This is a genomic window from Pseudomonas sp. PS02302, assembly GCF_029959585.1.
In the GTDB taxonomy this organism is placed as follows: Bacteria; Pseudomonadota; Gammaproteobacteria; order Pseudomonadales; family Pseudomonadaceae; genus Chryseomonas; species Chryseomonas aestiva.
In genome coordinates this window covers 1-42,581 of record NZ_JASCON010000045.1, presented here as the reverse complement: position 1 = coordinate 42,581, position 42,581 = coordinate 1, and the positions used below count along the sequence as shown (strand labels likewise).

Here is a 42,581-nt window from a genome sequence, read left to right as displayed (position 1 = left end):
CGCAGCAAATTAAATACCCATCCTAGCTGGGCGGGGCGGGGCCGGGGGGGCCGAGCCCACGTTTATGCGATTGGCAAGTGCCGCCGGCGTTGCCATCATGGCCTCCCAGGAGAGGACCGATGACCGACGAAGTGGCGATGTACCAGCAGTGGCACCTGTGGATCACCGAGGCGGCCGTGGACGCCCAGCGTCGTCGTGTGCAGCTGGAATTCGCCGAATACAGCCGCCTGCTGGCCAATCTGCAGCTACTCGAACAGGAGCGCTGGCAACAGGCATTGCCAGTCTGGCTACGAGGCGACGTGGAGATGGTGTCCACGCTCAAGCACTAGCGCCAGAACCTCGCAGCAGACCTGATGACCAGGCGCTGAACGACCGGCGGTACCTGGCGGTCAATGGGGTAGCCCAGGCGAATTTCGCGGGGTGAGCGAGGTTTATCCGGCCTACCTGGCCCTCCCAACGAGGATGTCCCCATGAAGCGTACCGCCCTGATCGCCCTGATGATGTTCGCCGCTGCTCCCGTGTTCGCCAAGGATCTGTGCGCGGTCCAGCTGCAGAAGCTGGACGATGCCAGCAAGATGAAGACCAACATGATCGGCCCGGGCAGTTCCCAGGCCCAGCAGATCGCCAGCTTCCGCAAGAGCGCCATGGAGGCGCAGAAGGCCGGCGACGAGAAGAAGTGCATCGCCCAGGCCAACCAGGCCCTGACCATGCTGCGTCAGCCGGGTGGCGAGGGCAACTAAGGCTCAAGCCCGCTATTGAAAGAGGCGCGCTCCCCCGGGATCGCGCCTCTTTACTGTCTATGCATCCAGTCGTGTTATGCTGGGATCCTTCCTTTTTCGACTGGAGAAATCCGCCATGGCCAAGGCCAAGCGCCTCTACGGCTGCACCGAATGCGGTGCCACCTTTCCCAAGTGGGCGGGCCAGTGTGGCGAGTGCGGTGCCTGGAACACCCTGGTGGAAACTGTCTTCGAGACCTCCGCCGTGCCTTCCGGTCGCGCCGGCTGGGCCGGGGCGCAGGCGACCATCAAGACCCTGGCCGAGGTCAGCGTCGAGGAAACCCCGCGCTTCACCACCGATTCCACCGAGCTTGACCGGGTGCTGGGTGGCGGCCTGGTGGATGGCTCCGTGGTGCTGATCGGCGGCGATCCCGGCATCGGCAAGTCCACCATCCTGCTGCAGACCCTCTGCCACCTGGCCGCGCGGATGCCGGCGCTCTATGTCACCGGCGAGGAATCCCAGCAGCAGGTGGCCATGCGCGCCCGCCGCCTGGGGCTGCCGGAAGACAAGCTCAAGGTCATGACCGAGACCTGCATCGAGACCATCGTTGCCACCGCCCGCCAGGAAAAGCCGCGGGTCATGGTGATCGACTCCATCCAGACCATCTTCACCGAACAGCTGCAGTCCGCCCCCGGCGGCGTGGCCCAGGTACGCGAGAGCGCGGCGCTGCTGGTGAGATTCGCCAAGCAGACCGGCACCGCCATCTTCCTGGTCGGCCATGTCACCAAGGAAGGCGCCCTGGCCGGACCGCGGGTATTGGAGCACATGGTCGACACCGTGCTCTATTTCGAGGGCGAGTCCGACGGCCGCCTGCGCATGCTGCGAGCGGTCAAGAACCGCTTTGGCGCGGTCAATGAACTGGGCGTGTTCGGCATGACCGACAAGGGCCTCAAGGAGGTTTCCAACCCTTCGGCGATCTTTCTCAACCGCGCCCAGGAGGCGGTGGCCGGCAGCGTGGTCATGGCGACCTGGGAGGGCTCGCGGCCGATGCTGGTGGAAGTGCAGGCGCTGGTGGATACCAGTCACCTGGCCAATCCGCGCCGGGTCACCGTCGGCCTCGACCAGAATCGCCTGGCCATGCTGCTGGCGGTGCTGCACCGCCATGGCAGCATTCCCACCTACGACCAGGACGTCTTCATCAACGTGGTCGGTGGGGTCAAGGTGCTGGAGACGGCGGTGGATCTGGCGCTGATGTCTGCGGTGATCTCCAGCCTGAGAGACCGCGCCCTACCGCACGACCTGCTGGTGTTCGGCGAAATCGGCCTGTCCGGCGAGATCCGCCCGGTGCCCAGTGGCCAGGAGCGCCTCAAGGAAGCCGCCAAGCATGGCTTCAAGCGTGCCATCGTGCCCAAGGGCAATGCTCCCAAGGATCCGCCGCCCGGTCTGCAGGTAGTTGCCGTGACCCGCCTCGAGCAGGCGCTGGATGCGCTCTTCGAATAGCGTCGGGCAGCATTTGTAATATTTTTTAAAACTCTCGGCGGGGCAGGGTGGTCTATCGGGCGCTTCCACGAACCCGGATACCCGCCATGCCTCGTCTGCTCCCGCTTTCCCTGTTCCTTGCCGGCCTTGCCACCAGTGCCCTGGTCCAGGCCGCCGATCCCAGCAGCTCCGCCCCGGCCAGCCTGGAGGTGGATCAGCTGGAGTGGCAGCATGCCGACGAAGGCAGCGTCTTCAATTGGGATCTGGAGGGCTGGGCCCTGGGCGGTGGTGCCAATCGCCTGGATTTCCGCAGCCAGGGCGAGCGTACCAACGGCCACACCGAGCAAGCCGAGGTGCAGGCGCTCTGGGGGCACACTCTGGCCAAGGGCTGGGGCAGCGTGGCCGGCATCCGCCAGGATTTCAAACCCGGCTCGCCACAGACCTGGGCGGCCCTGGGCATCCAGGAGCACGATCCCGAGGATCTCGACATCGAGATCACCGCCTTCTTCGGCGAGAACAGCCAGACCGCCCTGCGCCTGGAAGCCGAATACGACTGGGCGCTGACCCAGCGGCTGATCCTCCAGCCCCATACCGAGCTCAACTTCTACGGTCGCAACGACGAGTCCCGCGGCCAGGGCGCCGGCTTTGCCGAAAGCGAAGCGGGCTTGCGCCTGAGATACCAGGTGACCCCGGAGGTCGCGCCCTATGTCGGGGTGTCCTGGAACGCCACCCACGGCAATACCGCGGCCATGGCGCGGGAAGAGGGCGAAGACACCCACGACGCGCGCCTGGTGGTGGGTCTGCATCTGGAGTTCTAAACCCCGTTGGGCTTTGTTTCCGCTCAACCCAACCTACAAGGCTACCGTTGTAGGTTGGGTTGAGACGGTTTCATCGTCGAAGCCCAACAGCCAGGGCTGAGCCTCGCGCCTTGGTTTCGCTTTCGCTCAACCCTCCCAGGTCGCTCAGGGCGTACCCAGCGCCGCCAGCTCGCGCTCCAGCAGGGTCTCGTCGCCCAGGTTCAGCTCCACCAGGCGGCGCAGGTGGCTGATGGAATCCAGGTCGATCTGGCGACAGGCGAAGGCCAGCTGCTCGGGAGTTTCCCGCACCAGCTCCACGCCCATGGTCACCTGGGCCTCGTCGTTCAGCAGGATGCGCAGTTCATAGGTGGCGCTTGGCTGGGCCGACCAGTCGGCGGGCCGCGCCAGCAGCACGCCCTTGAGCGAGATATCGTCCACGGGCGCTGCCCACTGGTGCTCACCCTGGTGCAACTGCGCAGGGGCATCGAAGGTGAAGCGGGTAAAGCGGCGACGCTCGTTGGTGTCGTTCATGGAAAGGCTTCCTGAGGTTTCCTGATCACTGTAGACGACCGTGGCCGTCCCGTATCGACTGCGCCTGGAAGGGTAGCCGGCTGCGGCCAGCGGAGCTACAACGAGAGGGCTCATTGGTCACCAGGGTGCGAGCAGTGGCCTTGGTCAGGCGCTGGAAGTGCCCTCGGGGCGCCAGCCGTACTCGCGCGCATGGCGGACCAGGTCGGCCGGCTTCTGGATATCCAGCTTGCGGCGGATGCTCAGCCGATGGGTCTCCACCGTGCGCACGCTGAGCCCCAGCTGCTGGGCCATGGTCTTGTTGTTGAGGCCCTGGGCCATCAGCAGCAGCACCTGGCGTTCCCGCGGCGTGAGGTCGCCCTCGCTGGCTCCCCCTTCGCCCAGGCGGGCGGCGATGGCGCTGCTGTAGAAGCGCCCACCGACCGCCAGGGCTTCCACCGCGGCGATGATTTCCTCCGAGGGTGCATCCTTGAGCACATAGCCGGCCGCGCCGACCCGCAGCGAGGTGCTCACGTACTCGCGATTGTCGTACATGCTCAGGATCAGTACCCGAGCACGGGGTGCGCGCTCGGCGATCAGGGCGGTCAGCTCCAGGCCGTTGATGTCCTTGAGGCCGATGTCCACCAGCAGGATGTCCGGATCGAGGCGCGCCAGCAGGTCGAGGGCTTCCGCGCCGCTACCGGCCTCGCCGACCACGACGAAGCGCTCGATGGTGCCCAGCAGCGCCCGCACGCCGGCGCGGACCAGGGCATGGTCGTCGACCAGGAGGATGCGGATGGGCGTCATGTCGGGCTTTCCTCGTCGGCCGGGAGGTCCGAGCGTAGCAGAACCACGTCGAGGGTCGTGCCGCCGGGTCCGGACTGGATGGCGCAGCGACCCCCGAACAGCTCCACCCGCTCGCGGATGTTGCGCAGGCCGATGCCGCCGCTGAGGCGCTCCACCTGGCCGGTATCGAAACCGCGACCGTCGTCGTGCACGGTCAGGCAGATCCAGCGACCGCGGCGTTGCAGGTCGATGACCACGCGCCGGGCCGCGGCGTGGCGCTCGATGTTGGTCAGGGCCTCCTGGACGATGCGAAACAGGGCGACGTCCATGTCGCCACCGGCGGGACTGTCGTCCAGGGTCTGTCGATAGTCCACGTCCAGGCCGCTGCGCTGGCGGAATTCCTCCACCAGCTGGCCGAGTGCCGCAGGCAGGCCGAGGGTGTCCAGCAGGGAAGGGTGCAGGTCGTGGGAAATGCGGCGGATCTCGCCGATGGCGGCGGCCAGGCGCTGGGTGCCCTCGCGCAGGGTCTCGCCGGCGCTGGACTTGCCCGCGCCGAGTTCACGGCTGGCCAGTTCGAACTGGAACTTGATGGACACCAGCAGCTGGCTGATGCCGTCGTGCAACTCGCGGGACAGCCGCGACCTTTCCTCCTCCTGGGAAGTGATGAGGCGCTGGGTCAGCTGCTTGAGCTTGCGATCGGCCAGGCGGTGCTCGCTGACGTTGAGCGTCAGGCCGCCGGCGAACACCAGCAGCACCGCCACCAGGGCCACCCCGGCGCTGGCCAGCAGGGTGGTGCGGATGCCGGCGGCCACGTCGTGGCGGACCTGGGCGAGGGCGGCGTCCACGTCGTCCAGGTAGAGGCCGGTGCCCAGCACCCAGCCCCAGCGTTGCAGCTGGGTCACGTAGGCGAGCTTTTCCGCCATCTGGCCGCTGGACGGCTTCTGCCAGCCATAGCGCTGGAAGCCGTCGCCTTCCCGGGCGCTCCTGAGCAGCGCCTGGATCACCAGCAGGCCGGTACCGTCGGTCAGTTGCCAGAGATCCTGGCCGACCAGTTCGGGCTGGCGTGGATGCATGAGATTGCGGCCATGCTGGTCGTAGACGAAGAAATAGCCGTCGCTGCCGAAATTCAGGCTGGCCAGCAGCGCCAGTACCCTGGCCTTGGTGTCCTCGTCGTCGCGACCGCTGCCGTACAGCGGCTGGATGGCACTGACGCCCATCTCCACATAGTTGCGCAACTCGGTCTTCTTGCTGCCGAGAATGCTGTGTTCGAGCAGCCGGGCCTGCTGCTCGCCCAGGCGTTGACTCTGTTCCAGTACCACCAGGCAGACCGCGGCCACCGCCAGCAGCAGGGGCAGCAGTCCGAGGGCGACCATCTTGTATTTTAGCTGCATCGGCACCTGTCCGGACGGCCCGCTACGTAGAACTACGTAGTGGGCTTTGGGTAGTTCTGCGAATTTCGCTGTCGCGTCGAGCCGCCGATAGTAATATGGCTCCGCTGTGGGCTCTCACAATAACAAATATCGCCGCGGCCACTGGTGCGCGGCAGGAGAACAAGCATGACCCGAATGGCCAGCCATCTTGCCTGGTTCGCCGTTGCCGTACTGGGCGCCTTCGCGCTGGGTACCGTGGCGCTGAGTCGAGGCGAAGCGATCAACGCCCTCTGGATCGTGGTCGCCGCCGTGGCGATCTACCTCGTTGCCTACCGCTACTACAGCCTGTTCATCGCCACCAAGGTGATGGGGCTCGACGCCAAAAGAGCCACGCCCGCCGTCCTCAACAACGACGGCCTGGACTACGTCCCCACCAACAAGCACATCCTCTTCGGCCACCACTTCGCCGCCATCGCCGGCGCCGGTCCGCTGGTCGGTCCCGTGCTCGCCGCCCAGATGGGCTATCTGCCCGGCACCCTCTGGCTGATCGCCGGGGTGGTCTTCGCCGGCGCGGTCCAGGACTTCGTGGTGCTGTTCCTCTCCACCCGCCGCAACGGTCGCTCCCTGGGCGACATGGTGCGCGAGGAGATGGGGCGCATCCCTGGCACCATCGCCCTGTTCGGCTGCTTCCTGATCATGATCATCATCCTCGCGGTGCTGGCGCTGATCGTGGTCAAGGCCCTGGCCGAGAGCCCCTGGGGCATGTTCACGGTGATCGCCACCCTGCCGATCGCCATGTTCATGGGCGTCTACATGAGATACATCCGCCCCGGGCGCATCGGCGAGATCTCGCTGATGGGCGTGGTGCTGCTGCTGGCCTCCATCTGGGCCGGCGGCGTGGTCGCCGCCGATCCGGTCTGGGGTCCGGCCTTCACCTTCACCGGCGTGCAGATCACCTGGATGCTGATCGGCTATGGCTTCGTCGCCGCCGTGCTGCCGGTCTGGCTGGTACTGGCGCCGCGTGACTACCTGTCCACCTTCCTCAAGATCGGCACCATCATCGCCCTGGCCATCGGCATCCTGGTGACCATGCCGACGCTCAAGATGCCGGCCCTGACCCAGTTCGTCGACGGCACCGGTCCGGTGTGGAAGGGCACCCTGTTCCCCTTCCTGTTCATCACCATCGCCTGCGGCGCGGTGTCCGGCTTCCATGCCCTGATCAGCTCGGGCACCACGCCCAAGCTGATCGCCAAGGAAACCCACGCCCGCTACATCGGCTACGGCGCCATGCTGATGGAATCCTTCGTCGCCATCATGGCCATGGTCGCCGCCTCGGTGATCGAGCCGGGCGTCTACTTCGCCATGAACAGCCCGGCGGCCGTGGTCGGCGCCGACGTGGTCTCGGTGGCCGCCAAGATCAGTACCTGGGGCTTCGTGGTGACGCCCGAGATGCTGCAGGCCACCGCGGCCGAGATCGGCGAACACACCATCCTGGCCCGTGCCGGTGGCGCTCCGACCCTGGCGGTGGGCATCGCCCAGATCATGCACAACGTGCTGCCGGGCGAGAACACCATGGCCTTCTGGTACCACTTCGCCATCCTGTTCGAGGCACTGTTCATCCTCACCGCAGTAGACGCCGGCACCCGCGCCGGACGTTTCATGCTGCAGGATCTGCTGGGCAGCTTCGTGCCGTCCCTGAAGCGCACCGATTCCTGGACCGCCAACGTCATCGGCACCGCCGGCTGCGTGGCCCTCTGGGGCTGGCTGCTGTATCAGGGCGTGGTCGATCCGCTGGGCGGCATCAACACCCTCTGGCCGCTGTTCGGCATCTCCAACCAGATGCTCGCCGGTATTGCCCTGATGCTGGGCTCGGTGGTCCTGATCAAGATGAAGCGCCAGCGCTATGTCTGGGTCACCCTGGTGCCGGCGGTGTGGCTGCTGATCTGCACCACCACCGCCAGCCTGATCAAGCTGTTCGATTCGAATCCGGCGGTCGGCTTCCTGGCCCTGGCCAAGAAATACAGCACCGCCATGGCCCAGGGGCAGGTGATCGCCCCGGCCAAAAGCATGGAACAGATGCAGCACATCGTCTTCAACGCCTACACCAACGCCACCCTGTCGGTGCTGTTCCTGGTGGTGGTGATGAGCATCCTGTTCTTTTCCATCAAGGTCGGTCGCGCCGCCCTGGCCAAGCCCGAGCGCAGCGACCGCGAGACCCCGTTCCAGCCGGCAACGGGCGTTTAAAGGAGAATCCTCATGTTCAATGACCTGGGTCGCATGGGTAAGTACCTGGGGCAGGCCGCCAAGATGCTGGTGGGCATGCCCGACTACGACACCTATGTCGAGCACATGCGCGGCAAGCATCCGGACCAGCCGGTGATGAGCTACGAAGCCTTCTTCCGCGAGCGCCAGGAAGCGCGCTACGGTGGCGGCAAGTCCGGCGCCATACGCTGCTGCTGACCCAGGGTCACCTAGGCCGGGCTCCATGCCCGGCCTCTTTCTGTCTGGAGTTTTCCATGCGTGAAGCTATTCCCGTCACCGTCCTGACCGGCTTTCTCGGCGCCGGCAAGACCACCCTGCTAAAGCACATCCTGCAGGCCGAGCACGGTCTCAGGATCGCCGTGATCGAAAACGAATTCAGCGCCCTGGATGTCGACGGCGAACTGCTGGAAGACGCCGGCGCCGTGCAGCTGATGAAGGTGGCCAACGGCTGCGTCTGCTGCACCGGCAGCAAGGACCTGGCCTATGCCCTGACCGTGCTGCTGGAGCGACTGGACAGCGGTGAGCTGGACTTCGAGCGGCTGGTGGTGGAGTGCACGGGCCTGGCCGATCCCGGTCCGGTGGCCCAGACCTTCTTTACCGACGACCTCCTGCGCGAGCGCTATCTGCTCGACGGGGTGCTGACCCTGGTGGACGCCGTCCACGCCAGCGAGCAACTGAGCGATCCGCTGCTGCAGGCGCAGATCGGTTTCGCCGATCGCCTGCTGCTGACCAAGCTCGACCTGGTCGAACCGGCGGCCATCGAGGCGCTGGAGAACCGCCTGCAGCGCATCAACCGCCGCGCGCCGATCCGCCATGTCGACCATGGCCGCATCGACCTGGCCGAGTTGCTGGACATCCGCGGCTTCAACCTGCACGACGAGGACCTGGCGCCACCGACGCTGTTCCGGCCGCTGCGGCCGGTGTCGGAAGCCGTCAGTCTCACCGAACGCATCCAGTCCATCGCCATCCGCGAGTCGCGGCCCTACGATCAGGACAAGATCGGCAAGGTGATGGAGATGCTGCTCGATACCCTCGGCTGCGACCTGCTGCGCTACAAGGGCCTGCTCAACATCGCGGGCGAGGAGCGCCGTCTGCTGTTCCAGGGCGTACAGCAGATCTATGCCGCCGATTGGGAACGCGATTGGGCGCCGGACGAGGAGCGTGAAAGCCGCGTGGTGCTGATCGGCATGGATCTGCCGGAAGAGCGCATCCGCGCCGCCTTCGAGCGGGCGGTTGCCAAATAGGCGTCAGGTCTCTGGCTGGCCGGTACGGCTGGCCAGCCGCTCCAGCGCAGCCCTGAGCTTGGGATCGCGGATTCCCGCCGCGACTTCGCGCAGGCTGTCGGCGCCGACCTGACTGACCAGGCGCACCGGTCGGACGCGGGTGGCAACGCCAGGACTCGGTTGCATCTTGAACTGCAGGCGCAGCAAGCCGGCGAATTCCGGCGCCTGCTGCAGCAGTCTGAGCAGGCGCCGCTGCTGATAGCGCAACCGGGTCGCCCAGTGGGCGTCGTTGACCACCAGCAGCAGGGTCCCCTCGCGCCAGCTGGCCACCCGGCAATGGGGACGAGCGGCCGGTTGCAGCTGCTCTTCCAGCAACTGTTGCAGCCGACCCAGCCGCTCGGCCTCGCGAAACAGCGCCTTGAGCGGTTTGGCCTGGCGCAGCAGGGCGGCGGGAGCGACGGCGGAGAGGGGGCGAAAGGCCATGCGCAGGACTCGCGATGGGCGAAGAGGAGAGGCCGATGGTAACAGATCGCTCTGGCGTCCTGGCGGCCGGGGGGCCGTCGTTCTTTCCTCATCGGCATTTCCGAGTAGAATGCCCGATTACCATCGCGGGACACCGCGGGTTTCAACCCCCGCGCCCAGGCGTCTGGCCAGGCTCTGCAGAGGCCTTGCCGCCCGTTTCGCTCCCCTCATTCCAGCGGAAGAATTCCAGTCGATATGTTTGCGCCTTTGTTGAAGAAATTCTTTGGAAGCAAGAACGAACGAGATGTCAAACGCCTAGGCAAGGTCGTGGTAGCCACCAATGCGTTGGAATCCCAGATTGCCTCCCTGAGCGACGAGCAACTGCGCGCCAAGACCGAGGAATTCAAGCAGCGCGTCGCGCAGGGCGAGTCCCTCGACGCGCTGATGCCCGAAGCCTTCGCCGTGGTCCGCGAGGCCGGCAAGCGGGTCATGGGCATGCGCCACTTCGACGTCCAGCTGATCGGTGGCGCCGCGCTGCACGAGGGCAAGATCGCCGAGATGCGTACCGGTGAGGGCAAGACCCTGGTGGGCACCCTGCCGGTCTACCTCAACGCGCTGTCCGGCAAGGGCGTCCACGTGGTCACGGTCAACGACTACCTGGCCCGCCGCGACGCCAACTGGATGCGGCCGCTGTACGAATTCCTCGGCCTGTCGATCGGCATCATCCTGCCGTTCCAGCCGCCGGAAGAGAAACGCGCCGCCTATGCCTCGGACATCACCTACGGCACCAACAACGAATTCGGCTTCGACTACCTGCGCGACAACATGGCCTTCAGCATGGCCGAGAAGTACCAGCGCGAGCTGAACTTCGCGGTGGTCGACGAGGTGGACTCCATCCTCATCGACGAAGCCCGGACCCCGCTGATCATCTCCGGCCAGGCCGAAGACAGCTCCGAGCTCTACCAGAAGATCAACCTGCTGATCCCGCGTCTGCAGCAGCACATCGAGGAAGAAGAGGGCAATCCGACCCAGGTCGGCCACTACACCATCGATGAAAAGACCCGCCAGGTGGAGATCACCGAGCTGGGTCACCAGTTCATCGAGGAGATGCTCACCGAGACCGGTCTGCTGGCCGAGGGCGAGAGTCTCTACTCCGCGCACAACCTGGGCCTCTTGACCCACGTGTTCGCCGGCCTGCGCGCCCACACCCTGTTCCATCGCAACGTCGAGTACATCGTCCAGCAGGACCAGGTGCTGCTGATCGACGAGCACACCGGCCGGACCATGCCGGGTCGTCGCCTCTCCGAAGGCCTGCACCAGGCCATCGAGGCCAAGGAAGGACTGCCGATCCAGCCCGAGAGCCAGACCCTGGCCTCGACCACCTTCCAGAACTACTTCCGCCTCTACAACAAGCTCGGTGGCATGACCGGCACCGCCGACACCGAGGCCTTCGAATTCCGCCAGATCTACAACCTCGACGTGCTGGTCATCCCGACCCACCGCGAGATCGCCCGTAAGGACTTCAACGACCTGGTCTATCTGACCCAGGCCGAGAAGTACCAGGCCATCATCGAGGACGTGAAGCAGTGCCAGGCCGAAGGCCGTCCGGTGCTGGTGGGTACCGCCTCCATCGAGAGCTCCGAGTACGTCGACCAGTTGCTGACCCAGGCCGGCATCGAGCACAAGGTGCTCAACGCCAAGTACCACGAACGGGAAGCCGAGATCATCGCCCAGGCCGGTCGTCCGGGCGCCGTGACCATCGCCACCAACATGGCCGGTCGCGGTACCGACATCCTGCTCGGCGGTAACTGGGAAGTGGAAGTCGCGGCCCTGGAGAATCCCACCGAGGAGCAGATCGCCGCGATCAAGGCCGCCTGGCAGGCGCGTCACAAGCAGGTCATCGATGCCGGCGGCCTGCACGTGATCGCCTCCGAGCGCCACGAGTCCCGCCGGATCGACAACCAGCTGCGCGGCCGTGCCGGTCGCCAGGGCGACCCGGGTTCCAGCCGCTTCTACCTGTCGCTGGAAGACAGCCTGATGCGCATCTTCGCCTCCGACCGGGTGAAGAACTTCATGAAGGCCCTGGGCATGCAGGGCGGCGAGGCCATCGAGCACCGTATGGTCACCAACGCCATCGAGAAGGCGCAGCGCAAGGTTGAAGGCCGCAACTTCGATATCCGCAAGCAGCTGCTGGAATACGATGACGTGGCCAACGAGCAGCGCAAGGTGATCTATCACATGCGCGACACCCTGCTGGAAAACGAAGACGTCGGCGACACCATCAAGGGCTTCCGCGAGGAGACCCTGACCCAGGTGATCAACGAGCACATCCCGCCGCAGTCGCTGCCCGAGCAGTGGGACGTTCCCGGCCTGGAAGCCGAGATCTACAGCGTCTTCGGTCAGCAACTGCCCATCGCCCAATGGCTGGACGAGGACGACAAGCTGTACGAGGACACCCTGCGGGTGAAGATCCTCGAACAGCTCGAAGCGGCCTACCTGGAAAAGGAAGACATGGCCGGTCGCGAGGCCCTGCGCAACTTCGAGAAGCAGATGCTGCTGCGGGTGGTCGACGACCTCTGGAAGGATCACCTCACCACCATGGACCACCTGCGCCACGGCATCCATCTGCGCGGCTACGCCCAGAAGAATCCCAAGCAGGAATACAAGCGCGAGTCCTTCAACCTGTTCCAGGAATTGCTGGACAGCATCAAGCGCGACACCATCCGCGTGCTGTCCCACGTCCAGGTGCGCCGCGAGGATCCGGTCGAGGAAGAGGAGCGCATGCGCCGCGAGGCCGAGGCCCTGGCCGAGCGCATGCAGTTCCAGCATGCCGAGGCGCCTTCGCTGGTCGACCCCGAGGTGCTCGAGGACGAGCAGGGCGAAGACACCGTGGTGCCCTTGCAGCCCCAGCGCAATGACCAGAAGATCGGTCGCAACGAGCCGTGCCCCTGCGGTTCCGGCAAGAAGTACAAGCAGTGCCACGGCAAGCTCGACTGAGACCTGCCCAGGCAGCCGGGGCGACGGCAACCTGTCGGCATAGCTGCCGACAGGTTGTAAACTCCACCCGCTAGGCTGTCCGCGCCCCTTGCCTAGGCTGGGCAAGGTGGGCGCTGGAAGGCTGCTTTCCACGCCGCGACCGGTTTTCCGCTCGCGGCGTTTCCTTTTCTTTCACTGGAGTTTCCCCATGGCTGTCGGTCTCGGTCCGCTCTCCACGCTGCACCCGGTTCCCGGTTTCGAACTCGGTATCGCCTCCGCCGGCATCAAGCGTCCCGGGCGCAAGGATGTGGTGGTGATGCGCTGTGCCGAAGGCTCCAGCGTGGCCGGGGTCTTTACCCTGAACGCCTTCTGCGCCGCGCCGGTGATCGTCGCCCGCCAGCGCTTCGCCGGCCCCGTGCGCTACCTGCTGACCAACACCGGCAATGCCAACGCCGGTACCGGCCAGCCGGGCCTGGCCGCGGCCGAGCGCACCACCAAGACGCTGGCCACCCTGGCCAGCGTCGGCGAGGCGGCGGTGCTGCCGTTCTCCACCGGGGTGATCGGCGAACCGCTACCGGTGGAAAAGATCGAAGCCGCGCTGCCGGCCGCCCTGGCCGATCTGGCCGAAGACAACTGGGCCGCTGCCGCCACCGGCATCATGACCACCGACACCCTGCCCAAGGGCGCCAGCCGTCAGTTCCAGGTGGATGGCACCACCGTTACCGTGACCGGCATCAGCAAGGGTGCCGGCATGATCAAGCCGAACATGGCGACCATGCTCGGTTATGTGGCCACCGACGCCAAGGTCGCCCGGGGCCTGCTGCAGGATCTGCTGGCCGATGCCGCCAACCGCTCCTTCAACCGCATCACCATTGATGGCGACACCTCCACCAACGACTGCTGCATGCTGGTGGCCACCGGCCAGGCGGCCATGGCGGAAATCACCCAGGCCAGCGGCACGGCCTTCGAGCAGCTGCGCGAGACGGTGTTCGCGGTATTCGCCGAATTGGCCCAGGCCATCGTGCGTGACGGCGAAGGTGCCACCAAGTTCGTCACCGTGCAGGTCAATGGCGGTGGCAATGCCCAGGAGTGCCTGGACGTCGGCTACGCCGTGGCCCATTCGCCGCTGATCAAGACCGCGCTGTTCGCCTCCGATCCCAACTGGGGCCGCATCCTCGCCGCCGTCGGCCGGGCCGGCGTGCCCCAGCTGGACGTCAGCCTGATCGACGTCTTCCTTGGCGGCGTGCAGATCTGCCAGCAGGGCGGTCGCGCGGCCACCTATACGGAAGAGCAGGGGGCGCGGGTCATGGCCCAGGCGGAGATCGAGATCCGCATCGAGCTGGGTCGCGGCAGCCACAGCGAGACCATCTGGACCACCGACCTGTCCCACGACTACGTGAAGATCAACGCCGAGTACCGTACCTGACGGCTACCCGACGCCTTGGCGCCCGTTCCGACGGGCGCCTGCGGCGGTCCTCGCGGACCGCATCGTTTCGAGGAATCCCCGCATGTCCCAGCTGCAACTCGTGATCGGCAACAAGAATTTCTCCTCCTGGTCGTTGCGGGCCTGGCTGGCCATGGAGCTCAGCGGCGCCGCCTTCGAAGAGGTGTCGATCCCGCTCTATACCCCCAACAGCCGCGCCTTGCTCAAGGCCCAGTCGCCTACCGGCAAGGTGCCGGTGCTCAAACTGGCCGAGGGCACCATCTGGGATTCCCTGGCCATCGTCGAGTATCTCGCCGAGGCCTATCCCGACGCCGGGCTGTGGCCGACGGATACCCTGGCCCGCGCCCATGCCCGCGCGCTGTGCGCCGAGATGCACAGTGGCTTCCTGGCCCTGCGCCGCGAGCTGCCCATGGACCTGCGTCGCCGCCAGCGGCTGAAGTCGACCACCGCCGAGGCGGTGGAAGACATCCAGCGCATCCAGCGCCTGTGGCGCGAATGCCGTGAGCGCTATGGGCAGCAAGGCCCCTATCTGTTCGGTACGCCGACCATCGCCGATGCCTTCTATGCTCCGGTCGCCAGCCGCTTCCGCAGCTACGGGGTGGAACTGTCGGCCGAGGCGGCCGCCTATGTCGAAACCATCTACGCCTGGCCGGCCTTCCAGCGCTGGCTGGCGGAGGCTGAAACGGAGGAGCAGAGCGCATGAGCCGTCTGCATGTCGTCGCCGCGGTGATCCGCGACCCCCAGGGGCAGATCCTTATCGCCCAACGTCCCGCGCACAAGCACCAGGGCGGCCTCTGGGAATTTCCGGGAGGCAAGGTCGAGGCCGGTGAAGCGCCGGCCGTGGCCCTTGCGCGCGAACTGGCCGAGGAGCTGGGTATCCAGGTGACAGCGGCTCGCCCGCTGCTGCAGGTGCGCCACGACTATCCCGACCAGGCGGTGCTGCTGGATGTCTGGCAGGTGGACGCCTTCAGCGGCGACGCCCATGGCGCCGAAGGCCAGCCGCTGGCCTGGGTCGCCCCGCGTGACCTGGTCAACTACGACTTTCCGGCGGCCAACCGGCCCATCGTCCAGGCGGCGCGGTTGCCGGAGCGCTACCTCATCACCCCTGGTGAGCTGACCACCGCGGAATTGCTCAATGGCCTGCACCGGGCGCTGGACAACGGTATCCGCCTGGTCCAGCTGCGCACACCGGACAATTTCGATCCGCAGTACCGCGACCTGGCCGGCGATGTCCAGGGGCTCTGCACCGGGCGCGCCCAGCTGATGCTCAAAGGGCCGCTGGAGTGGTTGGGTGATTTCCCCGCGGCTGGCTGGCACCTGACCACCGAGCAGTTGCGCCGCTATGCGCCCAATGGCCGGCCCTTCCCGGAGCAGCGCCTGCTGGCGGCTTCCTGCCATGACGCCGGGGAGCTGGCTCTGGCCCAGCAGATGGGTGTGGATTTCGTCACCCTGTCGCCGGTGATGCCCACCGCGAGCCACCCCGGCGCCCCGACCCTGGGCTGGGTCAAGGCCCAGCAACTGCTGGCCGACTGCAATCTGCCGGCCTATCTGCTGGGGGGGCTGGGCGATGACGACCTCGCCGGCGCCTGGCAGGCCGGCGCCCAGGGCGTGGCGGCGATCCGCGCGTTCTGGCCTACACCGGCGTAGGTTGGCGCTGAGCGCAACGAAGCCCAACAGGGATGCACCGTGCTCGTGCCTGTTGGGCTTCGACGATGGAGCCGTCTCAACCCAACCTACGATTCTCGACGTAGGTTGGCGCTGAGCGCAGGGAAGCCCAACAGGGATGCACCGTGCTCGGCCTGTTGGGCTTCGACGATGGAGCCGTCTCAACCCAACCTACGATTCTCGACGTAGGTTGGGTTGAGCGCAGCGAAGCCCAAGAAAAAGCCCGCCAATTGGCGGGCTTTTTCTTATCGGCGGAGAAAGTTACAGCCGCGGATAATCGATGTAGCCCACCGGGCCCTTGCTGTAGAAGGTGTCCGGATGCGGCTCGTTCAGCGCGGCGTCCTGCTCCAGCCGTTGCGGCAGATCCGGGTTGGCGATGAAGGGCACGCCAAAAGCCACCGCATCGGCCTTGCCTTCTTCCAGCCAGGCATTGGCCTTGGCCTTGTCGAATTTCTCGTTGGCGATGTACACGCCACCAAAGGCCGCCTTGAGATCCGGGCCGAGGCTGTCGCTGCCGGCCGCTTCGCGGATGCAGATGAAGGCGACCTGGCGCTGGCCCAGCTCGCGGGCGACATGGCCAAAGGTGGCGGCGGGGTCGCTGTCGCCCATGGTGTGCATGTCGCCACGGGTGGACAGGTGCACGCCGACGCGATCGGCGCCCCAGACATCGATGCAGGCATCGGTCACTTCCAGCAGCAGCCGGGCGCGATTCTCGATGGAGCCGCCATAGTTGTCGGTACGCTGGTTGGTATCGCTCTGCAGGAACTGGTCGAGCAGATAGCCGTTCGCCCCATGGACCTCGACGCCGTCGAAGCCGGCACGCTTGGCGTTCTCCGCGCCATGCCGATAGGCGGCGACGATGCCGGGGATCTCGGCGGTTTCCAGCGCCCGCGGGGTGACATAGTCACGCTTGGGGCGCAGCAGGCTGACGTGACCCTGGGCGGCGATGGCGCTCGGCGCCACTGGCAGTTCGCCGTCGAGGTAACGGGGGTCGGAGATGCGCCCCACATGCCAGAGTTGCAGCACGATACGGCCACCGGCCTTGTGCACGGCAGTGGTCACCCGTTGCCAGCCGGCCACCTGCGCATCGGACCAGATGCCGGGGGTGTCGGGATAACCCACGCCCATGGGGTCCACCGAGGTGGCCTCGGTGATGATCAGGCCGGCGGACGCGCGTTGCACGTAGTACTCGACCATCAGGTCGCCCGGGACCCGGCCCGGTTCAGCGCGGCAGCGAGTGAGGGGCGCCATGATGACGCGGTTGGGCAGTTCCAGGGCGCCGATCTTGATCGGCTCGAACAGCTGAGTCATGGCTAGCTCTCTTGATTAGCTGGCGGTCGCCAGGCCGCTCTTGCGGGCCTGGCTGGCAGTCAGCAGGGTGGCGATGAGGGCCAGCAGGGCGAGCCCGCTGGCGGCAAGGGGTACCGCGGTAAGACCCAGGCCGTGGTCGATCACCAGGCCGCCGACCCAGGCGCCGAGGGCGTTGCCCACGTTGAAGGCGCCGATGTTGAGGGTCGAGACCAGATTCGGCGCGTCCTTGCCGAAGGTGACCACGTTGATCTGCAGGGCCGGCACGGCGGCGAAGGCGGCGGCGGCCCAGAGGAAGAGGGTGATCTCGGCGGGCAGGAAGGCATGACCGGTCCAGCGCAGCGCGGCGGAGGTCAACGCCAGGGCGACGAAGATGCCTACCAGGCTGGTGGCCAGGCGCCAGTCGGCCAGGCGGCCACCGATGAAGTTGCCCAGGGTCAGGCCCAGGCCGATCAGCAGCAGGGTGCCGGTCACGCCCCGCGGCGAGACACCGGTGACTTCCTGCAGCAGCGGCGCCACATAGGTGAAGAGGGCGAACATGGAGGCGGCGAAGAATACCGTCATCGACAGCGCCAGCCAGAAGCCCAGGCCGCGCAGGGCGAGCAACTCCCGGCGCAGGTCGGCGCGCGGCTGGTTGCGGTCGGCCGGCAGTACCCGCCAGAGCCCGATCAGGGCGACCACGCCGATCACCACCACCGCCCAGAAGGTCGAGCGCCAGCCAGCCGCCTGACCCAGGGCGGTACCCAGGGGCACGCCCAGCACATTGGCCAGAGTCAGACCGGTGAACATCAGGGCCACCGCCGAGGCGCGGCGATTCTCCGGGACCAGGCTCGCGGCGACGACCGCGCCGATACCGAAGAAGGCGCCATGGCAGAGGGCGGTGACCACCCGCGCCAGCATCAGCATGTTGTAGCCGCTGGCCACTGCGCAGAGCAGGTTACCGACGATGAAGATGCCCATCAGCGCGAGCAGGGCACGCTTGCGCGGCCAGTGGGCCGTGGCCAAGGCCATGAAGGGCGCGCCAACGGCCACGCCCAGGGCATAGCCGGTGACCAGCCAGCCGGCGCCGGGGATGGACACGCCGAGATCGGCGGCGACATTGGGCAGCAGGCCCATGATGACAAATTCGGTGGTGCCGATGGCGAAAGCGCTCAGCGCCAGCACGATGAGAGAAGCGGGCATCAGGATTCCTTGCAGACTAGAGTTCGCGGGCGAGGCGTTGCACAAAGGCCTGGATGGCGGCCTCGTCGCGTTGGTAGAACACCCATTGACCGATGCGCCGCGTGGTGACCAGGCCGGCTCGGGTCAGTACCGCCAGGTGCGCCGAGACCGTCGACTGCGACAGCCCCGCCCGGGCCTCGATCTGCCCGGCGCAGACGCCCGTGCCCAGGTCATGGTCCTGGTGCGGAAAGTACTGCCGGGGATCGCGCAGCCAACTCAGGATCTGGCGGCGCAGGGGATTGGCCAAGGCTTTGAGGATTTCGTCCATCACGGTCGCATCGTCATATTGGGTTGTGGCGAACCTTAAATCGTAAAAAATCGATATGCAAGCTATCCATATTCGATTCTGCCTATCGCGGGCTTAGAGGCTCACTATCGCGATAAGTGTCCGCGCGCGCCGCTTCGTTCAGTTGCGATTCAGATCGGGCGGCTAGAATTGCCAGGTGCGGCCCTGTCCGCCGCGATGGATCTTCAAGGAGTAAAGACATGGCGCTGCCCACCCGTATCCTTCTCGCCAGCCTGGCCCTGGCCACCCTGGCCGGATGCGCTTCCCCCAATCCCTACGAAAATCAGGGTCAGGCCAGCGGTGGCACCTCCAACACCGCCAAGTACGGTGGCCTGGGCGCTCTCGCCGGCGCCGTCGCCGGTGCCGCCATCGATCACAATCATCGGGGCAAGGGTGCGCTGATCGGCGCCGCGGCCGTGGGCGCAGCGGCAGCGGGCTACGGCTACTACGCCGACCGCCAGGAAGCCGAATTGCGCCGGCAGATGGAAAACACCGGCGTCGAGGTGCAGCGCCAGGGCGATGACATCAAGCTGATCATGCCCGGCAACATCACCTTCGCCACCGACTCGGCCGACATCGCCAACAGCTTCTACAAGCCGCTGAACGACCTGGCCAATTCCTTCAAGCAGTTCGATCAGAACAGCATCGAGATCGTCGGCTATACCGACAGCACCGGCAGCCGCGCCCACAACATCGAGTTGTCCCAGCGCCGGGCGCAGAACGTTGCCGGCTACCTGACCGCTCAGGGCGTACCCGCGGCGCGACTGAGCACCCGCGGCGCCGGTCCCGATGCGCCCATCGCCAGCAACGCCAGCGCCGATGGCCGGGCGCAGAATCGTCGCGTCGAGGTCAATCTGCGTCCCCTGCCCGGAGCGACCGGCACCCCCGCCCAGCAATGACCGCTCGTCGCCCGTGAACCGCAGTTTCCGCGCCCTCGTGAAGGGCGGCGGAAACTGCTTTTCCATTTTGCGCTCTGATAGACGTCGCAAAGGCCCCCTCCTGTCAAATGGCAGGCGGCAGGCGCCTGTCCGGCTGCTACGCTAGTAGGGTTGGAGCGACACATCGCATAACGGACACGAAGGGAAGGGGTAGCCAGCCGCATATGGCTGCTGCACGGCGGCAGAAGCCGCGGGGAGAAAAGGCTTGATGGAGTGCCCGTTACCGCAGTCAGAGCAAGGCCCGGTGTTGCTGGTGGTGGACGACCGCCAGGAGAACCTGTTCGCCATGCAGGCCGTGCTGGAGGTCGGAAATTGGCGAGTGATCACGGCCGCCTCGGGTGAGCGTGCCCTGCAATACCTGCTGGACGAGACCGTAGACCTGGTCCTGCTCGACGTCCAGATGCCGATCATGGACGGCTTCGAGGTGGCGCGCATCATGCGCAGCAACCTGCGTACCCGCTTCACCCCGATCATCTTCGTCTCCGCCGAAGCCCACTCCTACGAATCGGTGCTACGTGGCTATGCCACCGGCGCGGTCGACTATCTGCTCAAGCCTGTCGATCCCAATATCCTCCGCCACAAGGTGCGCTCGCTGCTCGATCACGAGCGCAATCGTCGCGAGTTGCTGCAGGCCACCCAGCAGCTGGAGCTGGCCAAGTCCTTCAGCGACTCGCTGCTCGACAATGCCGCCGAGGGCATCCTCACCGTCAACGAGCAGGGTCGGGTGACCTTCGCCAACGCCGCCATCGCCCGCATGTTGCGCTGCAGCGTCAGTGACCTGGTGCATGCCAACTTCCTCGACTTCCTTGAAGGGGGCAGCGGTCTCGACGACTGGCAGACCTCGCCCTTCATGGAACACTACGACCGTCGCGAGACCTACCGCCTGCACGATGCCCGCCTGCGCACCAATCGCGGCGACAGCCTGCCGGTGGCGCTGTCCTGCGCACCGCTGCCGCGCATGCAGCGGGCCATGGTCATCATCGCCCTGGACATGTCGCGCATGCGCGAGTTGCAGGACCAGCTCGAATCCCAGGCCGTCACCGATGCCCTGACCGGGCTGCTCAATCGCCGCGGCTTCAACCAGACCCTGGAAGCGGCGCTGGCGCGCAGCGGCCGCAACGGCAAGCGCATGGCCGTGCTCTACATCGATCTCGACGGTTTCAAGCGCATCAATGACTCCCTCGGCCACGAGGCCGGGGATCGCGTGCTGTGCATCGTCGCCGAGCAGCTCAAGAGCTGCATGCGGCCCTACGACATCCTGGCCCGCATGGGCGGCGACGAATTCACCGCGCTGCTCGATTCCCTCGAACATCCCGAGGATGCCGCCCGCGTCGCCGAGAAGCTCCTGGAGCTGCTGGCCACGGTGCATCGCATCGACGGCATGGAGGTCAGCCTGGGCGCCAGCATCGGCATCGCCAGCTATCCCGATTGCGGCCATACCGTGGACGGCCTGCTGCGCTCGGCCGACATCGCCATGTACGAGGCCAAGCGTGGCGGGCGCCAGCAGTACCGCTTCTTCTCGCCGGAAATGAATGGCCGTGCCCGTTCCCGGCTGATGCTCGAAGAAAGCGTGCGCAATGCCATCGACAACAAGGATTTCGTGCTTGCCTACCAGCCGCAGGTCTATCTGCGCGATGGCCGGCTGCGCGGCTTCGAGGCGCTGCTGCGCTGGGAGCACACGGTGGCCGGCAAGGTCTCGCCCAGTGTCTTCATCCCGCTGCTGGAAGAAACCCGGCTGATCAACCGTATCGGCGACTGGATCTTCCGCGAAGGCGCGACCAAGCTGCAGTCCCTGCAGGAGATCTACGGCGCCGAACTGTTGCTGAGCATCAACCTCAGTCCCGTGCAGTTCGGCATGCCGCAATTGGCGGAAAGCCTGCGCCAGATCATCGAGACTCATGGGCTGCAACCCAGGCAGCTGGAAATCGAGGTGACCGAGTCGGCGCTGATGCACGACATCGACTACACACGGGCGCAGCTGTCGCAACTGCGTGCCCTTGGTGTGCGCATCGCGGTGGACGACTTCGGCACCGGCTATTCCTCGCTGGCGTACCTGCGCCACTTCGAGCTGGATACCCTCAAGATCGATCAGCTGTTCATCGCCAACATGCTCGATTCCTCGCGTGACGCCGCCATCGTCAGCACCATCCTCGAGCTGGGCCGCAACCTGGATCTGGAAGTCATCGCCGAGGGCGTGGAGACCCTGGAACAGCGTGACTGGCTGATCGAGCACGGCTGCGAAATCATGCAGGGCTTCCTGGTTTCCCGCCCGCTGAGCGCTGAGGTGACCGGACGCTTCCCCCAGCAGGTGGACTGGGCCGCCAAGCGGCCCGAGCCAACGCTCTAGGCGCCCTGAGGGCCTGCGCCAGCAGCGATCAGCCGCCGTCCATCGGCGCAGGCGGCGTGCCAGAGCTGGCAGGACTTCCCGGGCCGGCACCTGGCCAGCCAAACCACGCACGCCACTGAACGAACACCCGTCCGAGCCTTCTTATGCAAGGGCCACAGGCACGGAGTAGGAAGCATGCGGGGCGCCGTCTTTCCATGGCGGGAAAACAACAGGTTCGAATTGCTGGTGGACGGCGGTCGGTTCTTTCCGGCCATGCTCGAATCCATCGCTGGCGCCAGTCGCCAGATCGATGTCGAACTCTATCTGGTGGAAGCCGGCAGCTGCTCCGAGCAACTGCTCGTGGCTCTGACCGAGGCGGCCCGACGCGGCGTCGCGGTACGCTGCCTGTTCGATGGCTTCGGTACCCTGCGGATGGACGCCGGCTTGCGCCGTCAGCTGGAGGAAGCCGGCGCCGAGCTGCGCGTCTTCAATCCCGTGCGCTTCGGCCACGGCCTGCACAACCTGCACCGCGATCATCGCAAGATCTTCATCATCGACGGCGCAGAAGCCTTCGTCGGTGGCAGCGGCGCGACCGACGACTTCTGGGATCCAGCCAAGAGCGACTGCAACTGGCACGAGGTCATGGTGCGCATCCAGGGGCCGCTGGTGGAAGACTGGCTGGCCCTGTTCGAGCGCCAATGGGAAGCGGTCGGTCGCCGCCGCGCCTGGAAGCCGCGTCCGCGGCGCGGGCGCGAGCGTCCACCGCCACCACCCGCTGCCCAGGAAGGGCAGGGCCGAGTGGCCTATGCCGACGCCCGCCAGCACCGTGACATCCTCCAGGCACTGATTCGTGCCCTGGTGGGCGGCCAGCAACGCATCTGGTTCGCCACTCCCTATTTCCTGCCGACCTGGCGCGTGCGCTGGGCGCTCAGGCGCGCGGCGCGTCGCGGTGTCGACGTGCGCCTGCTGCTTACCGGTCGTCATACCGACAATCCCCCGGTGCGTTTCGCCGGGCAGCGTTACTACCGCGGCCTGTTGCGCGCCGGCGTACGCATCTACGAATACCAGCCGAGATTCATCCACGCCAAGATGGTGCTGGTGGACCACTGGGTCAGCGTCGGCTCCTGCAACTTCGATCACTGGAATCTGAGATTCAACCTGGAGGCCAATGTCGAGGCGGTGGATCGCGGCCTGAGTCAGGCGGTGGCGGCCAGCTTCGTCAAGGATTTCGCCCAGAGCCGCGAGATCACCCTGGAGTTCTGGCGCAGTCGCCCCTGGTGGAGACGGGCGCGCGAGTGGCTCTGGGGTTCGCTGGATCGCCTCGTGATCGGTGTACTGGGGCGCGGTTAGCAGCCCCGGTTGGCAGGTGCGGGTAACATAACCGATCCGGTGCTGCAGGCCGGACCCATCGTCCCGCGGACGAGGCCAGACGAGTAACGCCTTAGTGCAGACTTTAGATAAACACCGCTTCATCGGTCTGGAGTGGCTCAGATTTCTGATGGGTTTCTATGTGGTTGTCTACCACACCATCCATTTCTATCCCGAGCGCAAGACCATTCCCCTGCTGGACGAGATCACCAGCATGGGTTTCTTCGCCACCAGCACCTTCTTCGTGCTCTCCGGTTTCCTGCTCGCCCATGTCTATTGCGGTCGCGGCAGCCTGCGCGAGCCGGCGCGCAGCTTCTGGGTCAAGCGTTTCGCCAATCTCTATCCGATCCATATCTTCGCCTTGCTGCTGGCGATGGCGGTGGTGACCTGGATCGGCAGTCTGGGTATTCCGCCGGGTGCGGCCACGGCGAGCATCCGCTTCGTGGTGTTCGATACCAACGAGCCCCTGGCACGGACCAATCCCGAGTTGTTCCAGCACTTCATGACCAACGCGGAACTGGGCTTCAACGCCGTGCTGCAGCTGTTCATGCTGCAGGCGTGGAATCCCTATTATCTGACCTTCAACGCGCCCCTCTGGTCGATCTCGGCGCTGTTCTTCTTCTATCTGACCTTTCCCAAGCTGGCCCCGCGGCTGATGACCAGTGAGCGGCCCTGGCAGCTGTTGCTGCTGGTCTGGGTGCTCTATCTGATTCCGCCGCTGCTGGTGATCGCCAACCAGAACTATGGCATGCCCTTCACCGGCCTCCTGCAACGGGTGCCCCTGTTCCGCTTGCCGGAATTCCTTGCCGGGATCCTGCTGTATGCCGTCTTTCGCCGCCAGCATATGCGGGGCTGGGCGCCGTCGGAGCGGCAGCGGCTGTTGCTGGCGAGCTACCTGATCCTCAGTTTCGCCCTGGGTACGGCACTCTTCACCCACGGCCCCAAGTTCTGGTACTTCCTCTTCCACAACGGCCTGTTCCTGCCGTCGCAGCTGATCCTGGTGTACCTCGCGGCTCTGGCCCAGGAACCGGCCAGCGAGCGCATCCGCCACTGGTCGCCACGACTCGGCGGCGCTTCGCTGTCGATGTTCGCCCTGCACGTACCCCTGTCGGGAATCTACATGACCCTGGAGCAGCTGATCGGCGGCGATCTCAAGGCCTGCCTGAGCGGTAATCGCGAGGTCTGCATCGCCGCCGCCGGGGCCTATACCAACTCCATCGCCTGGTACTGGCTGTTCCTGCTGGCGGTGGTGGTGCTCTGCGTGCTGTTCCAGGAAAGGCTGGTGGTGCCGACCCGCAAGCGCATCCTCAAGGTGCTGCTGCCGCGCCTGGCGCCGCAGCAGCAGCCCCCCCAGGCTAGCGGCGGAAGCCTTCGGCCATGACGAAGAAGCGGGCGTTCAGCGCCGCCAGTGGCTCGCGCAGCTGCTCCAGCTGATCGGCCGCGCCGAACACCTCGAAGCGTTCCAGGGTGGCGATGGCCTGGGCCTGCTCCAGCAGGTCGCCGACGTTGTCCAGGTGGGCCAGCAGCGCCTGGGCATCGCGATAGCCTTCGCGGCAGCGCGCCGTGGTGCCGTCATAGCAGAAGCCGTAGTAGAGGCAGCCGGGTTCGTTCCGGGTGCGCTGCAGCATGGCCTCGCCCAGGCGTTTGAAGGCTTCGAGCTGATCGGGCTGGACGGCGAAGACGGGGGCCAGGCTGCAGACGGAATCGCTGGGAAGAGTAGGCATGGGTGCTCCGGGGTCAGGGATGGTCTCTATGCGACCCCTGCCAATCGGCGGTGCTCCCGCCGGCTGACGGACGTGCGCCCAATGAAAAAGCCCAGCACAGGGCTGGGCTTTCTCGCAGCGACTGGCGCTTAGATCTCGACGGCGAGGCTGTCGGCGATCTTCTTCTGCCACACCTGCGGACCCGTAATGTGCACCGACTCGCCACGGGTATCCACGGCCACGGTCACCGGCATGTCCTTCACCTCGAACTCATAGATGGCTTCCATCCCCAGCTCCGGGAAGGCCAGCACCTTGGAGCCCTTGATGGCCTGGGCCACCAGGTAGGCGGCACCGCCGACGGCCATCAGGTACACCGCCTTGTGGTCCTTGATCGCCTCGATGGCGATGGGGCCGCGCTCGGACTTGCCGATCATGCCCAGCAGGCCGGTCTGGTCGAGGATCTGGCGGGTGAACTTGTCCATGCGGGTCGCCGTGGTGGGACCGGCCGGGCCGACCACCTCGTCGCCCACCGGATCGACCGGGCCGACGTAGTAGATGAAGCGACCCTTGAGGTCCACCGGCAGCGACTCGCCCTTGTTGAGCATGTCGACCATGCGCTTGTGGGCCGCATCGCGCCCGGTGAGCATCTTGCCGTTGAGCAGCACGGTCTCGCCCGGCTGCCAGCTCTGCACCTCTTCCGGGGTCAGGGTGTCGAGGTCGACGCGACGGGCGCTCGGACCGGCTTCCCAGACGATTTCCGGATAGGCGTCCAGCGGCGGTGCTTCCAGACTGGCGGGACCGGAGCCGTCGAGCACGAAATGGGCGTGACGGGTGGCGGCGCAGTTGGGGATCATGCACACCGGCAGGGAGGCGGCGTGGGTCGGGTAGTCCTTGATCTTGACGTCGAGCACCGTGGTCAGGCCGCCCAGGCCCTGGGCACCGATGCCCAGCTGGTTGACCTTGTCGAAGATCTCCAGGCGCAGCTCTTCCAGGCGATTCTGCGGGCCGCGGGCCTTCAGCTCATGGATGTCGATCTCGTCCATCAGCGATTCCTTGGCCAGCACCGCGGCCTTCTCGGCGGTGCCGCCGATGCCGATGCCCAGCATGCCCGGCGGGCACCAGCCGGCGCCCATGGTCGGCACGGTCTTGAGCACCCAGTCGACGATGGAATCGGACGGGTTGAGCATCGCCATCTTCGACTTGTTCTCGGAGCCGCCGCCCTTGGCCGCGACATCGATCTCCACGGTGTTGCCGGGGACGATCTGGTAGTGGATCACCGCCGGGGTGTTGTCCTTGGTGTTCTTGCGGGCACCGGCCGGGTCGGCCAGGATCGAGGCGCGCAGGACGTTTTCCGGCAGGTTGTAGGCGCGCCGGACACCCTCGTTGATCATCTCGTCCAGGCTCAGGGTGGCGCCGTCCCAGCGCACGTCCATGCCAACCTTGGCGAAGACGGTGACGATGCCGGTGTCCTGGCAGATCGGCCGGTGGCCGGTGGCGCACATCCGCGAGTTGATCAGGATCTGGGCGATGGAATCGCGCGCGGCGGCGGATTCTTCGCGCAGATAGGCCTCGTGCATGGCCTGGATGAAATCGACGGGGTGGTAATAGGAGATGAACTGCAGGGCGTCGGCGACGCTCTGGATCAGGTCATCCTGCTTGATCACGGTCATGTACGCGCTCCTCTTGGCGGTTTCTTGCGTCTCGGCCACGGGCGGTGGCGAGACGGGCGCGCAATTCGGGTCGCACGGACCGGGCCGCGAAGGAGCCCGATCGGAGGGGTGGCCTGACACACTGAGAGAGGCCCACCCGGCCAGGGCGGCCGACCCGAGAGCGGCGCGGCAGTATAGCCTTTAAGCTGCCGGACGGCACGCCACCTGGGTCGACGGTGGGCGATCAGCGCCTAGCGGCGGTCCAGGGCCGCCGGATTGACCAAATCGGTCGGGCGCTCATCGCCGAGCGCGGCGATGAGGTTGTCCACCGCGCGTTCGGCCATGGCATAGCGGGTCTCGTGGGTGGCCGAACCTATGTGCGGCAGGGTGACCACATTGGGCAGTTCGAACAGCGGCGAGGCCTCCAGCGGTTCACGGGTATAGACGTCCAGACCCGCGCCACGGATCTGGCCCTGGCGCAGCGCCTCGATCAGCGCCGGCTCGTCGATGACCGGGCCGCGCGCCAGGTTGATCAGGATGGCGCTGGACTTCATCAGCCCCAGTTCGCGTGCGCCGATGAGGCCTTCGGTAGCGGCCGACAGGGGCACCACCAGGCAGACGAAGTCGGCTTCCCTGAGCAGGTCGTCCAGCTCTCGGCGCTGGGCACCCATCTGCTCTTCCAGCTCGGGCTTGGCGCTGTTGGCGGTATAGAGAATCGGCATGTCGAAGCCGAAGTGGCCGCGCTTGGCGATGGCCGCGCCGATGCGACCGGCGCCGACGATGCCCAGCGTACGGCCATGGATGTCGGTGCCGAAGTGTTCTTCGCCGATGCCCTTGCGCCAGTGTCCGGCCTTGACGAAGGCATCCAGCTCCGGCACCCGCCGGGCGGCGCTCACCAGCAGGGTGAAGCCGAGGTCGGCGGTGGTGTCGGTGAGCACGTCCGGGGTGTTGGTGAGCAGGATGCCGCGCTCGGTCAGGTAGTCCACGTCATAGCTGTCGTAGCCGACCGAGACGCTGGCGATGGCTTCCAGGGTGGTGGCCATTTCCAGCTCCTTCTCGCCCAGCTTGCGACTGGCGCCGATCAGGCCCTGGGCCTTGGCTGCGGCAGCGGCGAAGAGATCGAGGTTGGCACTGGTGGGAATCACCTCGACGGTGAAGTGTTCGCGCAGGCGTTCCACCAGCTGTTCGGGCAGGCGGTTGAAGACCACTACGTGCTTCTTGCTCATCGATACCTCGGCGTGTGGAAAAAGGGGTCAGGCCAGGCCGGCTGCCGCGAAACGCGGCAACGCGGGATGCTGCTCCAACAGGGCGGCGAGACCCTCGCGGGTGGGCTCCTGATTGAAGTCCAGGCCCAGGGCCTCGCGGTGGATGCCGGTGGCGGCCAGCCACAGACAGTCGATGTCCGCCGCCACCGCGCCGGGCACGTCGGTCACCAGGGAATCCCCGACGAACAGCAGGCGCTGGGCACCGCGGGTGGCCAGTTCCTCGGCTGCGCAGCGGAAGGCATAGGGATCGGGCTTGCCGTACCAGGTGACCTCGCCACCCAGGGCGGCAAAGCGATCGGCCAGCTTGCCGGCCGCATAGAAGGGTAGACCCCCGGACACCACGTTGCGATCCGGATTGGCGCAGAGAAAGGGCTTGTCCAGCGCAGCGGCCAGGGGCGCGAAGCGGGCTTCCAGCTCGTCTTCGGGGAAGCTGCCGACGCCGAGGATGATGGTCGCCTGGTCGATGTCTTCGACGAAGCGCGCGCGGATCTCCGCGGGCCAGCCCGCCTGGCCGGTGCCGGGACCGGAAAGGTAGATGCCACCAGTGCGAAATTTAGGGTCCTGCTGAAAGGCGTCGATGGCCAGCTGGCCTGAGGTGGTGATGCCGGCGAAGAGTTCGCGCGGCACGCCCAGCTTGCCCAGTTCTTCGACCATGCCATCCGCATCGCGCGAGGCATTGCTGAGAAACCACACCGGCTTGCCCTCGGCGGCGCGACGCTCCAGCCAGGCGCGGGCGCCGGGAAAGGTCTCGTAGCCGTCGATCAGCACGCCCCAGAGGTCGAGGATGAAGCCGTCATAGGCGGCCAGCGCCTCGTCCAGTTGATCGAGGCGGAGCAGGGTGGGAGCGGTCATGCGGCGGATCCGATGGCGAAAAGGGGAAACGACAAGCCTAACCGGTTTTGCCGAGCGGCTGCCGAAAACACAGACACCGGCCTTGGCCGGTGTCTGGGGATTGCCGTGAGGCTGGGCTTAGCGCGTGGGCGCCTTGCCGGCCTTGGCGACTTCCAGGGCCTGGGTATCGACGCGGCCGTAGATGTCTTCGAAGCGGACGATGTCGTCCTCGCCCAGGTAGCCACCGGACTGCACTTCGATCAGCTCCAGCGGTACCTTGCCAGGGTTGGCCAGGCGGTGCACGGAGGTCATCGGCAGGTAGGTGGACTGGTTCTCGGTCAGCAGGAAGACCTTGTCGTCACAGGTGACCTCGGCGGTACCGGAGACCACGATCCAGTGCTCGGCACGGTGGTGGTGCATCTGCAGCGACAGCTGGGCGCCCGGCTTGACGGTGATGCGCTTGACCTGGAAGCGCTGACCCATGTCGATGGAGTCGTAGGAACCCCAGGGACGGAAGACTTCCTGGTGTGCCTTGACCTCGTTGCGGTTCTGCTTCTCGAGAGCGTTGACCAGCTTCTTGACGTCCTGGACCTTGTCCTTGTGGGCGATCATGACCGCGTCCTTGGTTTCCACCACGACCACGTTTTCCAAACCGACCAGGGTCACCAGCTTGCCGCTGCCGTGCACCAGGCAGTTGCGGCTGTCATGCAGGACGACGTCGCCCTTGATGACGTTGCCGTTGTTGTCCTTGGCATGCACGTCCCACAGCGCGGACCAGGAACCGACATCGTTCCAGCCAGCGCTCATGGGCACCACGCAGGCGCGGGTGGTCTTTTCCATCACGGCGTAGTCGATGGAATTGTCCGGGCAGACGGCGAAGGTGGCGGCATCGATGCTGATGTTGATGCCGTCGATGCTGCTGCGCTCCAGCGCCAGCAGGCAGGTGTCATAGATGTCAGTGTCGTGCTTCTTCAGCTCTTCCAGGAAACGGCTGGCGCGGAACAGGAAGATGCCGCTGTTCCAGCAGTAGTCGCCGGAGGCCACGTATTCGGTGGCGGTGACGGCATCGGGCTTCTCGACGAAGCGCTCGACGCGGGACACGCCCTGGGGCAGATCGTCGTTGGAACCGGTCTTGATGTAGCCATAGCCGGTCTCGGGCGCGGTGGCCGGAATGCCGAACAGCACCATCTCGCCACGCTCGGCGGCGGCGGCGGCCTGTTGCAGGGCGGCCTTGAATTCGGCTTCGTCCTCGATCACGTGATCGGCGGGCAGCACCAGCATCAGGTCGTCCTTGCCGTCAGCGACCAGTTGCATGGCAGCGATGGCCACGGCCGGCGCGGTGTTGCGACCGAAGGGCTCCATGATCAGCGCCTGGGGCTTGCACTCGACGGCCTTGAGCTGCTCTTCCACCAGGTAACGGTGTTCGGCGTTGCAGACGATGATGGGGCAATCGATGCTGCCCTCGCAGCCCAGGCGATTGATGGTCTCCTGGAACATGGTCTGTTCGCTGGTCAGGGCCAGGAACTGCTTGGGGTAGAGCTTGCGCGAGAGGGGCCAGAGTCGCGAGCCGCTACCACCGGACAGGATGACGGGAATCATGGGCGTTACTCCTTCAGCGTCTGCTGATTTGTGGCCGCTGTCCCTGAGGTCGGGACGAAGCGTCCATGCTTCGAAAGATCAACCGGCCGAAAGGTCGACCGGTACAAATTGAACGTGCGGACTGATTGCCATTGGCCAGCATGACCCGGGGCAAGGACCAGACAGAGACAGAATCAAACGAAAGTGGTTCTCAGCGAATTTTCCTTTTTTCGGAAAGGCAGCGGTTTTGAGATGTCCGGCAACTTTTCGCGCCTGGAACGTCTCCGCTACGGGGCTGAAACCTTTTTATTGGAGGGAGATGACAGTCTTTCACGGATGGCAGCCATCGAATGTGACCCCCTAGCCAGTTCGATGGCCCAGCATGCGGGCAATTGTGCCATCCGTCGATTCCCATGGCTAATCCGCCGGTGTGTCGCGCAGGAACACCAGCCTGTCGGCCGCGGAGCGCTCGCTCGAGTAGCGGTAACCCTGGTCGCCGAAATCGCGCAGGTCGTCCACCTTAGAGACGCGTTGCTTGATTACGTGCCGCGCCATCAGGCCCCGTGCCTTCTTGGCGTAGAAGCTGATGATCTTGTAATCGCCATTCTTGAGGTCGCGAAACTCCACATCCACGACCCGGGCCTGCAGGCGCGCGCGGCGCACCGCGCTGAAATACTCGTTCGAGGCCAGATTCAGCAGGACCTCGTCACCCTGGGCTGCGAGATCCGCCTTGAGCCAGTCGCTGATACGGTCGCCCCAGAAGGCATAGAGGTCCTTGCCGCGCGGATTGGCGAACTTGGTGCCCATCTCCAGGCGATAGGGTTGCATGAGGTCGAGAGGACGCAGCAGGCCATAGAGTCCGGACAACATGCGCAGGTGCCGTTGGGCGAAGTCGAAGTCGCCTTCCTCGAAATCCTCGGCGGCCAGGCCGGTGTAGACGTCGCCTTTGAACGCCAGCAGCGCCTGCTTGGCATTCTCCGGCGTGAAATCCGGGGTCCAGCTGCCGAAGCGGGCGACATTGAGGGTGGCGATCTTGTCGGACACCCCCATGAGCGCGGCAATCTCAGCCGGGGCGAGCTGCCTGAGTCCCTCGATCAGTTCGCGGGAATGCTCCAGGTATTGCGGCAGGGTATGGCGGGACGTGCTCGGCGGTGTGCTGTAGTCCAGGGTCTTGGCGGGGGAAATCACCATCAGCATCGGCTTGGCTCCTCTTGGCGAGGCGCCATTCTAGAAGTCTCCGCCGCCGGGCTCCAGTGCGCCTTGCCGATGGGATCGATAGGTATTGACCACGTTCCCGGGGCGAGGTTGCCGGGTCAGATCGCAGGAAACAGGGGTGCGCGAAAAAAATCGGGTATGGCCAAAAAAAGCTTTTGTGCCTCAGGTCTTTTGCGTTATTACCGAAGTGTCCGTCGCATCTCTCGGGTCCCGTGCCCTCATGTTGGCCGGTCCGTGAACCCGTTGCTGGAGCGACGGCACCTTTCGCAGCGGAGCGTCGTCTGGCGCTCCGTCGACAGGCTTGCGAGTCAAGCGTTTCTACGAGGTGACCGAGTATGGATGATCACGGACGTTCCCGCCCCACCCAGCCCACCCTCTATGTGCTCGACACCAACGTACTGATCCACGACCCGAACGCGCTGCTCAATTTCGAGGAGCACCACGTTGCCATTCCCATGACGGTCCTGGAGGAACTCGACAAGCTCAAGACCGGCAAGCACAACGTTGCCGCCGAGTGCCGGCAGGCGATCCGCCTGATCGACAGCGTGCTCGCCGAATCCTCGCCCGAGGACGTCGAGCGGGGCGTGCCCATTCCCCGCGGCAAGGGCGAGGCCAAGGGACGACTGTCCATTCTCATGGGCCGCCGCGCCGGGCCCATGGCCTGTCTGCCCGACGACATCAACGACAATCGCATCATCAATCAGCTCGTCGAATTGCGTACCCAGCATCCCCAGGAGCGGGTCGTGCTGGTGACCAAGGACATCAACATGCGCCTCAAGGCGCGTGGCTGCGGCATCGCCGCCGAGGATTACCAGACCGACCAGTTGCTCGACGACGTCTCCCTGCTGTCCCAGGGTTATCACAATCTGCCTGGGTCCTTCTGGGACAACGTGAGCAAGGTGGAAAGCCGGCAGGAGCTGGGTCGCGTCTGGCATCGGGTACAGCTGTCGGCCGAGATGCCACCCTTCAACGTCAATGACTTCGTGCTTGACGAGCAGGGCTTCGTCGGCTGGGTCAAGGCGGTGCGCGACGGCGAGGTCATCCTGCTCGACATGCATCAGGAACCCCTGATGCACCAGGAGGCCTGGGGGTTGAAGCCGCGGGACATCTACCAGGCACTGGCGCTGTTCGCCCTGTTGGAGCCTGACATTCATCTGGTCAACCTGACCGGCGCGGCAGGCTCGGGCAAGACCATCCTGGCGCTGGCCGCGGCCATCGAGCAGACCATGGTCACCAAGAGATACCGGCGGATCATCGCCACCCGCAGCGTCCAGGGTCTGGACGAGGACATCGGCTTCCTGCCCGGGACCGAGGCCGAGAAGATGGAGCCCTGGCTGGGCGCCATCACCGACAACCTCGAAGCCCTGCACATGGATGACCACAACCCCCACGGCAGCGTGGACTACATCCTCAGCAAGGTACCGCTGCAGTTCAAGTCGCTGAACTACATCCGCGGCCGCAGTTTCCAGCAGAGTCTGATCCTCATCGACGAATGCCAGAACCTGACCCCGCACCAGATGAAGACCATCATCACCCGTGCCGGCAGCGGCTCCAAGGTGATCTGCCTGGGTAACCTGGCGCAGATCGATACGCCCTATCTCTCGGCCACCAGCTCCGGCCTCACCTACCTGTCCGAGCGCTTCAAGGGCTTCAGCCACGGGGTGCACATCACCCTGCAGGGCGTGCCCCGTTCCATCCTCGCCGAATACGCCGAGGCCCATCTGTAACGTGGCTGATCCCCGTCCGGTCACGGGCGGGGATCAAATCCCCAGCCACGGGTCTACAATGGCAGGTCCTTTCCAGGAGTCATGCCGTGCTGACCCATCTCGATTCCCAAGGCCGTGCCAACATGGTCGATGTCACCGACAAGCAGGTGACCTTCCGTGAGGCCACCGCCGAAGCCCGGGTGCGCATGCGTCCGGAAACCCTCGACCTGATCCAGAGTGGTGGCCATCCCAAGGGCGACGTCTTCGCCGTGGCGCGTATCGCCGGAATCCAGGCAGCCAAGAAGACCGCCGACCTCATCCCGCTCTGCCATCCGCTGATGCTGACCGGCGTCAAGGTCCAGCTGGTCGCTGAAGCACCTGACGGGGTGCGGATCACCGCCACCTGCAAGCTGTCCGGTCAGACCGGCGTGGAGATGGAGGCCCTGACCGCGGCCAGTGTCGCGGCCCTGACGCTTTACGACATGTGCAAGGCGGTCGATCGCGGCATGACCATCGAGGCGGTGCGGCTGCTGGAAAAGAACGGTGGCAAGAGTGGCCACTTCCGCGCCGAGGAGCAGCCGGCATGATCCGCGTGCAATTCTTCGCCCGCTATCGCGAAGTGCTGGGCCTCGCCGAGGACAGCCTGGCCTGGGAGCCTGACCTGGCCACCGTTGGCGACCTGCGTGAACACCTGGTCCAGCGCGGCGGGATCTGGGCCGAGACCCTGGGCGAGCACGGTCTGATGTGCGCGCGCAACGAAGAGCTCTGCGGGCTGGCCGAGCCGTTGCGCGAGGGTGACGAGGTCGCCTTCTTTCCGACCGTGACCGGAGGTTGAGCATGACTATCCGTGTGCAGGCCGACGCCTTCGATCCCGGACAGGAACTCAATGCCCTGCATGCCGCCAACACCGGCATCGGTGCCGTGGTGGGTTTCGTGGGTTACGTGCGGGACTTCAACGACGGCCGGGACGTCGGCGGGTTGTTTCTCGAACACTTTCCCGGCATGACCGAAAAGGCTCTGGCGCGCATCGTCGAAGAGGCGAATCAGCGCTGGCCGCTGCTCAGGGTCGATATTCTGCATCGCATCGGCCGACTGGAGCCAGGTGAGCCCATCGTCTTCGTCGGCACCGCCAGCGCTCACCGCCAGGCAGCCTTCGAGGCCTGCAACTTCGTGATGGACTACCTCAAGACCCGCGCCCCCTTCTGGAAGAAGGAAGATACGTCCGAAGGACCGCGCTGGGTGGAAGGCCGCGCCAGCGATCAGGATGCCGCGGGGCGTTGGGCGAAGGGGTGACGAAGCAGGGTGGAAAACCGCGTCAGCGTTTTCCACCTGGCACGCAACCTTTCAGGTGGATAAGGCTGCGCCGTTATCCACCCGGCAGAGGTGCCGGCTGTGCTTGAGGGACCGGCGGACAACCCTGTGGCAGTGGAGCCGGCCTCAACGCTGCCGCGGAACCGGCTTGAGCAACTCGGCTGGCGGCATCTCGCAACCGATCTTGCGACCCAGCAGGGCTTCGATGGGCGGCAGGGCGAAGGAGTCGTCCTCGCCGGCGAAGCTGATGGAGGTGCCGGTGGCGCCGGCGCGACCGGTACGGCCGATGCGGTGCACGTAGTCGTCCGGGTCTTCCGGCAGGGTGAAGTTGATCACGTGGCTGATGCCGTCGACGTGGATGCCGCGCCCGGCCACGTCGGTGGCTACCAGTACGCGGATCTTGCCGGCGCGGAAGCCTTCCAGGGTCTTGATGCGCTTGTGCTGGGGGACGTCGCCGGACATCTGGGCGGCGCTGATGCCGTCCTTGGTCAGGCGCTCTTCGATGCGCCGTACCTCGTCACGCCGGTTGGCGAACACCATCACCCGCGCCCAGTTGTTCTGGGCGACCAGGTTGTAGAGCAGGCGGTACTTGTCGCTCGAGGACACGGCATAGACATGCTGCTCGACGGTGTCGCTGGCCACGTTCTCCGGCTCGATCTCGACGATGGCCGGATCGGTGGTCCACTGCCGCGCCAGATTCATCACGTCGTCGGTGAAGGTGGCGGAGAACAGCAGGGTCTGGCGTTCGCTCTTGGGCGGGGTCTGGCGAATGATCTGGCGAACCTGGGGAATGAAGCCCATGTCCAGCATGCGGTCGGCCTCGTCCAGCACCATGACCTCGACCATGTCCAGATGCACCTCGCCGCGCTGGTTGAAGTCCAGCAGGCGGCCCGGGGTGGCGACCAGGATGTCGCAGTAGCGCGCTTCGAGCTGCTTGAGCTGCTTGTCGAAGTCCATGCCCCCGACAAAGCTCATGACGTTGAGCCCGGTGTACTTGGCCAGGTCCAGGGCGTCGTTGGCGATCTGCACCACCAGTTCGCGGGTCGGCGCGATGATCAGCGCCCGCGGCTCGCCCATGTATCTTTCCTTGGGCGGCGGGGTGGTCAGCAGCTGGGTGATCGTCGAGATCAGGAAGGCGGCGGTCTTGCCGGTGCCGGTCTGGGCACGGCCGATGGCGTCCTTGCCCTTGAGGGTGAAGCCCAGTACTTCCGCCTGGATCGGCGTGCAGTAGGGAAAGCCGAGGTCATGGATGCCGTGCATCAGCCGCGGATCCAGCTTGAAGTCATGGAAGCGTGTCTTGCCTTCCTGCGGCTCGACCGCGAAGTCTTCCAGTTTCCAGGTGTCGACCGGCTTGGGTTTGCGCGGGCTACGCTCGCGGCGCGGCTTGGCGGATTTCTCCGCCTGGGCACGAGGTTCCTGTGTTTCGGCCGGGGCCCGAGGCTCCTGGCTGCGGGCTTCGCCGGGAGTGCGCGGCTTGCGTGGCGCACGCTCGGCCTGAGGCTCGGGCACGCTGGATGCAGGGGAGGAGGGGGCTTCAGGAGCGGCGCTGGGGGTAGCTTGGGGCGCAGGGGAGGGAGTCGGCTGCGCGACCTCCTGATCCTTGCCCAGAAATTTTTTGAGTGCCTTGAGCACGGAGGGTCTCGATCATCGAAAGCGGAATGAGACCGCAGTGTAAAGCAACCTACGTGCCCGGCAACAACTACCTGCCGAACGCAGGCGCAATCCGGTCAGCCACTGATCCGATTGCGCCCGGCATCCTTGGCCTGGTAGAGCGACTTGTCCGCACGTCCGACCAGTTCATCCAGGGAGTCGGCCTTGCGCATCTGCGCCAGGCCGATGGAGACGGTAACCCCCGGCAGCCTGCCGCAGGGCGAATAGAAGTCCTTGATCTCCGCCAGGCTCTGGCGCAGGCGCTCGGCGATGGCGATCGCTTCGTCGCGATCGATTTCCGGCAGCAGGATGACGAACTCTTCACCACCATAGCGCGCCATGCTGTCCTTAGGCCGCAGCTGGTCGCGCAGGGTGTTGGCGACCAGGCACAGGGCATAGTCGCCCGCCAGGTGGCCATAGGTATCGTTGTAGCGCTTGAAGTGATCGACATCCAGCATCAGCAGGCTCAGCGGCTGCCGGTTGAAGGCACAACGGGTGCTTTCGCGCTCGAACAGCTGCTCGAGGCGCCGACGGTTGAAGAGACCGGTCAGGGTATCGACGTTGGCATTGCGCTCGGTGTCGACAATGAGCTGATTGCCGCGGCGCATCCGTTCGCAGAGGATGCCGAGCAGGTTGTGCATGGCCTTGGAGGAGCGTTCGATCAGCTCCAGCACCAGATCGCGATGCAGGCAGAGCACCAGGGTATCGGCTTCGGCGATGACGTGGGCGCTGGGCCGCTCGCTGTCCATGAAGCTGATTTCGCCCGAGCACTCACCCGGACCCAGCAGATAGATGGGCGGATTTTCCGGCGAACCCAGGTGGACCCGCAGACGACCTTCCAGCACGAGGTACATGTACTGGTTGATCACGGCGGGCGAGAGCAGGCACTCACCGGCGACCAGGCTGCGGGTGGCCGAGCGGGCGATCAGGGCTTCAAGCAGATGGGTCTCCACGCCCTTGAACAGGCGCAGGTCCTTCAGGGAAGCGACCGGGACTTCGGCCAGCCAGGCCGACAAGGGGGCGGCCATCAAAGGATCACCCCGGGGGCTGAAAGGAAAACTCGGGCCATAGCTGCTCCATGCACATCACGACCTTCAGGCACCCCTACTGGACCGGATGGGTACCCCAAAGTTCGTTCGCTTTGCCCTTTCCAGGCCTCCATTCGCCCCCAGATTCCGCAAATTGTCGACCGGTTTCCAAAAACGAAGCGGTCCGCTGATTCGCGCTTTATTTTCCGCCGAGGCGTGCCAGCAGCCAGTCCTGGATATCCTGGATTTCCGCCGGAATCACCTCGTGGCGCATGGGGTAACTGTGCCAGAGCGCTTCCACGCCCGCGGCCACCAGCGCCTCGTAGGCCGCACGCCCGAGGGCCAGGGGAACCACATCGTCCTGGTCGCCATGCAGGCACAGCGCCGGGGTCGCGCCACCGTGATTGACCTGGGCGTCTTCGAAGCTGGGCGCGTAGGTCGACAGCGCCATGACCCCACCCAGGGTGGGGCAGGAGGTGTTGTAGGCGGTATGCAATACCACGGCACCACCCTGGGAGAAACCGGCCAGCACGATGCGTTCGGCGGGAATGCCCTGGGCCTGCTGGGCCTCGATCAGGGCCCGTACCGTGGCGGCCGATTCTTCCAGTTGGGGGCGGTCGATGGCCCGGGCCGGATTCATGGCGAGGATGTCGTACCAGGACGGCATGGCCCAGCCGCCATTGATGGTGACCGCCTGGGTCGGTGCCTGGGGCAGGACGAAACGGGTGGAATTCAGGGTGCGCTGCAACAATTCGGCAACGGGTTCGAAGTCATGCTGGGTAGCCCCCAGGCCATGCAACCAAATGACGCAGCTATCGGCGGTTCCGCTGGGCGATTCCAGCACAAGAGGCGAATTTTTCAAGGCTTTGCTCCAGTTTGGTGCCACTAAAAATGGGTGTGGTAACAGATGGTGCACAAAATGCGTGTCGCATTTTCGTAATTTAGTTGCTCGGCTTTTTGCTCGAAGTCTCGCGATTGCCGGGTTTGAGCGAAGTGAGCTTCTGTCGCATTCACTGGTCCGCAAATTGCCTCATTTAGGGTGCGGCCAGGTAGTGCACTAACAGGTAACACTGACTCACTGCTTCGTCATGCCTTCCAGTGCGTCTCCTTCTTCCCTTGATGAAGGACGCCCAGGGATCGGGTGGGCGGGTTCCACGGCAATCAGGCGAGAGACATCGTGCTGCCGTGCGACTGGAACGTAATTCATAAACAAAGTGGAGCTTATCGATGAAGATGGTGAAGTCTACCCTGGCAATTCTGACCACCGCTGCTGCTCTTGGCCTGTCCGGCATGGCTCACGCAGGCGCTACCCTGGATGCGGTGAAGAACAAAGGTTTCGTGCAATGCGGCGTCAGCGATGGCCTGCCGGGCTTCTCCTACACCGATTCCAAGGGTGACTACAAGGGCATCGACGTCGATGTCTGCCGCGCCGTGGCCGCTGCGGTCTTCGGTGACTCCACCAAGGTTCGCTTCACCCCCCTGACCGCCAAGGAGCGCTTCACCGCGCTGCAATCCGGCGAGATCGACGTGCTGTCGCGCAACACCACCTGGACCAGCTCCCGCGATGGCGGCATGGGCCTGATCTTCGCCGGCGTCACCTACTACGACGGCCAGGGCTTCCTGGTGAACAAGAAGCTGGGCGTGAAGAGCGCCAAGGAACTGGACGGCGCCACCGTGTGCATCCAGGCCGGTACCACCACCGAACTCAACCTGGCCGACTACTTCCGGTCCAATGGCATGAAGTTCACCCCCATCACCTACAGCACCTCGGACGAGAGCGCCAAGTCCATGGAGGCCGGTCGTTGCGACGTGCTGACCTCCGACCAGTCCCAGCTGTACGCCCAGCGCAACAAGCTGGCCAGCCCGGACGACTACGTCGTGCTGCCCGAGGTGATCTCCAAGGAGCCCCTGGCGCCGGCCGTCCGTCGTGGCGACGAAGACTGGCTGACCGTGGTCAAGTGGTCGCTGTTCGCCATGGTCAATGCCGAGGAACTGGGTCTGACCTCCGCCAACGTGGAAGCCCAGGCCAAGGATTCCAAGAATCCTGACGTGCGTCGTCTGCTGGGTGCCGATGGTGAATTCGGCAAGGATCTGAAGCTGCCGAAAGACTGGGCGGTGAAGATCGTCAAGCAGGTCGGCAACTACGGCGAAGTCTTCGAGCGCAACGTCGGCATGGGCAGCGATCTGAAGATCAAGCGTGGCCTCAACGCCCTGTGGAATGCAGGCGGTCTGCAGTACGCCCCGCCGGTCCGTTGATCTCGGCGTCTTAGTCGCCGACCACCTTCCGGATGTGCAGATTCTCGCCCTGCAGCGCTCCCCGCGCTGTGGGGCGAGAATTTAATGAGGCTTCTAGTAGATGCAAAACGTTAGCAAACCGTCCTCGCCGGTCCGTGGGTCTCTGCTCACCGATCCGCAGGCACGCTCCTGGCTGTTCCAGATCGTGGCCGTGGTCGCCGTGGTGGCCTTCGGCTGGTTCCTGTTCAGCAACACCCAGGCCAATCTCGCCAACCGGGGTATCACTTCCGGCTTCGGCTTCCTGAACAACACCGCCGGCTTCGGCATTCCCCAGCACCTGATTCCCTACAGCGAAGGCGACACCTACGGGCGGGTCTTCCTGGTCGGGCTGCTCAACACCCTGCTGGTGTCGGTGATCGGCATCATCCTGGCGACCATCATCGGCTTCAGCGTGGGTGTGGCACGCCTGTCGAACAACTGGCTGCTGCGCAAGGTCGCCACGGTCTACATCGAGACCTTCCGCAACATTCCGCCGCTGCTGCTGATCTTCTTCTTCTATTTCGCCGTGCTCGCGCCCCTGCCGGGCCCGCGTCAGAGCCTGAGCCTGGGTGGCGCGCTGTTCGTCAACAACCGCGGCCTCTACATGCCGGCGCCGATCGCCGATGCCGGCTTCGTGCCTGGTCTGATCGCGCTGCTGATCGCCATCGTCGCCAGCGTGGTGGTGGTGCGCTGGGCGCGCAAGCGCAGGCACGCCACCGGTCAGCGCTTCCCGGTGCTCTGGGCGGTATTGGCACTGCTGATCGGCATCCCGCTGCTGGCGACCCTGGTCTTCGGCAAGCCGTTGCACTGGGAGGTGCCGGAACTGCAGGGCTTCAACCTGCGCGGCGGCTGGGTGATCATCCCCGAACTGGTGTCCCTGGCTCTGGCCCTGTCGGTCTACACCGCGGCCTTCATCGGCGAGACGGTGCGGGGCGGCATCCAGGCGGTCAGCCATGGCCAGACCGAGGCGGCCAGCTCCCTGGGTCTGCGTCCGGGTCTGACCCTGCGGCTGGTGATCATCCCCCAGGCCCTGCGGGTCATCATTCCCCCGCTGACCAACCAGTATCTGAACCTGATGAAGAACTCCTCGCTGGGCGCCGCGGTGGGCTATCCGGAGATGGTGGCGCTGTTCGCCGGCACCGTTCTGAACCAGACCGGTCAGGCCATCGAGACCATGGCCATCACCATGAGCGTGTACCTGGCCATCAGCATCAGCATCAGCATCCTGATGAACTGGTACAACAAGCGCATCGCGCTGATCGAGCGTTAAGGAGCGCGTATGAGTAATCAGACCCATACCTTCAAACCGGACCTACCGCCACCGTCCTCCAGCGTCGGTGCCCTGGCCTGGATCCGTGGCAACCTGTTTTCCAGTGTCGGCAATACCATCCTGACGCTGTTCGGTCTCTACCTCGTCTGGCTGATCGTGCCGCCGGTGGTGAACTGGGCCTTCATCAACGCCACCTGGAGCGGCAGCACCCGTGCCGACTGCGTACCGGGCGGCGCCTGCTGGGTGTTCATCAAGGAGCGCTTCGGCCAGTTCATGTACGGCTTCTACCCCGGTGATCAGCGCTGGCGCGTGGATCTGACGGTGGTGATCGCCGTGGTCGGCGCCATTCCGCTGTTCCTCGACAGCTTCAAGCACAAGGCCCGTTACGGCCTGGCGCTGCTGGTGATCTATCCGCTGGTGGCCTTCTGGCTGCTGTATGGCGGCTTCGGTCTGCGCGTGGTGCCCAGCAGCGAGTGGGGCGGCCTGATGCTGACCGTGGTGATCGCCGCGGTGGGGATCGTCGGCGCCTTGCCGCTGGGTATCCTGCTGGCCCTGGGGCGGCGTTCCAAGCTGCCGGCGATCAAGGTCATCTGCGTGACCATGATCGAGTTCTGGCGTGGCATCCCGCTGATCACGGTGCTGTTCCTGTCCTCGGTGATGCTGCCATTGTTCCTGCCCGACGGCATGAACCTGGACAAGCTGCTGCGCGCCATCGTCATGGTGATCGTCTTCGAGGCAGCCTATATCGCCGAGGTGGTGAGGGGTGGCATGCAGGCCATTCCCAAGGGACAGTACGAAGCCGCCGCCGCCATGGGCCTGGGCTACTGGCGGACCACCGGCCTGGTGATCCTGCCGCAGGCGCTGAAGCTGGTGATCCCGGGCATCGTCAACACCTTCATCGCGCTGTTCAAGGATTCGAGCCTGGTGGTCATCATCGGCCTGTTCGACCTGCTCAACAGCATCAAGCGCGCTACCTCCGACCCGGCCTGGCCTGGTCTGTCCACCGAAGGCTATGTGTTCGCCGCCCTGGTCTTCTGGATTTTCTGTTTCGCCATGTCCAGCTACTCCGCCCGTCTGGAGCGCAAGCTGAACACCGGCCACAAGCGTTAGGAGTCAACAGATGAATGTAAGCAACAAGCAGCCGGCCGACAGCAGCAAGGTCATGATCCAGCTCAAGGACGTGAACAAGTGGTACGGCCAGTTCCACGTGCTCAAGGACATCAACCTGACCGTCACCCAGGGCGAGCGCATCGTGCTGTGCGGACCGTCCGGCTCGGGCAAGTCCACCACCATCCGCTGCATCAATCGCCTGGAAGAGCACCAGAAGGGCCAGATCATCGTCGACGGTACCGAGCTGACCAACGATCTCAAGCAGATCGAGACCATTCGCAGCGAAGTCGGCATGGTGTTCCAGCACTTCAACCTCTTCCCGCACCTGACCGTGCTGCAGAACTGCACCCTGGCGCCCATGTGGGTGCGCAAGCTGCCGAAGAAGCAGGCCGAAGAGATCGCCATGCACTACCTGCAGCGGGTGCGCATTCCCGAGCAGGCCAACAAGTTTCCGGGCCAGCTGTCCGGTGGCCAGCAGCAGCGCGTGGCCATCGCCCGGGCGCTGTGCATGCAGCCGCGCATCATGCTGTTCGATGAGCCGACCTCGGCGCTCGATCCGGAGATGGTGAAGGAGGTGCTGGACACCATGATCGGCCTGGCCCAGGACGGCATGACCATGCTCTGCGTGACCCACGAGATGGGCTTCGCCCGCACCGTGGCCAACCGGGTGATCTTCATGGACAAGGGCGAAATCGTCGAACAGGCCGCGCCGGACCAGTTCTTCGACAACCCGCAGAACGAGCGCACGCGGCTGTTCCTCGGGCAGATCCTGCACTAGGAAGCGGCCGGGGCGGACCTGCTCCGCCCCGGTCGTCCTGCGAACCCACTCACCGGCGTTCGGCGGGAAGGCGGGCAA

General features: G+C 65.3%; 38 protein-coding genes and 1 pseudogene. 23 read left to right on the top strand and 16 right to left on the bottom strand.

The genetic code is table 11. The annotated features are described in order from the left end of the window. Nucleotides 1-119: 119 nt before the first annotated feature. The 4 genes from QMX82_RS15850 to QMX82_RS15835 all read left to right on the top strand — a co-directional run bounded on the left by QMX82_RS15850 (nucleotide 120) and on the right by QMX82_RS15835 (nucleotide 3,014). Complete coding sequence (locus tag QMX82_RS15850; RefSeq protein WP_133862129.1) at nucleotides 120-329, top strand: hypothetical protein; 210 nt, start codon at nucleotides 120-122, stop codon at nucleotides 327-329. Nucleotides 330-470: 141 nt separating this feature from the next. Further along, a complete protein-coding gene (locus QMX82_RS15845; protein WP_133862128.1) occupies nucleotides 471-740 on the top strand; it encodes a hypothetical protein in 270 nt (89 codons plus the stop codon). A gap of 115 nt (nucleotides 741-855) precedes the next feature. After that, entirely contained in the window at nucleotides 856-2,217 is a 1,362-nt protein-coding gene (radA, locus tag QMX82_RS15840) for a DNA repair protein RadA (protein ID WP_282285238.1), read from the top strand. Nucleotides 2,218-2,303: 86 nt separating this feature from the next. Further along, a complete protein-coding gene (locus tag QMX82_RS15835; protein WP_133862127.1) occupies nucleotides 2,304-3,014 on the top strand; it encodes a copper resistance protein B in 711 nt (236 codons plus the stop codon). Between the two features lie 144 nt (nucleotides 3,015-3,158). Here QMX82_RS15835 and QMX82_RS15830 read toward each other — a convergent pair whose 3' ends face one another. The 3 genes from QMX82_RS15830 to QMX82_RS15820 all read right to left on the bottom strand — a co-directional run bounded on the left by QMX82_RS15830 (nucleotide 3,159) and on the right by QMX82_RS15820 (nucleotide 5,677). Next, nucleotides 3,159-3,524, bottom strand: coding sequence for a PilZ domain-containing protein (locus tag QMX82_RS15830; protein WP_133862126.1), 366 nt, complete (start codon nucleotides 3,522-3,524; stop codon nucleotides 3,159-3,161). Nucleotides 3,525-3,668: 144 nt separating this feature from the next. After that, nucleotides 3,669-4,307 (bottom strand): response regulator, encoded by a 639-nt coding sequence (locus QMX82_RS15825; protein WP_133862125.1) that lies wholly within the window; start codon nucleotides 4,305-4,307, stop codon nucleotides 3,669-3,671. After that, nucleotides 4,304-5,677, bottom strand: coding sequence for a cache domain-containing protein (locus QMX82_RS15820; RefSeq protein ID WP_208694086.1), 1,374 nt, complete (start codon nucleotides 5,675-5,677; stop codon nucleotides 4,304-4,306). The genes QMX82_RS15825 and QMX82_RS15820 overlap by 4 nt, the downstream gene beginning before the upstream one ends. 165 nt (nucleotides 5,678-5,842) lie before the next feature. On the opposite strand from QMX82_RS15820, the gene QMX82_RS15815 reads away from it, so the two are divergent. Genes QMX82_RS15815 through yjiA form a run of 3 tightly spaced genes read left to right on the top strand, consistent with a single transcriptional unit; the run spans nucleotide 5,843 to nucleotide 9,162 of the window. Then, entirely contained in the window at nucleotides 5,843-7,900 is a 2,058-nt protein-coding gene (locus QMX82_RS15815) for a carbon starvation CstA family protein (RefSeq protein WP_158895670.1), read from the top strand. A gap of 12 nt (nucleotides 7,901-7,912) precedes the next feature. After that, nucleotides 7,913-8,116 carry a YbdD/YjiX family protein gene (locus QMX82_RS15810; protein ID WP_007162682.1) on the top strand — a complete coding sequence of 68 codons (204 nt, stop codon included), beginning with the start codon at nucleotides 7,913-7,915 and terminating at the stop codon, nucleotides 8,114-8,116. 56 nt (nucleotides 8,117-8,172) lie between these two features. Beyond that, the gene (yjiA, locus tag QMX82_RS15805; protein WP_282285224.1) at nucleotides 8,173-9,162 is read left to right on the top strand and encodes a GTPase; all 990 of its coding nucleotides are present in this window, start codon (nucleotides 8,173-8,175) and stop codon (nucleotides 9,160-9,162) included. A 3-nt stretch (nucleotides 9,163-9,165) separates the two neighbouring features. Here the strand turns inward: yjiA and QMX82_RS15800 are convergent, their stop codons facing one another. Next, nucleotides 9,166-9,624, bottom strand: coding sequence for a DciA family protein (locus tag QMX82_RS15800; RefSeq protein WP_133862121.1), 459 nt, complete (start codon nucleotides 9,622-9,624; stop codon nucleotides 9,166-9,168). A gap of 234 nt (nucleotides 9,625-9,858) precedes the next feature. Here QMX82_RS15800 and secA point away from each other — a divergent pair, with 234 nt between their 5' ends. From secA to QMX82_RS15780, 4 genes are all read left to right on the top strand, one after another. Beyond that, on the top strand, nucleotides 9,859-12,600 hold the full coding sequence (gene secA / locus QMX82_RS15795) for a preprotein translocase subunit SecA (protein WP_133862120.1): 2,742 nt from the start codon (nucleotides 9,859-9,861) through the stop codon (nucleotides 12,598-12,600). A 187-nt stretch (nucleotides 12,601-12,787) separates the two neighbouring features. Beyond that, nucleotides 12,788-14,005: a bifunctional glutamate N-acetyltransferase/amino-acid acetyltransferase ArgJ gene (gene argJ / locus QMX82_RS15790; protein ID WP_282285222.1), complete on the top strand. Its 1,218-nt coding sequence runs from the start codon at nucleotides 12,788-12,790 to the stop codon at nucleotides 14,003-14,005. A gap of 82 nt (nucleotides 14,006-14,087) precedes the next feature. Then, a complete protein-coding gene (locus QMX82_RS15785) occupies nucleotides 14,088-14,726 on the top strand; it encodes a glutathione S-transferase family protein (RefSeq protein ID WP_133862118.1) in 639 nt (212 codons plus the stop codon). Beyond that, nucleotides 14,723-15,670 (top strand): Nudix family hydrolase, encoded by a 948-nt coding sequence (locus QMX82_RS15780; RefSeq protein WP_282285220.1) that lies wholly within the window; start codon nucleotides 14,723-14,725, stop codon nucleotides 15,668-15,670. The genes QMX82_RS15785 and QMX82_RS15780 overlap by 4 nt, the downstream gene beginning before the upstream one ends. A 279-nt stretch (nucleotides 15,671-15,949) precedes the next feature. On the opposite strand, the gene QMX82_RS15775 is transcribed toward QMX82_RS15780, so the two are convergent. The 3 genes from QMX82_RS15775 to QMX82_RS15765 are packed head-to-tail and all read right to left on the bottom strand — an operon-like array spanning nucleotide 15,950 to nucleotide 18,485. Next, a complete protein-coding gene (locus QMX82_RS15775) occupies nucleotides 15,950-16,999 on the bottom strand; it encodes an alkene reductase (protein WP_133862116.1) in 1,050 nt (349 codons plus the stop codon). A gap of 15 nt (nucleotides 17,000-17,014) precedes the next feature. After that, entirely contained in the window at nucleotides 17,015-18,178 is a 1,164-nt protein-coding gene (locus QMX82_RS15770) for an MFS transporter (protein ID WP_282285217.1), read from the bottom strand. Nucleotides 18,179-18,194: 16 nt separating this feature from the next. After that, nucleotides 18,195-18,485, bottom strand: a complete 291-nt coding sequence (locus QMX82_RS15765; protein WP_133862220.1) for an ArsR/SmtB family transcription factor — start codon at nucleotides 18,483-18,485, stop codon at nucleotides 18,195-18,197. 195 nt (nucleotides 18,486-18,680) lie between these two features. Between QMX82_RS15765 and QMX82_RS15760 the strand changes: the two are divergent. From QMX82_RS15760 to QMX82_RS15745, 4 genes and pseudogenes are all read left to right on the top strand, one after another. Next, nucleotides 18,681-19,402, top strand: a pseudogene (locus QMX82_RS15760) (OmpA family protein). 247 nt (nucleotides 19,403-19,649) lie between these two features. After that, on the top strand, nucleotides 19,650-21,788 hold the full coding sequence (locus tag QMX82_RS15755; protein ID WP_133862113.1) for a putative bifunctional diguanylate cyclase/phosphodiesterase: 2,139 nt from the start codon (nucleotides 19,650-19,652) through the stop codon (nucleotides 21,786-21,788). Between the two features lie 174 nt (nucleotides 21,789-21,962). Further along, complete coding sequence (locus QMX82_RS15750) at nucleotides 21,963-23,117, top strand: phospholipase D-like domain-containing protein (protein ID WP_133862112.1); 1,155 nt, start codon at nucleotides 21,963-21,965, stop codon at nucleotides 23,115-23,117. A 94-nt stretch (nucleotides 23,118-23,211) separates the two neighbouring features. Continuing rightward, the gene (locus tag QMX82_RS15745; protein WP_282285207.1) at nucleotides 23,212-24,516 is read left to right on the top strand and encodes an acyltransferase family protein; all 1,305 of its coding nucleotides are present in this window, start codon (nucleotides 23,212-23,214) and stop codon (nucleotides 24,514-24,516) included. Here QMX82_RS15745 and QMX82_RS15740 read toward each other — a convergent pair. From QMX82_RS15740 to yaaA, 6 genes are all read right to left on the bottom strand, one after another. After that, nucleotides 24,491-24,859, bottom strand: a complete 369-nt coding sequence (locus QMX82_RS15740; protein WP_208694093.1) for a putative quinol monooxygenase — start codon at nucleotides 24,857-24,859, stop codon at nucleotides 24,491-24,493. The two genes, QMX82_RS15745 and QMX82_RS15740, sit on opposite strands and share 26 nt — an antisense overlap. Before the next feature lie 128 nt (nucleotides 24,860-24,987). Further along, the gene (locus QMX82_RS15735) at nucleotides 24,988-26,508 is read right to left on the bottom strand and encodes a fumarate hydratase (protein ID WP_133862109.1); all 1,521 of its coding nucleotides are present in this window, start codon (nucleotides 26,506-26,508) and stop codon (nucleotides 24,988-24,990) included. Nucleotides 26,509-26,738: 230 nt separating this feature from the next. Beyond that, nucleotides 26,739-27,713, bottom strand: coding sequence for a 2-hydroxyacid dehydrogenase (locus QMX82_RS15730; protein ID WP_133862108.1), 975 nt, complete (start codon nucleotides 27,711-27,713; stop codon nucleotides 26,739-26,741). A gap of 27 nt (nucleotides 27,714-27,740) precedes the next feature. Further along, on the bottom strand, nucleotides 27,741-28,604 hold the full coding sequence (locus QMX82_RS15725) for a TIGR01459 family HAD-type hydrolase (protein ID WP_282285201.1): 864 nt from the start codon (nucleotides 28,602-28,604) through the stop codon (nucleotides 27,741-27,743). Nucleotides 28,605-28,721: 117 nt separating this feature from the next. Next, the gene (locus QMX82_RS15720; RefSeq protein ID WP_133862106.1) at nucleotides 28,722-30,182 is read right to left on the bottom strand and encodes a mannose-1-phosphate guanylyltransferase/mannose-6-phosphate isomerase; all 1,461 of its coding nucleotides are present in this window, start codon (nucleotides 30,180-30,182) and stop codon (nucleotides 28,722-28,724) included. Nucleotides 30,183-30,578: 396 nt separating this feature from the next. After that, nucleotides 30,579-31,358, bottom strand: coding sequence for a peroxide stress protein YaaA (gene yaaA / locus QMX82_RS15715; RefSeq protein WP_282285198.1), 780 nt, complete (start codon nucleotides 31,356-31,358; stop codon nucleotides 30,579-30,581). A gap of 353 nt (nucleotides 31,359-31,711) precedes the next feature. On the opposite strand from yaaA, the gene QMX82_RS15710 reads away from it, so the two are divergent. The 4 genes from QMX82_RS15710 to moaE all read left to right on the top strand — a co-directional run bounded on the left by QMX82_RS15710 (nucleotide 31,712) and on the right by moaE (nucleotide 34,375). Continuing rightward, nucleotides 31,712-33,103, top strand: coding sequence for a PhoH family protein (locus tag QMX82_RS15710; RefSeq protein ID WP_133862104.1), 1,392 nt, complete (start codon nucleotides 31,712-31,714; stop codon nucleotides 33,101-33,103). 86 nt (nucleotides 33,104-33,189) lie between these two features. After that, on the top strand, nucleotides 33,190-33,669 hold the full coding sequence (gene moaC / locus QMX82_RS15705; RefSeq protein WP_133862103.1) for a cyclic pyranopterin monophosphate synthase MoaC: 480 nt from the start codon (nucleotides 33,190-33,192) through the stop codon (nucleotides 33,667-33,669). Continuing rightward, nucleotides 33,666-33,917, top strand: a complete 252-nt coding sequence (locus tag QMX82_RS15700; RefSeq protein ID WP_282285194.1) for a MoaD/ThiS family protein — start codon at nucleotides 33,666-33,668, stop codon at nucleotides 33,915-33,917. Before moaC ends, QMX82_RS15700 begins: the two co-directional genes overlap by 4 nt. A 2-nt stretch (nucleotides 33,918-33,919) precedes the next feature. Further along, on the top strand, nucleotides 33,920-34,375 hold the full coding sequence (gene moaE, locus QMX82_RS15695) for a molybdopterin synthase catalytic subunit MoaE (RefSeq protein ID WP_133862101.1): 456 nt from the start codon (nucleotides 33,920-33,922) through the stop codon (nucleotides 34,373-34,375). Nucleotides 34,376-34,519: 144 nt separating this feature from the next. Here the strand turns inward: moaE and rhlB are convergent, their stop codons facing one another. The 3 genes from rhlB to QMX82_RS15680 all read right to left on the bottom strand — a co-directional run bounded on the left by rhlB (nucleotide 34,520) and on the right by QMX82_RS15680 (nucleotide 37,915). Further along, complete coding sequence (rhlB, locus tag QMX82_RS15690; protein ID WP_208694097.1) at nucleotides 34,520-36,025, bottom strand: ATP-dependent RNA helicase RhlB; 1,506 nt, start codon at nucleotides 36,023-36,025, stop codon at nucleotides 34,520-34,522. 95 nt (nucleotides 36,026-36,120) lie between these two features. Next, nucleotides 36,121-37,071, bottom strand: coding sequence for a GGDEF domain-containing protein (locus QMX82_RS15685; RefSeq protein ID WP_282285188.1), 951 nt, complete (start codon nucleotides 37,069-37,071; stop codon nucleotides 36,121-36,123). 199 nt (nucleotides 37,072-37,270) lie between these two features. Continuing rightward, nucleotides 37,271-37,915: an alpha/beta hydrolase gene (locus QMX82_RS15680; RefSeq protein ID WP_442969395.1), complete on the bottom strand. Its 645-nt coding sequence runs from the start codon at nucleotides 37,913-37,915 to the stop codon at nucleotides 37,271-37,273. Nucleotides 37,916-38,298: 383 nt separating this feature from the next. Here QMX82_RS15680 and QMX82_RS15675 point away from each other — a divergent pair, with 383 nt between their 5' ends. From QMX82_RS15675 to QMX82_RS15660, 4 genes are all read left to right on the top strand, one after another. Continuing rightward, entirely contained in the window at nucleotides 38,299-39,327 is a 1,029-nt protein-coding gene (locus QMX82_RS15675; RefSeq protein WP_039976150.1) for an amino acid ABC transporter substrate-binding protein, read from the top strand. A gap of 100 nt (nucleotides 39,328-39,427) precedes the next feature. After that, complete coding sequence (locus QMX82_RS15670; RefSeq protein ID WP_133862098.1) at nucleotides 39,428-40,615, top strand: amino acid ABC transporter permease; 1,188 nt, start codon at nucleotides 39,428-39,430, stop codon at nucleotides 40,613-40,615. A gap of 9 nt (nucleotides 40,616-40,624) precedes the next feature. Continuing rightward, nucleotides 40,625-41,725 (top strand): amino acid ABC transporter permease, encoded by a 1,101-nt coding sequence (locus QMX82_RS15665; RefSeq protein WP_133862097.1) that lies wholly within the window; start codon nucleotides 40,625-40,627, stop codon nucleotides 41,723-41,725. 10 nt (nucleotides 41,726-41,735) lie between these two features. After that, nucleotides 41,736-42,503, top strand: coding sequence for an amino acid ABC transporter ATP-binding protein (locus QMX82_RS15660; protein ID WP_133862096.1), 768 nt, complete (start codon nucleotides 41,736-41,738; stop codon nucleotides 42,501-42,503). The last annotated feature ends 78 nt before the right edge of the window (nucleotides 42,504-42,581 follow it).

Bases quoted from the DNA above. Each gene is read 5' to 3' on its own strand.
- QMX82_RS15850 (WP_133862129.1), top strand. From the start codon at position 120: ATGACCGACGAAGTGGCGATGTACCAGCAGTGGCACCTGTGGATCACC.
- QMX82_RS15845 (WP_133862128.1), top strand. From the start codon at position 471: ATGAAGCGTACCGCCCTGATCGCCCTGATGATGTTCGCCGCTGCTCCC.
- radA (WP_282285238.1), top strand. From the start codon at position 856: ATGGCCAAGGCCAAGCGCCTCTACGGCTGCACCGAATGCGGTGCCACC.
- QMX82_RS15835 (WP_133862127.1), top strand. From the start codon at position 2,304: ATGCCTCGTCTGCTCCCGCTTTCCCTGTTCCTTGCCGGCCTTGCCACC.
- QMX82_RS15830 (WP_133862126.1), bottom strand. From the start codon at position 3,524: ATGAACGACACCAACGAGCGTCGCCGCTTTACCCGCTTCACCTTCGAT.
- QMX82_RS15825 (WP_133862125.1), bottom strand. From the start codon at position 4,307: ATGACGCCCATCCGCATCCTCCTGGTCGACGACCATGCCCTGGTCCGC.
- QMX82_RS15820 (WP_208694086.1), bottom strand. From the start codon at position 5,677: ATGCAGCTAAAATACAAGATGGTCGCCCTCGGACTGCTGCCCCTGCTG.
- QMX82_RS15815 (WP_158895670.1), top strand. From the start codon at position 5,843: ATGACCCGAATGGCCAGCCATCTTGCCTGGTTCGCCGTTGCCGTACTG.
- QMX82_RS15810 (WP_007162682.1), top strand. From the start codon at position 7,913: ATGTTCAATGACCTGGGTCGCATGGGTAAGTACCTGGGGCAGGCCGCC.
- yjiA (WP_282285224.1), top strand. From the start codon at position 8,173: ATGCGTGAAGCTATTCCCGTCACCGTCCTGACCGGCTTTCTCGGCGCC.
- QMX82_RS15800 (WP_133862121.1), bottom strand. From the start codon at position 9,624: ATGGCCTTTCGCCCCCTCTCCGCCGTCGCTCCCGCCGCCCTGCTGCGC.
- secA (WP_133862120.1), top strand. From the start codon at position 9,859: ATGTTTGCGCCTTTGTTGAAGAAATTCTTTGGAAGCAAGAACGAACGA.
- argJ (WP_282285222.1), top strand. From the start codon at position 12,788: ATGGCTGTCGGTCTCGGTCCGCTCTCCACGCTGCACCCGGTTCCCGGT.
- QMX82_RS15785 (WP_133862118.1), top strand. From the start codon at position 14,088: ATGTCCCAGCTGCAACTCGTGATCGGCAACAAGAATTTCTCCTCCTGG.
- QMX82_RS15780 (WP_282285220.1), top strand. From the start codon at position 14,723: ATGAGCCGTCTGCATGTCGTCGCCGCGGTGATCCGCGACCCCCAGGGG.
- QMX82_RS15775 (WP_133862116.1), bottom strand. From the start codon at position 16,999: ATGACTCAGCTGTTCGAGCCGATCAAGATCGGCGCCCTGGAACTGCCC.
- QMX82_RS15770 (WP_282285217.1), bottom strand. From the start codon at position 18,178: ATGCCCGCTTCTCTCATCGTGCTGGCGCTGAGCGCTTTCGCCATCGGC.
- QMX82_RS15765 (WP_133862220.1), bottom strand. From the start codon at position 18,485: ATGGACGAAATCCTCAAAGCCTTGGCCAATCCCCTGCGCCGCCAGATC.
- QMX82_RS15755 (WP_133862113.1), top strand. From the start codon at position 19,650: ATGGAGTGCCCGTTACCGCAGTCAGAGCAAGGCCCGGTGTTGCTGGTG.
- QMX82_RS15750 (WP_133862112.1), top strand. From the start codon at position 21,963: ATGCGGGGCGCCGTCTTTCCATGGCGGGAAAACAACAGGTTCGAATTG.
- QMX82_RS15740 (WP_208694093.1), bottom strand. From the start codon at position 24,859: ATGCCTACTCTTCCCAGCGATTCCGTCTGCAGCCTGGCCCCCGTCTTC.
- QMX82_RS15735 (WP_133862109.1), bottom strand. From the start codon at position 26,508: ATGACCGTGATCAAGCAGGATGACCTGATCCAGAGCGTCGCCGACGCC.
- QMX82_RS15730 (WP_133862108.1), bottom strand. From the start codon at position 27,713: ATGAGCAAGAAGCACGTAGTGGTCTTCAACCGCCTGCCCGAACAGCTG.
- QMX82_RS15725 (WP_282285201.1), bottom strand. From the start codon at position 28,604: ATGACCGCTCCCACCCTGCTCCGCCTCGATCAACTGGACGAGGCGCTG.
- QMX82_RS15720 (WP_133862106.1), bottom strand. From the start codon at position 30,182: ATGATTCCCGTCATCCTGTCCGGTGGTAGCGGCTCGCGACTCTGGCCC.
- yaaA (WP_282285198.1), bottom strand. From the start codon at position 31,358: ATGCTGATGGTGATTTCCCCCGCCAAGACCCTGGACTACAGCACACCG.
- QMX82_RS15710 (WP_133862104.1), top strand. From the start codon at position 31,712: ATGGATGATCACGGACGTTCCCGCCCCACCCAGCCCACCCTCTATGTG.
- QMX82_RS15700 (WP_282285194.1), top strand. From the start codon at position 33,666: ATGATCCGCGTGCAATTCTTCGCCCGCTATCGCGAAGTGCTGGGCCTC.
- moaE (WP_133862101.1), top strand. From the start codon at position 33,920: ATGACTATCCGTGTGCAGGCCGACGCCTTCGATCCCGGACAGGAACTC.
- QMX82_RS15685 (WP_282285188.1), bottom strand. From the start codon at position 37,071: ATGGCCGCCCCCTTGTCGGCCTGGCTGGCCGAAGTCCCGGTCGCTTCC.
- QMX82_RS15675 (WP_039976150.1), top strand. From the start codon at position 38,299: ATGAAGATGGTGAAGTCTACCCTGGCAATTCTGACCACCGCTGCTGCT.
- QMX82_RS15670 (WP_133862098.1), top strand. From the start codon at position 39,428: ATGCAAAACGTTAGCAAACCGTCCTCGCCGGTCCGTGGGTCTCTGCTC.
- QMX82_RS15665 (WP_133862097.1), top strand. From the start codon at position 40,625: ATGAGTAATCAGACCCATACCTTCAAACCGGACCTACCGCCACCGTCC.
- QMX82_RS15660 (WP_133862096.1), top strand. From the start codon at position 41,736: ATGAATGTAAGCAACAAGCAGCCGGCCGACAGCAGCAAGGTCATGATC.